We start from the raw sequence: 56466 nt of genomic DNA, 5'->3' as shown, positions 1-56466 counted from the left end.
CTCCAGGACGAAATGCGCAAGGCCGGAAAGCGGCCGCAGGACGTGCCGCCCTACATCGTGCCCCTCTCTCTGCAAGCCATCGAGATCGTGCGCTACCTGCTGAGCGCGATGCGGCCGGCGCAGAAGTACCTGTTGGCTCATACCAGCGAACTCAAGAAGCGCATCAGCGAAAATACCCTGAACAAGGCCTTGCAACTCATGGGCTACGAGGGGCGCCTGACGGGGCACGGCATCCGCGGCACCATCTCGACGGCGCTGAACGAAATCGGCTATCCAAAAATTTGGGTTGATGCACAGCTATCGCACTCTGACCCCAACAAGGTCAGCTCGGCCTACAACCACGCCAAATACGTGGAGCCGAGGCGCCGGATGATGCAGGACTGGGCCGATCGCCTCGACCTGCTCGAACAGGGCGAGGTAGAAGCTGCGAGCGCACACCTGACCATCCGCATCGATGGGGTGCCTGCGATGGCAGAAGTGGAAGAGGCGGTGGGTGCGGCCCCCACCGTGGCCGAACCGCCTGTGCCCGGCGTGCGGTCCCTTGTCGCAACGCCCATTGTCGTCACTTCGAGCAGCGGCGGAATCACGTTCCGGAGACTATCGCATCTGCCGCCGCCTCCGGTGCATGTCCCAGAGCCGGAAGTGTCCGCGATCCAGCGCGAGCGCGAGGAAATGCTGGCTATCTACGAGTCGCCGAACAGCCTGCCGGTCCCGTTGTTCGGCAAGCTGGCCGGGAAGTCCAAGGACCAGATCAACCGCGAACTGAAAGCCGGAAAGTTGCTGGCTATCAGTCTTGGCAATCGGGGACAGCGTGTTCCGGACTGGCAACTGGTGCCGCTCAAACACAGGCTGGCCCAGGTGCTCATGAACCAGTGCCCGCACGCGGATTCTTGGGGACTTTACCGCATGCTGACCCAGCCGCACCCTGACCTGGGCGATCGCGCCGCCATCGATGCGGTCACGCCGACCAACGTGCCGGCGATCGTACGGGTCATCATGGGCGACTACCGGCATCACGAGGATGTGCCCAAGGCCGTCGTCCCGCAGCCCGTCCCGGAAGATGTGCGGCAGAGCGTTCGTGGGCTAGTGGACAGCGCTGTGGTGATCGAGGGAACCTAATCCACGGGTCAGCCTATGGCCGGGATGACGCTTCCGGCCGTAGGCCCATCACCTTGCACCTTCCCCAGCAATCTGTAGCGCTCTACGCTCGAACCGCTTGGCAGCAGAATCGGCTTGCGCGTGGGGCCGTTGGAGGTACGTCACGATATTGTAGGGGCCATCGGCGAGCGGTCGCATGCCGATCCCCCATTGATGGGCACGCTCGATGCGCGATTGCGCGCATACGCCGATGCCGTAGCCGGATGAGACCCACAGCGCCATCATCTCGAATGAAGTTGCAGACAGGATGTTCTCTTGGTCCATCGGCATGAGGGAGGCCAACCTCTCGTCCAGCAAGGGACAAGCCTCCACCCGCCAGCGATAGATTGGATAACCCTGAAGATCTGAGATGGTGAGCTTCGCGTGGTTAACTAAGCGGGACCGCGGTGGTATCGCAACGGCCATGCTTTCGCACCATAGCCTCCGGCTACTCGTCAGGTGATCCCCTGCACCGCTAAGAGATAGTCCCGCGTCGTAGCGGCCCTCCTGCAGGCCCGTCATCAACTCTTGATCCGAAACTTCACGCACGGCCATCGCGACGCCCGGCTCCTGCGCTCGCTGCAGTGCAAGCAGCGCCGACAGCCGTGAAGACGGTACACCTGGCGCTATGGCGACCGTGAAATTCGGGCGCGGACTGATGACGTCATGCATGGATACCCCCAAAGAGGCGGCGGGAGGGGATCGAAAAGACCTACCGACATCATACTAAAGAGATATCTTTAACGTGGTTAAAGATCAGTGATTCCATGACGCTTCTGCGAATGCAGAAGCGCACTATTCGGCCTGGACGGCCCGCCGGAGTAACCACCTATGAGTCCGCACCGGCGTTGGCGTTCGGGCAAGCGGTGCGAGCCGCTCGCCTGGCTCAGGGGATTGCTCAGGATGAGTTCGCGGGCTTGGCGGGGATCGCGCGCTCGCACATGGGCAAGATTGAGCGCGGCGAGCACATGCCGACACTCGCTCTCATTCTAAAAATTTCCCTGGCTCTCAAGATCAGCTCGGCCGAACTGATGACGGCCACGGAGCGCAACCTCTACCTTCAGGGCGATGCGTGACGCCGGATGTGGCGCAGGCGTCGTAGCTAATCGCTCTTTGGCGAACGCAAACGCTCGATGAAGCGCTCTACGGGTGCGGATAGTCCGCTACCGCCTTCGGGCCGAAGCAGGTAGGTGATGATGACGGCCGAATCGAGCGCCAACGGCCGGATCACCACGTCGGGACGTTGACACGCCGCGATTCGGGTCGCCGTTGCGAAGCCGATGCCGTAACCAGCTCCGACCAATGTGAGCATCATGTCCAGCGACGAGACATGCTCAACGATGGTGGACTCGCGCTCCAGGGGATGTAGCAGCCGGGTCAATTCGCGGCAGTAGCCCTCGCAAAGCTGCGGATCGCACATCACCAGCGGGTAACTCACGAGTTCACGTAGCGACACTTCCTTGTGGGCCAGCAACGGGTGCCGGATCGGCACGGTCACCACCAGCGGGTCCTGCCAGATGGGCTCCGTCACCAGTCCGTCGCCGACGTCCGCGGTGTGTGCGAAACCGATCGCGAAGTCGCCGGATCGCAGTCCCCGCAACTGTTCCGCCAGGGTGACCTCGGAGAGCCGTATTTCGATCTCCGGCTCCTCCTGGCGGCACAGGGCAAGAAGTGCAGACAGCCGCGGGTCGATGGCGCCATCGGAGATGGCGATGCGCACGCTGCCTCTTAGGCCTGCGGCGATCGCCCTGACGTTTTCTCGTGCCTGCTCCAGGTTGGTGAACAGCCTGCGAATGTCCTGAAGGAAGGTGGTGCCCGCTGGCGTCAACCGCGTTCCCCGCCGATCGCGGTCAAAGAGCAGCACCCCCAGTTCGTCTTCCAATTCCTTGATCGTGCGGGACAGCGGCGGCTGCTCGATGTGCAAGCGCTCCGCAGCACGGGTGAAATGCAGCTCTTCGGCGAGAGCCACGAAGCAGCGCAAATGACGAAGTTCCATGGGCACGTCCTTCAGCAATCCTGGTCATTGGGTTGGCCACGGCGCATTGCTGCCGAAGTGCGCTTAGAGGGGGCGAGGTAGTGCTGGGTCCCTCTTCAGGGCGAGGAAAAAGGCCATCGGTGTATTTGAATAATAATACATATGTTCATGTATTAACTCAAGTCAAGGGCGGTAGCAACTGTTTCGGAACGTGACGCCGAAGCCAACCCGCTCAATGCTTGAGCGGCTAAGGCAGTACTGACGCCAAAGTAGCGCGAGCCCACAGAGGGGCTCGCGAGATGTAGGACTGAAGGCGCTCTGCCTTCATGGAAAGGCCCAAATCAGGCCGGGTTGATTTCCAACGAGCCACGGTTGATCTGGTCGCGTTCCATCGACTCGAACAAGGCACCGAAGTTTCCTTCGCCGAAGCCCTCGCGGTAGTTGCCCTTGCGCTCGATGAACTCGAAGAACACCGGGCCAAGCAGCGGCTCGGAGAATATCTGCAGCAGCAGGCGGGGCTGGCCGCCTTCGGTCGTGCCGTCGAGCAGAATGCCGCGCGCCTGCAACTCGGGCACGGGCTGGCCATGGCCGGGCAGGCGCTTTTCCAAGTTTGCGTAATAGATGTCGTTGGGGGCGGTCAGCAGCGGGATACCGGCCATCTGCACGCGGTCGAGCGCATCGAGTAGGTTGTCGCACAGCAGGGCGATGTGCTGGATGCCCTCGCCGCTGAACTGCATCAAGAATTCCTCAATCTGGCCGCCGCCCTGGCGTGCTTCCTCGTTCAGCGGGATGCGGATCAGGCCGTCCGGCGCGCTCATCGCCTTGGAGGCTAGGCCGGTGTACTCGCCGTTGATGTCGAAGTAGCGGATCTCTTGGAAGTTGAAGAACTTCGTGTAGAAGTCGGCCCAGTACTCCGACTCGCACAAGCGCAATCCCATGGACGTGTTCCGCGCGTCTGTCCAGAACTGGCCAGAGGTTGTGGAGTGCCATGCGCTGACCGGCGACATGGACTATCTGCTGCGGGTGGTCGTCATGGACATGGCTCACTACTCCCGCTTCGTGCTCGACACGCTGCTCAAGCACCCCAGCGTGCAGGACTGCAAGACCAGCTTCGTGCTGGATCGCGTAAAGAGCACCACGGCCTTGCCCCTATGAGCATTCGGCCGGTTGGTGTGGCGGGGATGCAAATAGCGATTGACCTTCCAACGGTGGCAAGGAGCACACTTCAAACACCCCAACCCGAAAGGAGTTTTCCATGCAATTCCATCTCGAAGACATGACCTGCGGCGGCTGCGCCCGCACTGTGACGAAAACGATCCAAACGATCGACCCCAACGCCAAGATCGTCACGGACCCGCCGACCCGCCGTGTCGAGGTCCAGACCTCGGCCTCGCAAGAGCAGATCGCCGCGGCCCTGAGCGAAGCTGGCTTCCCGCCGCGCGCGCAGTAACACCGCGTCGTGGCCGGCCTGCACACAGGACGGCCGATGCGAGCACGTGCGCTGCGCCGTACCTGGCGCGGCGCTCAGTGCATCCCAAGGTAGGCGACCTTGGCCCACATCCACAGGGCCATCGCCACCATCATCAGGTTCTCGGTCAGGGACACGAAGCCCAGCGGCACGTTGCTGTCCCCGCCCACGCAGGCGCACTTGAGTTCCCGGCGATCGACATAGACCGCCTTGAAAACCGACACGGCCCCGACGGTCCCGATGAACAGCGCCAACGGAATCGACACCCACATCCCCACGCCCGCGACCATCAGGACACCTGCGATGGCCTCCGCGAACGGGTAGAAATAGGCATACCGAACCCAGCGCTTGGCCAGCAGGTCGTAGTTGAGGAACATCGTCGCGAAGCCGTCCACGTCCTTGAGCTTCTGCAGCGCCAAGAGACACATGGCAAAGGCCACGAACCACTCTGCCGCCTGAATGCTCCAGAGCTGGCCGAAGGCCGCCCAGCTCGCCGCCAGCGCCATCGCGGCCGCCATGGCGAACAGCGCGATCACAGGGGTGTAGGTCACGGCGTTCTTGTCCTTCACGGACATGCCGAAGAATTTGCGCAGGTCGTCATAGCCGCCCACGCGCCGCCCGTTTATGAAGACCTGGGGCGTGGTCTCGACGCCATGCTCCTTCTTGAACGCATCCGTCTGCTCGCGGCTCGCCAAGTGTTTGTCCTCGACCTCGTAGCCCTTGCGGTTGAGCAGATCGAGCGACTTCAGCCCGTAGGGGCAGGTATGGCCGGGCATGACCATCCGGTAGAGCGTGGCTTGTTTGGGCGCAGACATGCTGGACTTCTCCTGTGGGCCTTTTCATGGGCCGGCCGCAGCGCCGACTATCACGGATTGAAGGACTTTGACGACATTTCCAGCCTAACCGGCGGTGATGCAAGGGGGTGTAGGAATCTGGCTCGCGGGTCGGTCGTCAGGCTGTAATGCCGTCAGTCCTCCATCTACCAGAGCAACCCTGCCGCAGGCCGGTGCGCCTGAGGCAGCACGCAGGCTCCTAGTGGTTCTCCTTGGCATGGTTGATCGTGTACTTGGGGATCTCGACGGTCAGGTCTTCGGTCGCAACGATGGCCTGGCAGCTCAGCCGCGACTGCGCCTCCAGTCCCCAGGCCCTGTCGAGCAGATCGTCCTCGCACTCCTCGACCTCGTTGAGGGAATCGAACCCCTTGCGCACGATGCAGTGACAGGTCGTGCAGGCACAGCTCATGTCGCAGGCATGCTCGATCTCGATGCCGTTGTCCAGCAGGGCCTCGCAGATCGAAGTGCCGGCTGGCACGTTTAGTTCGGCGCCCTCGGGAGCCAGTTCAGGATGGGGCAAGACGGTGATTTTGGGCATATCTCTCCTGGCTGCTCAGTGCGCACGCGGCTTTTTTCCTGCTGCGCTGGCTCGCGCGCGGCGCGGTACGGCGCCGGTGCGCGCTTCGGGCTCGTCGTCACTGGTATCGGGCTGCTCCAGCGTGTGCAAGATCGGGCAGTCGGGCCGTTCATCGCCGGCGCAACACCGGATCAGCGCCTTGAGCGTCGCGGCCATCTCCAGCATGCTCTCGATGCGCCGATCCAACTCGTCGATGTGTTGCTGGGCCAGACGCTTGACGTCAGCACTCTGGCGCGACTTGTCATTCCACAGCCCCAGCAGGTCCGTGATCTCGGCCACCGAGAAGCCGAGGTCGCGCGCACGCCGGATGAAATGCAACCGGTGAACGTCGTCCTGGGTATAGGCGCGGTAGCCCGAATCGGTGCGGTCAGCCGGAGGGATCAGGCCGATCTGCTCGTAGTAGCGGATCATCTTGGCCGAGACCTTCGAGGCCTTGGATGCTTCACCGATGTTCATGGTGTTCCTCCTTTCTCATTGAGCGGTGTCGGCCGCCAGCGGCGGCTGGAAGCGGCGAAGACGCAGCGCATTGCCGAGCACGAACACGCTAGACAGTGCCATTGCGCCGGCCGCGAAGATCGGCGATAACAGGACGCCATAGGCGGGGTACAGCACGCCCGCGGCCACCGGGATCAGGGCCGTGTTGTAGCCAAACGCCCAGAACAGGTTCTGGCGGATGTTGCCGATGGTGGCCTTGGACAGCGCGATGGCGTTGGGCACACCCTGCAGGTTGCCGGACATCAGCACCACGTCGGCCGACTCCACCGCCACGTCGGTGCCGGTGCCGATCGCCAGGCCCACGTCTGCCTCGGCCAGCGCTGGGGCGTCGTTGATGCCGTCGCCCACGTAGGCGATCTGGCCGTGGCTGGCCTTCAGCCGGCGCACGGCTTCGACCTTGCCCTCAGGCAGCACTTCGGCCACCACCTCGTCGATGCCCAGTTGCTTGGCGATGGCCTGCGCGGTACGCGCGTTGTCGCCGGTGATCATTGCCACCTTCAGGCCGAGTTGGTGCAGCGCGGCGATGGCCGTGGGCGTGCTGGACTTGATCGGGTCGGCGACGGCGATGATGGCGGCCAGCCGGCCGTCGATCGCGGCGTACAGCGGCGACTTGCCCTCATTGCCCAGGCGCTCGGCCGTGCGAGCGAAGCCGCCCACGTCCAACCCCAGCTCACGCATGAAGCGATCGGCACCGACCTCGACACGCGCGCCGTCCACGGTGGCGCGCACGCCCATGCCCGTGACCGAATCGAAGTCTGTCATCGTCGGCAGCGCGATGCCACCTTCCACGGCCGACTCGACGATGGCGCGTGCGATCGGATGCTCCGAGCGCGATTCGACAGCGGCGACCTTCGCCAGCACCTGGTTGCGGTCAAATCCGTCGGCAATCTCCAGGTCGGTCAGGACCGGGCGGCCCTCGGTCAGCGTGCCGGTCTTGTCCACGGCCACCACCTTGGCGTCCTTGAGCAGTTGCAGGGCTTCACCCTTGCGGAACAGCACGCCCATCTCGGCGCCGCGGCCGGTGCCGACCATGATGGAGGTCGGCGTCGCCAGACCCATGGCGCACGGGCAGGCAATGATCAGCACCGCCACGGCATTGACCAGCGCGAAGGACAGCGCGGGCGACGGGCCGAACACCAGCCAGACCAGGAAGGTCAGCACGGCGGCCAGCATGACGGCGGGCACGAACCACAGTGTCACCTTGTCCACCACGGCCTGGATCGGCAGCTTGGAACCTTGCGCCTGCTCGACCATGCGGATGATCTGCGCCAGCATGGTCTGACCGCCCACGGCGGTCGCGCGCAGCGTCAGCGCACCCTTCTGGTTGACGGTGCCGCCGACCACGGTGCTGCCTTCCGCCTTTTCGACGGGAATCGGCTCGCCGGTGATCATCGACTCGTCCACGAAGCTGAGGCCCTCGGTCACTTCACCATCGACCGGCACGCGCTCGCCAGGGCGCACTTCCACGATGTCGCCCTGCGCCACGTCGTTGATCGGGATGTCCACGATGCGGCCGTCGCGCAGCACGTGCGCCTCCTTGGCCTGCAGGCCGACCAGGCGCTTGATGGCCTCGGAGGTGCGGCCCTTGGCCCGTGCCTCAAGAAAGCGGCCCAGCAGGATCAGCGCCACGATGACGGCGGCCGCCTCGTAGTACACGTTCACCGTGCCGGCCGGCAGCAGACTGGGCGCGAATGTGGCGACCATCGAATAGCCGAAGGCCGCGGCCGTGCCGACCGCGACCAGCGAGTTCATGTCGGGACCCAGGCGGAACAGCGCCGGGAAGCCCTTCTCGTAGAAGCGCCAGCCCGGAATGGCGAGCACCAGCAGGGTCAGCACGAACTGCAGATACCAACTCTGCTGGATGCCGATGGTGGAAGCCACCCACTCGTGCATGCCGGGAATCATGTGCGAGCCCATTTCGAGCACGAACACAGGCAGCGCCAGCACGGCGGCCAGGGTCAGGTCGCGCTTGAGTTCGGCGCGCTCGGCGTCCTTCTTCTCGGCGGCTTCCTCGTCGGCGTGCGCGCCGGTATCGACCGGGCTGGCCTCGTAGCCGACCTTCTCGATGGCCGCGATCAGGTCCGCCACGGCGGCCACGCCGCGCACGGTGGCACGCTCGGTCGCGAGGTTGACCGTGGCCTCGGTGACGCCGGGCACGGCCTTGAGTGCCTTCTCGACGCGGCCCACGCAGGAGGCGCAGGTCATGCCCTCGACCGCCAGTTCGACGGTGCCAGCCGGCACGTCGTAGCCGACCTTCTCGACCGCCTGGATCAACGCGATGCGATCGACAGGACCGGCCAGGCGGATGTCCGCCCGCTCGGTGGCGAGATTGACGGACACGCTGTCCACGCCCGGCACCTTGGCCAGGGCGGCCTCGACTCGGCCGACGCAGCTCGCGCAGGTCATGCCCTCGATGGGCAGGCTGATTGCCGCTGCTTGGGCGCCAGCACTACTCGTTGTTGCCATGCTCATGGTGTGCTTCCCATAGTTGAAATTCGACATGGAGGGAGCTTAGGGTTTACCATCGTGGGAAGGTCAAGCGCTTTTTCGGATGCTGTCAGGTTTCAGAAATGACCCGGCGCACGGGGAACGGAGGCCTTGCCTGCCAGGCTCGCACTGGTTCTTTGCTGCGCGAGCCTAAGCGGCCGCTGCCTTGTTAATTCTGAAGAGCGAAAACAGCCATTCGAGGATAGGAAATATTTTAAAAATGAATATAAGTAAGCCATTCAGTACCCCACCGAAGGGTCCCAGCGCCGATTTGGAATCGCTGTCACAGAATGACGTGACCATCTTGGCTGAGACATTCCGCCTCCTGGGTGACCCGTCCCGGCTGAGAATCATGCTGTGCTGCATGAAGGGCTCCTCCTCGGTCGGGGACATTGCTGAAACCCTCGAACTCTCGCAGTCGCTGGTGAGCCACCACCTGCGGCTGCTGCGCGGTGCTCGCCTGGTCAAGGGCGTGCGCCAGGCCAAACAGATCTTCTATGAGGTGGCGGACAAGCACGTGAACCAGGTGCTGCTGGATATGGCCACCCACATCGCGGAAGACCACAACGACGAGTAACTGTTGGGCATAGCATGCCGTTGCAGCGTGGCCTACGTTCCATGGCGATATGCGCCCCACCGCCCGCAGCTGCGTTCGGTGAGGTGGTTTGGATGCCGCTTCCGATCAATCAGAAGTTGAGCGCGCGCTTGTCCACGGCCAGCGAGGCCTCTTTGAACGTCTCGGAGAGGGTCGGATGGGCAAAGCAGATGCGGGCGATGTCTTCGCTGCTGGCCTTGAACGCTATGGCGATCACGGCCTCGGCCACCAGTTCACTGGCCTGCGGGCCGACCACATGCACGCCGAGTATCTCATCAGTGGCAGGATCGGCGATCACCTTGACGAGGCCCGTCGTGTCGCCCAGCGCACGCGCGCGGCCATTGGCCATGAACGGGAAGGAACCAATTCGATAGGCGGTGCCCTGCTCTTTGAGCTGCTGCTCGGTGCGGCCTACCCAGGCAATCTCCGGGCTGGTGTAGATGACGTTGGGGATCGTATTGAAATCGACGTGACCGTGCTGGCCGGCAATGCGCTCGGCCACTGCGACACCTTCCTCTTCCGCCTTGTGCGCCAACATCGGGCCACGCACCACGTCACCGATGGCCCAGATGCCGGGCACACTGGTGCGGCATTCATCGTCCACCAGTACGGCGCCGCGCTCATCCAATTGGAGTCCCACGGCGGCCGGATTCAGGCCTTCGGTGTTCGGCACACGGCCGATAGCCACGATCACTTTGTCTGCCTGCAAGGACTGCGTCTGGCCCTGGCTGTCGGTGTAGTGAATAGTCACGCCAGCCTCGGTTGCATTGACTTCGCGAACCTTCGCACCTAGTTCGATCTTCAGGCCTTGCTTGTCGAACGCCTTCTTCGCCTCCTTGGCGATGGCTTGGTCGACGATTGGCAGGAAGCTGGGCAAGCCTTCGAGGATCGTGACATCCGCCCCCAGGCGGCGCCAAACGGAGCCCAGCTCCAGGCCGATCACGCCGGCACCGATGACGGCCAACCGATCAGGCACAGCCGCGATGTCCAGCGCGCCGTCGTTGGAGAGCACGACCCGCTCATCGAACGGTAGGTTGGGGAGCGGCCGCACGTTGGAGCCTGTGGCAACGATGATCTGCTTGCCAACCAAGGTAACAGCCTCATCGGCGGCGACGCTCACCTCGAAGCCACCATCGACAGTCCTGGTGAAAGACGCCAGGCCGTTGAAAAACTGGACCTTGTTTTTGCGGAACAGATAAAGGATGCCTTCGTTGCTGGACTTCACGACCTGATTCTTACGTTCCAACATCGTGGTCACATCCATGCGCAGATCACCCGTGGAGATGCCGTGCGTGCCAAAGTGGTGCTTGGCTTGTTCAAAGTTCTCTGACGACTGCAGTAGCGCTTTCGAAGGGATACAACCGATGTTGTTGCAGGTGCCGCCAGGTGCTGGCTTTCCGTCCTTGTTCTTCCAGGCATCTACACAAGCGACCTTCATGCCTAATTGGGCAGCGCGAATGGCCGCGATGTATCCGCCTGGGCCGGCACCGATAACAATGACGTCGAAATGCATTTCCATGATTTACATCTCCAAAGTTTTTGAGGAAATAGTGAGCGCCTATGTCGCGCCTTTTGTCAGGTGGTCGCCAGATTACAGCTCGTTCCCTGACGATCACGTTGAACACTACGGCAGAACGAACCGGGCGCTCGCGGTATTGCCCCCACGTTCGACTTGGACGACGGCCTTCGTGCCCTTGGCTGCGGCGAAGGTCCCGCTGCCTTCGAGGCGGCTTCCGTCCGCGGCAGGCGTGAGTTGCACCTCCTGCTTTTGTGAGCCGGTCAACAGTGTGAGCTTGGCTTTGGTGTTGCTTACATTGACCTGCTTGCCGTGGTCGCGCAGGTAGAGTTGCGCTGCTGCGGGCTGAACGACCAACTCGTAGTCCACGTCCCGGACTTCGGTCACGACGCCACCATGCAGCGGCTTGTGGTCATGCGCGTGGTCATGGTCGCCTGCGGCGAAGGCGGTGACGGATGCCAGGGCGAGGGCGGTGCCAGCCGTGAGGGAACGAAATCGAACAGACATGAAAGCTCCTATAGGGTTACGGTGGTTGAAATCGGGTGACAGAAGGCGTTGCATCAGAATGCCTCCGCGTCGCGGTCGTCCAGCAGGCGTTCGGCAGGCTTGCGGCCGAACAGCCAGAACATGGCGGGTGTAAGGAAGGTGTCTAGCAGCGTGGAGCTGACCAGCCCCGAGAAGATCACCACCGCGACGGGGTGCAGGATCTCAGTACCGGGTCGGGACGCCTCGAACAGCAGCGGGGCCAGCGCGAAGGCCGTGACCAGCGCGGTCATCAGAACCGGGGAAAGCCGTTCGAGCGAGCCACGCACGATCATCTTCTGGTCGAAGTCCTCGCCCTCCATGCGCATGAGGTTGAGGTAGTGGCTCACCTTCAGGATGCCGTTGCGCACAGAAATACCCGCGAGCGTGATGAAGCCGACCAGGGCGGCCACGGACAACGGCTGGCCAGACAGCCACAGCCCCAACACGGCGCCGACCAGGGCCAATGGAATGTTCACCATGATGAGCGCTGATAGGGCGACCGACTTGTAGCGCGTGTACAACACCACGAACATGAGCGTCAGGGAGACGATGGACAGCAGGCCCACCAGTCGCGAGGCTTCCTCTTGTGCCTGGAACTGGCCGCCCAGCGTGATGAAGTAGCCTTCGGGCAAGCGCACTTCTTGGACGACGCTGCGTATGTCGGCCACTACTTCGGACAGCGGCCGTCCCTGAGCGTTGGCCGACAAAACTATGCGTCGACGGCCATCGTCGCGGCTGACCTGGTTGGGGCCGTCGCTGTCTTCGATGGTGGCAAGGCGCGACAACGGGACCCGACCCATGGGCGTGTCGATGAGGATGCGGCTCAAGCCCTCAATCGACCGCGCCTGCTCGGGCAGGCGAACCACCAGCGCGAAGCGGCGGTTGCCCTCGATGACCTCGGTGATCTTTTCGCCTTCGACCAGGCTTTGCAGCGTGGACAGAATTTGCGGTGCGGCCACGCCGTAGCGTCCCGCCGCCGCATAATCCACGCGGATTTTGATCTGCGGCGCTAGGACCTGCTTTTCGATCTCCAGGTCAGCAAGCCCCGGAATTCCGGCCAGCTTGGCGCGCAGCAGATCCGCCTGCCCGCGCAGGACGTCCAGGTCCTCGCCGAACACCTTGATGGCGATCTGCGAGCGCACCCCCGACAACATGTGGTCGATGCGGTGCGAGATCGGCTGGCCAATGCCGATGGAGCCGGGCAAGTGAGCCAGACGCGAACGGATGTCGGCGGTGATCTCCTCCATGGAGCGCTTTAGCTCCGAGGCGGGCAGCAGGCCCACGTCCAGCTCGCTGACATGCACGCCTTCGGCATGCTCGTCCAGCTCGGCCCGTCCGCTGCGCCGGCCCACGTGCTGCACCTCTGGCACCTGCGCGACCAGCAGCTCGGCTTGCTGGGCAAGCGCCGAAGATTCGGCCAGCGTCACACCGGGATTCAGGCGCAGGCCCACCAGCAACGTTCCTTCATTGAACGGGGGCAGGAACGTGGTCGGGAAGAATGGCACCGCGGCGACAGCCAGTGTGACAGCCACAGCGGCCATGCCAAGGGCGGCACGCGGCCGCTGCAAGACCCGCTGCAGGCCGCCCTGATAGCGCGTCTTCAACCAGGCTAGAAGCCGAGTGTCGCCATGGTCCAGCGTCCTCATCTTGGGCAGCAGGTAGTACGAAAGCACCGGAGTGACCGTCACAGAGACCAGCAGCGAGGCCAGCGTGGAGACGATGAAGGCGATGCCCAGCGGCACGAACAAGCGCCCCTCCATCCCCGGCAGCGCGAACAGGGGCAGGAACACCAGCACAATGATCATCGTGGCGTAGAGAATCGCCGAGCGAACCTCCATCGAGGCCCTGGCAACGATGACCAGGGGCGTCAGCCGGTTCTCAGGGTGGCGGGTGCGGTCCTCCTTGAGCCGCCGCATGATGTTCTCCACATCGACCACAGCATCGTCCACGAGACCGCCGATGGCGATCGCCAGCCCACCGAGCGTCATGGTGTTGATTGATAGGCCGAAATAGTGGAACACCAGCCCGGTCACGAAGATCGAGGCAGGAATCGCGGTCAACGCGATCACCAGGGGGCGCAAAGTGCCCAGGAAGAAGAACAGGATCACCGCCACGAAGACCGATGCGCCGATGAGCTTGCCTTGCAGCGTGCTGATGGACGCCTCGATGAAGTTGGCTTGTCGGAAGGTCACCTGTGGCTCGGCCATGCCAGCCGGCAGTGAGCCCTTCATGTCCGCCAACGCTGACTCGATCGAGCGGGTCAGTGCAATCGTATCGGCCGTGGGCTGCTTTTGGATGCCCAGGATCACGGCTGGCAGGCCCTCGAAGCCCGCATCGCCGCGCTTGATGGCTGGCGCAAACTGAACATCGGCGACCTGGTGGAGCAGGATGGGTTGGCCCGCACGCACCGCGAGAGGCAGGTTACGCAGGTCGTCGAGTCGGGACGTGCGGCCCAGGTTGCGGATCAGGTACTCGCGGCCATTGATCTCCAGGAAGCCGCCGGAAGTGTTCGCGGAGAAGCCCTTGAGAGCCGCATCCAGATCGGACGCAGTCACGCCCAGCTCTGACATTCGCGTGGTGTTGGGCTGGACCTGGAACTGACGGACCTCGCCTCCGATCGGGATGACTTGGGCAACACCAGGTATGGCCATCAGCCGGGGGCGTAGCACCCAGTCCGCGTACTCGCGAGTGTCCATGGCCGACAGCGGCGGGGCTGCGTTCTTCTGCCCTGAGGGCTTGGCACCGATGGGGATTGCAATCTGCATGATCTCGCCCATCACTGAGCTGATTGGCCCCATAGTGGGCGTCACGCCCGGGGCTAGCCCTTCCTCCATGGACGTCAGGCGTTCGGAGACCATCTGGCGCGCCCGGAAGATGTCGGTCTTCCAGTCAAATGTCACGTAGATGAAGGAAAGCCCGGCGCTGGAGACCGAGCGCACGCTTTCGACGCTGGGCAGGCCGTTCATGGCCGTTTCGAGCGGGAACGTGATGAGTTGCTCGACTTCTTCGGCAGCCATGCCGCCAGCCTCCGTCATGAGAGTGACGGTCGGCTTGTTGAGATCGGGAAAGACATCTACCGGCGTGCGCGTCAGGGTGAACGCGCCATACGCCATCAGCACCAGCGCCCCGATGATGACCAGGAGCCGGTTTCGTAAGCTATTTTCGAGAAGCCACTTGAACATGGAATGGTGCCCCTCAACGAACTTGATTGATCAGGGACGCGCCCTCGACAACCACGCGGTCGCCGTCCGCCAGGCCCGAAGTGACAGCGATGGATGCACCATCCAAAGGAGTGATGTTCACGACACGCGGCTCGAAGCGCTCGGCCTGGTCTTTGACCCAGACGATGTTCTGGTTGGCAGGGTTCTTCATCAGCGCACCGGAAGGCACGCGGTAGCCAGGTACCGTCGTCGCCTCTTGCACGAAGACCACCACCGGCATACCGACCGCCAAGCGCGAGAGGCTTTCGCTGGTGCCCTTGAACAGCATGGGCAGGGCCTGCTCGCGCAGGCTGCTGGCGGCACCGACGAAGCTCAGCGGCACCTTCTGACCGCCTACTGCGAGTGCAGCACCGGCCAGGTTCTGTGCCATTGCCGGATCGTAGGCAAGCGCCTCGATGCGCAGTTGGGTCGGATCGACCACCTCAAACACCAGTTCGCGCGCATCCACGACCTGCCCGGCAACTGCGGGGCTGGATGCGATGACGCCGCTGACTGGGGCCTTCAGTACGTCCCTGCCGGCGAGGCCCCCGCTCAAGGCGCGGGCGCGTTCGGTCAGGCTGTTCACTTCGCTTTCGGCTGCTTCGATCTCCTTGCGGGGCACGGTCTCCGACAGCTCGCGCAGCCGGGCCAAGCGCTTCTGCGCGAGCGCTTGGCCCGCACGCAGCTCGGCAACCTGGGCCATCTGGCCTGAGCGCTCCAGCACACCGCTGGCCGGTTCGATGTAAGCCAGCACCTGGCCCTTGCGCACGGATTGGCCGATCTGCGGCAGACCATCCGGCCCGGGCACCAGCCGGCCCATTACCATTGCCTGGACCTTGCCGCCTGTCGTCGGGTCCATGATTACTTTGCCAGCCAGTTCATGGCTGCGGGCCAAGGGCTCCTGCTTGATCAGCTGGGTGCGTACACCGATCTGACGTTGCGACGGTTTCGGAAGAAACACGCTGCCATCAGGCTGGCGCTGGGGGCCATTGGAAGACGCAGCCGGCGCTTCGTCGCCGTGGTCATGGCCGTCGTGAGCGAACGCGGGAGCAGCCAGAGCCAATGCAGCCGCCATGGCCGTCGTCATTAGGAAACGGAAGTTGCGCTTCATGCTGCACCTCGCAGTGCACCGTTGGTGCGTGTACGTCTGCGCAGCGCCCACGCTAGGACACCGACGCCGAGGACTGCGGCACCGCCACCTAGTACGACCACACGGCCGGATGCGACGGCATGCTCGTGTTCGGCGTCTTCGCTATGAACATCGAGAACGCCCGTCAACAGGTCCGATTGGCCCTGCGCAGTAATAGTGGCCATGATTGAGGTCTCGCCATCGGATAGCGGCTCAGTCAGATCGGCCTCGAACTCTCCAACCCCGTGTGAGCTGACCTTTACCTGTTGACCACCCAGCTCGAGGGTCAGCTCGCCATCGGTCACCGGCCGGTTGTCGGCAGCATGGTCGAGGTAGAGTGTGAGACGCTGGCCGTTCAGCACACCCACCAGTTCGAAGTCATCGGAAACTGCGGCAAAGCGCGGAAGCGCGGCCGCTGCGGGGGCAGGAGCGGCTTCGCCATGGTCATGGCCGTCGCCGGCCCACGTTGCGCTACTGCCAAGCAGGAGGCTGGACAAGGCAGCTGCACGCCAGAAAGAGGATTGCGACATTTCTAAGGTTCCAGGATGGTTGAGCGCGCGCCGATCAGCGCGTGCCGGAGATGTCAGTGAAAGTCTCGGTCGGCTGCGGCAGCGTGCCTTGTGCCTGCAACAGGGACGAGATGGCCGCGGCATGCTCCACCTTGGCGAGCAGCGCCGCGCGCTCGGCCTCGGTGGCCTCCTGCTCGATGCGAAGGCGTGTCGGCATGTCCGTCTCGCCCATCGCGAACGACTTTTGGTAGAAGGTGCGCGTTTGTTGGGCTAGTCGCTGGCGCTCCGAAGCGGCCTGCATCTGGGTGCTGGTTGCCAGTTCGCGCGATTGGGCAGTTCGAATTTCCGAGAGTAGCCGGGTGCGCTGGGCCGCGAGTGCCGACTCAGCCTCCAGTGCCTGCGCATTGGCGCTGGACAATTGCTCGGTATGACGGCTACCCGTACCGAAGGGAATGCGCACACCCACCGTGATCGTCTGGTTGTAGCGTTCGCCGTAGCCGCCCCGATCCCGCGTGGTCGCCAGGGTCAGTTCGGGGTTGGCGTACTTCTGATGGGACACCAGTTCCGCAGAGCGGCGGGCCGCCAGCGCCTTGTGCTGCAGTTCCAGCAGCGCAGGGTGGTTACCCAACAACGCGCCGGACGGCTGTGCCGATGCCGGTTGAACTCGGACACCTGACTGCTCCGGCTGCGCGGAATCGGCCTGCGACGGGATACTCTCGATGCCGGTCAGTGCCAACAACGCCTCGCGCTGCGTGATTTCTTCGGCCTGAGCAATGGCCAGGGCACTACGAGCCGACGCCAAGGCGCCATCGGCCTGGTTTCTGTCGGCTTGCGCCAGGTCGCCCGCGCGAACCCGGCGAGCCACATCTTGCGCCAACTCGTCCGCGCTGCGGGTGCGATCCTGCGCCGCCACCAATTCGGCCTGGGCACGCTGCCATGCCCACCATGCCTGGCGAACCTGTCCGGCCGTGCGTAGCTTGGCGGCCAGCATCCGGCTGGATAGCGCGAGGCTTTCCGCGTCCGCCCAGCGTGCCGACGAGGCGCGCTCACCAGGCATCCAAAGGGGAATAGCCACCCCGACTTCATATTCGCGCTGTCCGTTGCGGTTGTTGAACCGATCAGTTTTGGTGGAGGCTTCCAGCGCCATCGGACCTGCCACCCAACTGCCGGCCGTCTCTTGGCGTGCTTGGGCGGCCTGCTGCCAGGCGCCTTCTCCAGCGGCTTCTGGCTGCCGCTGCCAAGCTGACTCCCACAATTGGGCGACCATATGGCTGTCTGGTCTGGATGGGACGTGAGGGGCGGCTACTGGCTGGGCTAGCACGGTGCCGGCCCAAAGCGTGGATACCGCCCATATCCATCCCTTGCGTATGTCTTTGCGAAGCATTCAATTCTCCATCGGTGTTGCATCAGTACTTACCCCCGGCTGGGTGTTCTCTTTCCGAGCAAGTGCTTGTCGTTGAAAAGCCACTGTTCACTGGCTTAGATATGAACAATTGTATATCTATTCATACGAATGGGAAAGAAAACCTTACATCCTTTGAGCACCAATCGCCTTAGAGAGGGCGTCGGGCGCAAGACATCGAGAGGCGAGGTGGGGCTAATCCACTGCGCAAACAGCTATGCAGACTCCTTGAGCATATCCCCCGGGGGGGGATATGATTGCTGCATGAAAGAGATGCACAAGCACACCAGCCACCCAGATCTCGTGAAACGGCTCAAGCGCGCCGAGGGTCATCTGCGACACGTCATCGGGATGATCGAAGGAGAAGAAACCTGCCTGGACATCGCTCGCCAGCTCGCTGCGGTGGAGAGCGCCGTCACAGCGGCCAAGCGCGTCCTGATCCATGACCACATCGACCACTGCCTATCTCATGATGAGGACTCCGTTCTAGCCGAAATGAAGGCGCTAACCAGACTGCTCTGAGGTCTCTCGATGCTCTCCGTCCTAAAGAACCGCACCTACCGCCACCTGTTCACCGCGCAGGTGATCGCACTCGTCGGCACAGGCCTGATGACGGTAGCGCTCGGCCTACTTGCCTACGAGCTGGCCGGGGCCGATGCAGGTGCGGTGCTCGGGTCGGCGCTGGCTATCAAGATGCTGGCCTATGTGGGAGTCGCTCCAGTCGCACAGGCCTTCGCCGACCAGTTCCCGCGACGGTCATTGCTCGTAGCGCTGGACCTGGTACGAGCGGTTGTCGCGATCTGTTTGCCCTTTGTCACCGAGGTCTGGCAGATCTATCTGCTGATCTTTGTCCTGCAAGCGGCATCCGCCGGCTTCACGCCGACTTTCCAAGCCACTATCCCGGACATCCTTCCCGATGAAGAGGACTACACGAAGGCGCTGTCGCTGTCCCGGCTGGCCTATGACCTGGAAAGCCTGATTTCCCCGATGCTGGCTGCTGCGCTGCTGACCGTCATCAGCTTTCACAACCTGTTCGCGGGAACAGTGCTCGGTTTCCTCGTTTCAGCCGCGCTCGTGGTCAGCGTGCGGTTGCCCACAACTATTCCCGGACCGCGCCGCGGCATTTGGGATCGCACGACCCGCGGCACACGCATCTATCTCGCTACGCCACGCCTGCGGGGCCTGCTGGCGATCAGCTTGGCCGTCTCGGCGGCGGGCGCCATGGTGATCGTGAACACGGTGGTTCTCGTGAAGGCGCGCTTTGGCCTAGGCGAGGTCGAAGTGGCGTCGGCACTGGCGGCATTCGGAGGCGGTTCGATGGTGGCAGCCTTCGTTCTGCCATCCTTACTGGAAAAGGTGGCCGACCGAACCGCGATGCTCACCGGCGCTACCGTACTGGTCGTGGGCACGGGGATCGGCGCACTGCTGCCGAGCTATGCATTGTTGCTGCCGCTGTGGTTGATCATCGGCTTTGGCTACAGCGTGGCGCAAACGCCATCCGGCCGTCTTCTGCGCCGCTCGGCCCATGCCGAGGACCGTCCTGCGATCTTCGCGGCACACTTCGCGCTGTCGCACGCCTGTTGGCTCATCTGCTACCCACTTGCCGGCCGCTTCGGCGCGGTCATGGGCTTGCCATCGACCTTCATTGTCATGTCCCTGGTCGGCTTGGCCGGCGTGGCGCTGACGCTCTGGCTGTGGCCGGCCAGCGACCCTTCTGACGTGGCGCATGACCACCCCAGCTTGCCGCCGGATCACCCTCATTTACGCACACACGCAGACCAAGGCAGGCACCATCACCAGCTGATTCTGGATGACCTGCACCGTATCTGGCCGAAAGGATAGGCACATTTTCTCGTTGCGGCATCACAACGCATGGCTTCGGAGGCTGAGAAGGGTGAGCGAAAATATATCACATGAACACATATTCATGTGTTATATTTCGCCATAGTCAAACACTCAACCAGCAGAGGCGCCCATGTCCCAATCCAATGCACATGACCATGGTCACGACCATGATCACGACCACACCCCCACAGTGACGAGCGCCAACGAGCGCAAGGTTCTGGTTTCCTTCTTCCTGATCTTCGGCTTCATGCTCGTGGAAGCTGTCGGCGGCGTGCTGTCGGGCTCGCTAGCCCTACTTGCCGATGCTGGCCACATGCTGACCGACGCCGTGGCACTTGCCCTGGCTTACGCTGCCTTCCGATTCGGTCGCCGCGCAGCCGACAGCAAACGCACATTCGGTTACCTGCGCTTCGAGGTCATCGCCGGCTTCCTGAACGCCGTGACCCTGTTCGCGATCGTCGCATGGATCGCCTACGAGGCGTGGGAGCGGCTGCAGGCGCCGCCCGTCATCCTCGCCGGCCCGATGATGATCGTCGCCGTGCTCGGCTTACTGATCAACGTCCTCGTGCTGTGGATCATGACCCGCGGCGAAACCGATCACGTCAATGTGAAAGGTGCCATCCTCCACGTGATGGGTGACCTGCTCGGCTCTGTCGGCGCCATCGTTGCAGCGATCGTCATCTACTTCACCGGCTGGACTCCGATCGACCCCATCCTGTCGGTTCTAGTAGCGGCGTTGATTCTGCGCAGCGCCTGGAAGCTCCTGGCCAAGTCGATCCATATCCTGTTGGAGGGTGCGCCAGAGGACGCTTCGCCGGAAAAGGTGGAACAAGGCCTGATGAGCACTGTGCCCGGCCTGGCGGCTGTCAGCCATGTTCACGTGTGGCAACTCACTTCCGGTCGCACGATGGCCACGCTACACGTTCGACCCAACGTGGACGAGGAGGCGCGAGCTGTGGTCAAGCGCGTCGAGGCGGTGCTGCGAGAGCAGTTCAGCATCGAACACGCCACAGTCGGAATCGACTGGAACTCGGAGGCTGACGAGAACATCTGCAGCCTGCAACCCACGACAGGCCGTCAGGACCACAGCGGCCACGACCACAGTGAGCACAATCATGACCATGACCACTCCGCTCCCGGTCACAAGCATTGAGGCCGTGCTAGACGGTTCGCAGTTCACTGGAGGGTTTGAATCCATGACATCCCGCAAAACCACCAGCGCCGCTATTGTGCAATGTTCGACCTCTAACCACGGCACGACCACTGATGTCCTCGCACTATCGCAAAGTGACGTCGCTGTTCTGGCAGAGACCTTCCGCCTGCTGGGCGACCAATCGCGATTGAAAATCCTGTTGCAGTGCATGCGCGGATCGGTCGCAGTGGGCGACATTGCTGGCTCGCTAGACCTGTCGCAGTCCTTGGTCAGCCATCACCTGCGCCTGTTGCGCGGCGCGCGCCTCGTGCGCGGCGAGCGCCAAGCCAAGCACATCTTCTACGGCATTGCCGACCAGCACGTCAGCCAGGTACTCCAGGACATGGCGGTTCACATTTCGGAGGACAGACACGACGATTGACTGAACATGTGAGTGCGCGCCGGCCTACGCCTTCAAGGGGTAGGCTTTTTTTGGCTATCAATCTAGAGAGACACCGGCGCGCCTTGCTGAATGCCTAGAAGACCCCAAGCAAAAAGCACTCTAAAAATAAACACTTGAACATATCTTCATGTGTGTTATTATTTGTCTACGGGGTATCCGAAAGGCGTAAGGACCACGCCATTATTTTTAACGTCAAGGAGTATTGACCATGTCCAAGAAAATTCGCTTTGCTGTTCTGCTTTCCGCACTTTTTGCTGCTGGAGTAAACGCTCAACCGTTCGCCGCAGATATGACACGGCAACAGGTCCAAGAGGATCTGGCTGCTTGGAGGCAATCTGGGCTGGAAGCGTTGTCTCGCGGCGAAAGCGGCCCGGATACGTTCAGCCCTCAATACCAGGCTGCCTTTCAGCGCTACTTGCAATTGACCCAAGGTGATATGTATCAGGCGCCCTCAGCAGGAAAGACTCGTGCTGAAGTGATGGCTGATTTGGAACTGTGGAAAATCTCCGGCATGCACGCGTTCACCTCGCGCGGAATCACCACCGCTTCGCACACCCAAGCCTACCAACAAGCCTACGAGAGCTATCTCCAGCTCAAGCTGGGTGCGGCTTACAAGGCTCCGGTGGCATTGACTCGTGCTCAAGTAAAGAGTGATTTGGCAGATTGGCAGGTTGCGGGAATGGCTGGATTCTGGGCTGGTGAGCAGACGCCTGATACCTATAGTGATGCCTACCGCACCGCATTTGAAACCTACCAGATGCTGCGCAACAAAAAATGACTTAATGGCAGCTGCATAAAGCAGCGGTCGGATGGTTCAGCCAGAAAGAGATTCTTTCTTTTTTTTGAATAAACATACAAACAAGTGTTCATTTGTTTGCATAACATTCCGATCGCTGATTTGTGCGTCCTGCCACGGCGATTACTCAGAGAACCAGGAGATTGATATGTCTTTGGAAACATTGGACGGCACAGGAGCGCAGGACGAACAACTGGGCTTTCGGGTCGAAGGTATGGATTGCGCCAGTTGCGTCGGCAAGATTGAAACAGCGCTTGGTCGAATTGATGGCGTATCAAATGTACAGGTTAATTTTACAAATGAGACGCTGACGTTGACGCGCAGCACAAGTAGCCGAAATACTGCACGCGACATTGCCAAGAAAATCCGGTCCCTGGGCTTCGACGTGCAGGCACTGCCCGCGTCCGAAATGTCCGCAGCACCTGCACCGCGCCATGCGGCCCACGCGCATGACCACGCCGGCTGCGGCGGCCACCATGACCATGGGCATGCCCACGACCACGGGCACGATCATTCGCACGGCAAAGCGTGCGGTGATGACCATGGGCATGGCCATGCTCACGGCCATGCCCATGACCACGGTCACGATCACGGGGCCTGCAGCGGGCATGACCATGCGCCGGCCTCTGCCTTCCGTGGAGCACCCAGCACGCCCCCCAACGTGTCCATGCGCGTCGAGGGCATGGACTGCGCCAGTTGCGTCGGCAAGATCGAAACGGCGCTCGCTCGCATGGATGGCGTGTCCGATGCCCGCATAAACTTCACCGCAGAAACGCTGGAATTGACGCTCGCGTCTGGCGGCCCCACGCAGCTCGGCCACATCGAGAAGACCATCAAGAGCCTGGGCTTCGGCGTCTCCGACGTGCGCCGCCATGCTGGCTCAGCACCCGCGGCCCCAGCAGCAGCATCGACGGCGCGCCATCAGCGCTGGTGGCAGACGAAGAAAGGCAAGCACGTGCTGGGCCTGGGCGGCCTGATGGGCTCGGCCTACGCGATCGCGCAGTTCGTTCCTGGCTACGCTGAATGGATCTTCGCCGCTGCGGTGATCGCGGGCGTGCTGCCGTTCGCTCGCAAAGCCTTCGCGCTGGCTGTGTCAGGCTCGCCGTTCTCTATCGAAACGCTGATGGTCGTCGCCTCGCTGGGCGCGCTCGTGATAGGCGAGGCCGAGGAAGCTGCTGCCGTGGTGTTCCTGTTCGCGATCGGCGAGCTGCTGGAAAGCGTGGCCGCCGGCCGCGCGCGCGCCGGCATCAAGGCGCTGGCCTCCCTGGTGCCTAAGACGGCGGTACTGCTCGATGCCGCGGGCGGGCAGCGCGAAGTGCCCGCCGCTTCCCTGCGCGTGAGCGACCGCGTGCTGGTGCGCCCTGGTGACCGGGTGCCTGCGGACGGCAAGATCCTCCGCGGTGAAAGCAGCCTGGACGAGTCGCCTATCACCGGCGAGTCCGTACCGCGTCAAAAGGCTATCGGTGCCGACGTGTTCGCCGGCTCCATCAACGTCGATGGCGTGCTCGAAGTACAAGTCGAGAAGACGGCATCGGACAACACCATTTCTCGCATCATCCAACTGGTGGAGCAGGCGCAGTCCTCCAAGGCGCCCACGGCTCGCTTCATCGAAAAGTTCAGCCGCTACTACACCCCTGCCGTCATGGCCATCGCGGCGTTGATCGTGGTGGTTCCGCCACTTGCCATGGGTGGCGACTGGGGTACCTGGCTGTACCGCGGCCTCGCACTGCTGTTGATTGCCTGCCCATGTGCGCTGGTGCTCTCCACACCGGCGGCCATCGCCTCGGGCCTTGCGGTGGCCACGCGACGGGGCCTGCTGATCAAGGGTGGCAACGCGTTGGAAACCATCGGCCGCGTGCGCGCCATTGCCTTCGACAAGACTGGCACGCTGACCGAGGGCAAGCCGCGCATCACCGAGGTCCTGCCCTTCGGGCTGTTCAAGCATCAACAGGTCCTTGCGCTTGCCGCCGCTGTCGAGTCCGGCTCAAACCATCCCTTGGCGAAGGCCATTGTCGCCCATGCCAAGAGCCTGGACGTGGCGATTCCCCAGGCCACGGGCGCATCGGCCATTGCCGGCAAGGCGGTGCGCGCCACCGTGAACGGCAGTGCGCTCGCTGTCGGATCGCCCGCCCATGCGGAACAGACGGCCACGCTGACAGCCGCGCACCGCAGGGAAATCGACAAGCTGGAGGATGGCGGCAAGACCGTGGTGGTCCTGTTCGACGAAGCCAGCAAGAACGTTCTGGGCCTGCTGGCCCTGCGCGACGAGCCCCGCCGCGACGCGCGCGAAGGCGTGGCCCAGCTCAACGCCATGGGCGTGCGCTCGGTCATGCTGACCGGCGACAACCGCCGCACCGCGCAGGCGATCGCCGGCAAGCTGGGCATCGAGTGGGAGGCCGAGCTGCTGCCGCAGGACAAGCTGCGCTTGGTCAACGAGATGAAGCGTGATGCCAAGGTGGCGATGGTCGGCGACGGCATCAACGACGCGCCGGCCCTGGCGACCGCCGACGTGGGTATCGCCATGGGCGGCGGCACGGACGTGGCGCTGGAAACCGCCGATGCCGCGCTGCTCAAGAGCCGCGTCACGGACGTGGCCCACCTGGTGGCCCTGTCGCGGGCGACGATGGCCAACATTCACCAAAACGTCGTATTCGCCATTGGCCTCAAGGGCTTGTTCCTGGTCACCACCGTGTTGGGTATCACCGGCTTGTGGGTTGCCGTGCTGGCCGACACCGGCGCCACGGCCCTGGTCACGCTGAACGCACTGCGCCTGCTGCGCTTCAAGGGCGCGCCTGAGGCCAACCACGGCGACGACGCCGGGCGTCCCACCACCTTGTCCGTGCCGTCTGCCCGCTGAGGCAACAAGAGGGCTTGACCTTGCCGTCGTTGTAACGCCTAGCCTCCACACAAATGTCTGCAGAGCGCTTCGGAAGGGCCGGAGTCCTGCATCCAAGAAAGGGTCACTTCCATGCGTAAAAAAAATCAGAATCATTGTGGTGGCAGGCGTCATCGCAGCCGTCGGGGGGATAGCGATCGCTGCCCGCGACGCCAAGGACGAGGGCAAGGCCGCGGCGCCCCCGGCGGGCGCGCCGATGGCGCCGCAGGTGCCCGTGGCCGAGGTCATTACCCGCACGGTCGCGCCATCGGCCGAGTACACCGGCTTCCTGGCCGCGCCCAAGACCGTCGAGCTGCGCTCGCGGGTCGGCGGCGCCGTCGATGCGGTGAGCGTTCCCGAAGGTAGCCTCGTGCGCAAGGGCCAACTGCTGTTCCAGATCGACCCGAGGCCGTTCCAGGTTGCGCTCGACACGGCCGTGGCGCAACTGCGTCAGGCCGAGGTGCTGGCCAGCCAGGCCCAGGCCGACTTTGACCGCGCCGAGCGCCTGGTGGCGACCGGCGCCGTCGCGCGCAAGACCTATGACGATGCCGCCTCCGCACGCAACGCGCGCCAGGCTCAGGTGCAGGCGGCTAAGGCCGCCGTTGCTGCGGCTCAGCTGGACCTGTCCTACGCCCGCGTCACTGCGCCCATCGCCGGGCGCGTCGACCGCGTGCTCGTGACCGAGGGCAACTTGGTCAGCGGTGGCGGCGCCGGCGCGGCCACGCTGCTGACCACGATCGTATCCATCGACCCGTTGCACGTGTACTTCGACATTGATGAGGCCACCTATCTCAACGTCGTCAGCCGCTCGCGGCCCGCTGCGGGCGCCGGTAGCAAGGCTTCGCTGCCCGTGCAGGTCGGGCTGACCACGGACAAGGGTTTCCCGCACAGGGGCGCGCTCGACTTCGTGGGCAACACCATTGACCGAAGCACCGGCACGATCCGCGCGCGCGCCGTTGTGCCCAACCCGGATGGGCGCATGGCACCCGGCATGTTCGCCCGGGCCAAGCTGTCCACCGGCGCGGCGCGCGAGGCCGTCCTGATCGACGATCAGGCCGTGGGCACCGACCAAGGGCGCAACTACGTGCTGGTCGTGGGCGAGAACAACCAGGCCCAGTACCGGCCCATCGAACTGGGGCCGGTGGTGGACGGGCTGCGCGTCATCAACGGCGGCCTGCAGGCCGGTGAGAAGATCATCATCAAGGGCCTCGTGCGCCCCGGCATGGCGGTCACGCCGCGCATGGTGCCCATGCAGGCGCCCGCGGCACCGGCCGCCGGCGCGACCGGCGCGACCAAGGCTGCGGCAAACGCTCCGGCTCCCGCTGCGGCGCCTGCCAAGGCCGGTGGCGCGGACCCCGCCAAGGCTGACGGCGCGGCCGGCTCGGCGGAGGCCCGCAAATGAATTTCCCCCGCTTCTTCATCAACCGGCCGATCTTCGCCATCGTCCTGTCGGTGCTGATGCTGATCGCGGGCGCGATCAGCTATTTCCAGCTCCCCCTGAGCGAGTACCCCCAGGTCACGCCGCCGACGGTGCAGGTCACCGCCAGCTATCCCGGCGCCAACCCGCAGGTGATCGCCGACACCGTGGCATCGCCGCTGGAGCAGGCGGTCAACGGCGTGGAAGGCATGATGTACATGCAGTCCCAGATGTCCACGGACGGGCGGATGGTGCTGACCATCTCGTTCGAGCAGCACATCGACCCCGACGTCGCGCAGATCCAGGTGCAGAACCGCGTCTCACGCGCGCTGCCCCGGTTGCCGTCCGAGGTCCAGCGCATCGGCGTGGTCACCGACAAGACCGCGCCCGATATTCTCATGGTGGTGCATATGCTCTCGCCGGGGGACCGCTACGACCCGCTGTACGTGTCCAACTACGCGATGCTCAACGTGCGCGACGAACTGGCGCGCCTGCCGGGCATCGCCAACGTGATCATCGGCGGTGAAGGCGAGTACGCAATGCGCGTCTGGCTCGACCCCGAGAAGGTCGCATCGCGGGGCATGACCGCCAGCGATGTGGTCGCCGCCATCCGCGAGCAGAACGTGCAGGTCGCAGCCGGCTCGATCGGCCAGCAGCCGAATGCGTCGGCCGCCTTCCAGGTCAGCGTCAATGCGCTGGGGCGCCTGACCACCGAAGAGCAGTTCGGCGACATCGTGATCAAGGCCGGCGCCAACGGCCAGGTGACCCGCCTGCGCGACGTCGCACGCCTGGAACTGGGCTCGGACAACTACACCATGCGCGGCCAGCTCGACGGCGAGAACGCGGTCGGCCTGCAAATCCTGATGACGCCCGGCTCCAATGCCCTGGACACGTCCAGCGCGGTGCGCGCGACGATGGAGCGGCTGCAGGCCAAGTTCCCCGAAGGCATCGAGTACAAGATCGCCTACGACCCCACAGTCTTCGTGCGCGCCTCGCTCCAGTCCGTCGCCGTCACGCTGCTGGAGGCCATCCTCCTGGTGGTGATCGTGGTGGTGCTGTTCCTGCAATCTTGGCGCGCGTCGATCATTCCACTGATCGCCGTGCCGGTCTCGCTGGTCGGCACGTTCGCGGTGATGCACATGTTCGGCTTCTCGCTGAACACGCTGTCGCTGTTTGGCCTCGTGCTCTCCATCGGCATCGTGGTGGATGACGCCATCGTGGTGGTGGAGAACGTGGAGCGCCACATGGCGCTGGGCGAATCGCCCAAGGATGCGGCGCGCAAGGCGATGGATGAAGTGACTGGCCCGATCCTGGCCATCACCTCGGTGCTGGCAGCGGTCTTCATCCCCTCGGCGTTCCTGTCGGGGCTGCAGGGCGAGTTCTATCGCCAGTTCGCGCTGACCATCGCGTTCTCGACCATCCTGTCGGCGATCAACTCGCTTACGCTGTCGCCAGCGCTGGCCGCCATCCTGCTCAAGCCGCACCACGGCGCGGCCAAGCCCGATCGTCTCACGCGCATCATCGACGGCGTGTTCGGCGGCTTCTTCCGCCGCTTCAACCGCTTCTTCGATCGTGCCTCGAATTCCTACGTCGGGGGCGTGCGCCGCGCGGTGCGCGGCAGCGCCATCGTGCTGCTGCTCTACGTCGGCTTCCTGGGCCTGACCTGGCTGGGCTTCCACAAGGTGCCTGCGGGCTTCGTGCCGGCCCAGGACAAGTACTACCTCGTGGGCATCGCCCAGCTTCCGACCGGCGCCTCGCTGGATCGCACCGAGGCGGTCGTCAAGGAGATGACCAAGATCGCACTGGCTGAGCCGGGCGTCGAGAGCGTGGTGGCCTTCCCGGGCCTGTCGGTCAATGGACCGGTGAACCAGCCGAACACCGCGCTGATGTTCGCCATGCTCAAGCCCTTCGATGAGCGCAAGGACCCGTCGCTGTCGGCCTTCGCCATCCAGGGCAAGCTCATGGGCAAGTTCAGCCAGATCCCGGACGGCTTCGTTGGCATCTTCCCGCCGCCGCCGGTGCCGGGCCTGGGTTCGATGGGCGGCTTCAAGCTGCAGATCGAGGACCGGGCGGGCCTGGGTCCCGAGGCGCTTGCGCAGGCACAGGGCCAGATCATGGGCAAGGCCATGCAGGCGCCCGAGCTGGCGAACATGCTCGCCAGCTTCCAGACCAATGCGCCGCAGTTGCAGGTGGACATCGACCGGGTGAAGGCCAAGTCGCAGGGCGTATCGCTGACCGAGGTGTTCGACACCCTGCAGGTCAACCTTGGCTCGCTCTACGTCAACGACTTCAACCGCTTCGGTCGCACCTACCGGGTCATGGCCCAGGCCGATGCGCAGTTCCGCATGCAGGCTGAGGACATAGGCATGCTCAAGGTGCGCAATGCAGCGGGCGACATGATCCCGCTGAGCGCGATCGCGACCATCGAGCGCAGTTCCGGCCCCGACCGGGTGATGCATTACAACGGCTTTCCCTCGGCCGACATCAGCGGCGGGCCAGCGCCGGGCTACTCGTCCGGCCAGGCCACCGCCGCGATTGAGAAGATCGTGAGCGAATCGCTGCCGGACGGTATGACCTACGAATGGACGGACCTGACTTTCCAGGAAAAACGGGTTGGCAACACGGCGATCTACATCTTCGCGCTGGCGGTGCTGCTCGCCTTCCTGTTCCTGGCGGCCCAGTACAACAGTTGGTCGCTGCCGTTCGCTGTGCTGCTGATTGCACCCATGGCGCTGCTCTCGGCGATCGCCGGCGTCTGGCTCTCTGGGGGCGACAACAACATCTTCACGCAGATCGGTTTCGTGGTGCTGGTCGGCCTGGCTGCCAAGAACGCGATCCTGATCGTGGAGTTCGCCCGCGCGAAGGAAAGCGAAGGGGCCGATCCGCTGGCAGCCGTGCTCGAAGCCGCGCGCTTGCGGCTGCGCCCGATCTTGATGACGTCGTTCGCCTTCATCGCTGGCGTGGTGCCGCTGGTGCTGGCCAGCGGTGCGGGCGCCGAGATGCGCCACGCCATGGGCATCGCGGTGTTCGCCGGCATGCTGGGCGTGACGGTATTCGGCCTGGTGCTGACGCCGGTGTTCTACGTTGTGGTGCGCAAGCTGGCGCTGCGCCGCGAAGCGCGCCATGCCCGTGGCGGCATGACCGACCAGCACGCATGACGGCCAGGAGGACATACGACATGAAAACATCTTTCGCATTCACACGACCCGCCAGGACGCTGGCGCCGCTCGCCCTCGCGGCGGCGCTGGCTGGCTGCTCCATGGCACCGAAGTATGACCGGCCCGCAGCGCCGATCGACACGGCCTATCCCTCGGGCGCGGCCTATGTGGAACTGGCGGCCGCGACGCCCGACGACGCGATCACGGCCGAGATCGGTTGGCGGGACTTCTTCCGCGACCCGCTGCTGCAGCAGTTGATCGGCATTTCGCTGGAGAACAACCGCGACATGCACAAAGCCGCGCTCAACGTGGAGGCGGCTCAGGCGCTGTACCGTATCCAGCGTGCCGAGATGCTGCCGAACCTGGGCGTTTCCGCCCGCGGCGCGTCAGAGCGCGTACCGGCCGACCTCAGTACCACGGGGCAAAGCGACGTGCTCCGGCGCTACGACGTGGCCGGGGTGACGGCCGCCTGGGAGCTGGACCTGTGGGGCCGCATCCGCAGCCTCAACGACCGGGCGCTGGCGTCCTACCTGGCCCTCGACGAGACCCGCATCGCCACGCAGATGAGCCTGGTGTCCGAGGTGGCCAGCGCCTACCTCACGCTGCGCGCCGACCAGGAACTGCTGCGCCTGACGAGCGACACCCTCGCCACACAGAAGCGCTCCTATGACCTGACCACCCAACTGGTGGAAGCGGGAAATTCCACGCAGCTCGACCTGCGCCGCGCGGAGATCGCGCTGCGCACCGCCGAGGCCAACCGCGCCGCCTACACGCGGCAGGCGGCCAAGGACCGCAACGCGCTGGTGCTGCTGCTGGGCCAGCCGCTGACGCCGGAGCTGTCCCGGCAGCTTGACGAGGCCGTGGCGCTGCCGGACGACATCGTGCCGACCGACCTGCCGAGCGGCCTGCCGTCCGAACTGCTCGCGCGTCGGCCGGACATCCGCGCCGCCGAGCAGATGCTGATCGGCGCCAACGCCAACATCGGCGCGGCGCGGGCCGCGTTCTTCCCGACGATTAGCCTCACGGGCTCGGCGGGCACGGCCAGCGCTTCGCTGGACGGCCTGTTCGATTCGGGCTCGCGGGCCTGGAGCTTCCTGCCGCAGATCACGCTGCCCATCTTCCGCGGCGGCGCGTTGCGAGCCAATCTGGACGTGGCACAGGTACAAAAGAGGATCGAAATCGCCAACTACGAGAAGTCTATCCAGGCGGCCTTTGCTGAGGTGGCTGACGGCTTGGCGGGCAAGCGCACGCTTGATGAGCAGATCCGCTCGGAGCAGCTCCTGGTAGCGGCTAGCCAGAAAGCCTACCAACTAGCCGAGCAACGCTTCCAGGAAGGCGTGGACGACAACCTCACCTTGCTCGATGCGCAACGCACACAGTACGGTGCGCAGCAGACCCTGGTGCGCACGCGCCTGACGCGGCTGAACAACCTCATCCACCTCTACAAGGCGCTGGGTGGCGGCTGGACTGAGCACACGGTGCAATCGGGCGCCACCGGGCAACCATCCGCCCGGTCGCCGGGATAAGGGCTATGCGCAACGGCGGCGTTCCCCATCGTTGCGCACGGAGAACCGGATGAGGATCGGTGAACTTGCGCGCTTGACGGGCACCCCCCCGGAGAACATTCGGTTCTACGAGCGGGAGGGCCTGTTGCAAGCCCCGGAGCGGTCACGCAACAACTATCGGCGCTATGGCCCGGCCCATGTCGAACGGCTTCACCTGATTCGCAACTACCGTGCCTCGGGAATCGGCCTGGATGACGTGCGCCGCCTACTGGGTTGGGCACATGAGGGGGTCCTGGAACCTGAGCTGCTAAGGCAGGCTGTCCAAGGCCATCTCGCCTGTGTTGAGGAACGCATGGAGCAACTGATCCAGGTGAAAGAGCACCTGCTCGCATTGGCCCTGCACGGTGCTGCTTCCGCCGGGGCTTCCGAGGATGGACCGGCTCGCGATGGTTCGTGAGCATCGCATGTCCATATAACTGAATATATATTCATGCGTGTAATATTTCCGGCCAGACAAACGAATAAGAAAGACGCCCATGACCGACCAGAGCATCACGCGCCGAAACATCGGCGTTCTCACCGCCGCGCAGGCGCTCGGCGGCGCCAGCGCGCCCATCGTGATGTCGCTGGGTGGGCTGGTCGGCCAGCAGCTTGCCAAGAATTCGGCCTGGATCACCTTGCCCGTGAGTCTGTTCGGCCTGGGTCTTGCCATCGGCACCTTGCCTGCCGCCTTCATCATGCGGCGCCATGGCCGCCGCAACGGATACGTGGTGGGGGTCGGCTTCGGCGTGGCCTCGGGCCTGATCGCCGCGTTGGGCATCATGCTGGCCTCGTTCTGGATCTTCTGCGCCGGCACCTTCCTGGCGGGCTTCTACGGCGCGTATGTGCAGAGCTACCGCTTCGCAGCCGCCGACACCGCCGAGGACGCGCTTAAGGCCAAGGCCATTTCCTGGGTCATGGTGGGCGGTCTCGCGGGCGCCATCATCGGGCCGCAGTTGGTGATCTTCACGCGCGATGCGGTAGCGGGCACGCCCTACGTTGGCAGCTTCCTCAGCCAGGCGCTGCTGCCGCTGATCGCCTTGCCGATCCTGCTGATGCTGCGCACGCCGAGCCAGACCCAGGCCGAAGCAGTCGCCGATAGCGGTCGGACGGTGCTGCAGCTCTTGGCGATGCCGCGCTATCTGCTGGCCGTGGCTGCGGGCGTGGTGTCCTATGGGGTGATGGCGTTCGTGATGACGGCCGCGCCGGTGGCGATGGTCAACCACGGGCATTCGGTGGACAACGCCGCCCTAGGAATACAGTGGCACCTGCTGGCGATGTTCGGGCCGAGCTTTTTCACAGGACGACTGATGGTGCGCTACGGCAAGGAGCGCGTGACCGCCGTCGGCATGGTGCTGCTCGCCGCCTCCGGGGTGGTGGCCCTGGGCGGGCTCGGCCTGTCCCACTTCTGGGGCTCGCTGGCGCTGCTGGGCATCGGCTGGAATTTGAGTTTCATCGGCGCCACGGCGATGGTCACCGACTGCCACACCCCGGCCGAGCGGGGCAAGGCGCAGGGCATGAACGACTTCTTCGTCTTCGCCGCCACGGCGGCCGTGTCGTTCCTCGCGGGGTCGATCCTGCACAGCTCGGGCTGGCAAGCGGTCAACTGGATGATCTTCCCGGCTTTGGCGCTGATCCTGGTGCCGCTGCTGTGGCAGGCAGCGCGAAAGCCGCTGCGATCAGATCCAAGATGATCGAGCCGATGCGGGAGGCGTACCGTCTAGCGGGCGCCCCAGTCGTTACATCACCTGCTTCCACTGCCGCATCTTCGACAGTGCGTCGTCGTAGGCCGTAGCGGTGAAGAACTGAATCCTGCGTCCGAGGGTTTGCATCGGGCTCGTCGTGGGATCGAAAAGCCTAACGTCCGAATGGTGCGCCACGATGTCGAGCACCCGGTTCTGGCCCTCTGCAAGCATGGTTTCCAGCTCGCAAAGGTCCCTGTTTGCGAAACGGCGTTGGAACATCCCTGAAAGACCTTCGGCGCGCTTAATCATTGTGTCCGCTGAGAAGAACGAAGCCGAAGGTCCAGGTGTCTGATCGTGTGCGAGCTGCAGAATCATCGTATTCCAGAGGATCACGTCCACCAGAATCATTGCAGCGCTGGTGTGATGGCGCTGTTCTTGCCAGATCATGGCGATGCGCCTGTAGTGGTCCGCGGGGACCGTGGCGGTTACCTCCTCCAGCTTTCGGTGGCTGGTGCGAACCTTATCTAGGAGTTCTTGTTTTGTAGTCGGTAGCTTCATTCGGAATCCTTAATCCATTGAGAATGCGTGTGTTTGTTGGTCGGAATGCGCTTCCCTATTCGAGTGTTGAGATGACGCATGCGTAACACTGAGTATTCCGACGTGGCTAGTTGCGCTCCCTGCGACGAATAAGCCACTGATGGCACTATGGGGCATGCCATCGTTGTAACGTCAAGCGGGTGATGCGCGACTGCTCGGCGAGGTCAGCTGTTCATGGACCGCCGAATGCAAGGGTCCGACTTGCGCTACGGCTGAAGCTGCTTCTGCATGGTGTTGTGGTTGTAGTAATCGCTGGCGTAGACAATTTTTCCGTTCAAAACGCGAAAAAAACTCGCACCGAAATAACTGATATTCGTGCTGGAGGGTGACGTCTCGCCACTGTTTCTCTTGGTGGCGGTGAATTCCCATTCAATCGCTACGCCATCGTCGGATGAAATCGGTTGCGAGCGGAGTTTCATTTTTCGATCAGGCAAAATTTGCTTCAGAAACTGCGAGACTTCGGTGATGGATTCCGGCCCGGTGCGGGATGCTTCATTACTAGTATTGAAATAGACGACGTTGGAGTCGAGAACTTTTTTCATATCATTGGTTTTCCCGCTATTCCAAGCTTCAAGGTATTGTCGAACCACTTTCACATTCTCTGGCTCTTGTGCTTCCTGCGAGGTGGCGCTATAGGCGAACGGGGCCAGGATAAGAAACATGGCTCCCAACGCCTGCACTGAGCGATGGCGCAGGCCCTTTGAAGATTGAAATGAATGGGATGCCCAAGTGTGCTGCATGTGTTTCATAGTCGAGATTTTCTAAAGTCTGTTGAAATGAAGCCTGATTCAAAAAAATCGGTAGGTAATTTCTCTGCCATTAAGCTAATAAGGTTATGTTGTGATTGACTCCGAGTTGCTGTAACGGGACAGCGGATTTCTATATGTACTTCGGTGAGGAATATCGGTTAATAGCGTTGCTGAGATGGTGTATCCCCGTGTTGGTAATTGGCTCGAGACTCAGGCAAGCCAATCGTTAGGAGTTGTTGAGCAATAAGAATGATTGCTACTATTGTTATTTAAACATACTAACATCCTATGTTTAAAGAAGGAGGTGACAGCCTAGGAAGGGGGGGGGCATGGCGAGATCGCCACACGTGTAGCGCTGCGTGTGGGGACGGCCTTAACAGCTGAGGCGCTCGAACGTTTGCGGTCCCGGACGCTGTATGAAAACCCGTTCTCAACTTGAAGGTCCGTCCGGTAAAGTTTGCGGACGTATTGAACGCAGAGGTCAACATGCCCAGATTCATCGAGGGTCAAGACAGGCAGCAGGTCATGCTGCTGCCGGAGTGTCTGGGCGACTCATGGACGAGTTGGGGTTGCGGCCTTGGAGTTCAGCGGCATACAGCCCCCCTCTAACGCCCCTCTGCACTGTTGAAGCTCTACCATGCGGTTAGGGATTGTTCGCCGTGCGCGTCCAACTGCACAACCGTTTAAGTGCAGCGCCGGATGCCAAAACCCTGCAGAGATTCCGTCGAGGGTAGCTGGGCTTGAGAAAGGTTGGATCCGCCCGTATTCACCTTGAGCCTGGGGCGTAGTGAAATGCCGGCACGGCGCAGTTCTACACCACACTCCAGAAACACGCCGGCCAAGGAGGTGTTAGATCCTGCATCGGGCGACAAGTAATTGCTCCGAAGGTGAAGGACTTCCCCCTGCGTGGACAAGACAAATCTCGTCGAACGAGTCAACGATAAAGCCTGAACCAGTGTTGTAAACCCTGGGTACAAGTGCGATGCTGGCAAGCAAGTCGTCAAAGTACTTAAAGGCGACAACGCCCTCTTGCGGGACGGCCAGGCGCTCCAAGTCGTGATGGAACTTCGGCGCATCGCGAGCTGGTTCATTTATCCCTCTGATGACCATGATCAGCCTCCGTTCGACCAGGCTATAGTGCTGATAAAAAGGCCGCGTGGCTCGTGGCCAAATAATTGACGCGACCGCCGAACCAATAGGTGCGTCACCAGATGCGTATGCGCTATCATTGGGTGAATCCATGTTGGATGATCCTATCTTTAGAGTATTCCCCAATCGCGATGACTGATGGCACCACACTTCCGCACGCGCCGAGGCGCTCCCTGGTCGACACGACGATTGAGCTGATCCGCCGTCAGATCGAGAATGGCGTCTGGCCAGTGGGTGAGAAGATTCCGAAAGAGCAGGAACTGGCTGACATGTTGAATGTAGCTCGCAACACCGTGCGGGAAGCTATTCGCGTGCTGTCGCATGGGCAGGTGCTTGAAGTTCGGCAAGGAGATGGCACCTATGTGCGCACCAATGTCGATCCTGTCGAGGTCATGCGTCGTATTGGCCGTTCGAGCCTGCGCGAGCACCTTGCGCTACGCAGCATGCTCGAAACCGAAGCCGCGCGACTGGCCGCTATCAACCGCTCCAAGGCGGACTTGGCGATGTTGCGCCGTCTCCTGAAGGCGCGCGGGGAACAAAGCGATCATGAATCGTGCGCCTTGTTCGTGGACGCCGACACGGCCTTTCACTGTGCCATTGCGCGGGTATGCGGCAATAATGCGCTGTCTGAGTTGTACCGCTACTTTTCGAACTCCGTTCGAATGAACACTCTGGCCGTGCTGGAGGATGAAGACTTGCCTGAGCCTGGCCTGGATGCCCATGAGGCGATCGTCGATGCGATCGAATGCCAAGACCCAGACGGAGCCGCAGAGGCTGTGCGTAATGTCGTAGCGCCGCTGGTCACCGCGCTGAATCATCGTTCGGCGTAAGCCGAACTGCCCCCGTTTCACCCCAATACGGAGCCTTGCCGATCCTTCGCCGCCGACACGCCGGGTGCTCAGGTTAGTCGTGCCTTTAAGCAGCTCCGTTCTGAGCGATCCAGAAGACCACATCCAGCTTGTTGTGGGGCGGGAAGCACCATCACGAGACTCCTATCGGGCGATTGGATTCACCGCAGCTTGCACATTTCTCGCTCCATCGTCAGGCTATCTTGTTGCCTGAAGCGATTGAAGCGAGTGATAGATCGTGCAGTCAGAGCTTGTAGTTCAGCGTCAGCACAATGTTGCGGGGTGCGCCATAGACGACTTGGTTGTAGAACCCGCTCATAAGCGTGTAGCGCCGATCGGTTAGGTTGTTGACGGTCAGCATCAGGTCTATGTTGCGTGTTGCCCGATACTTGGCCATCAGGGAGGCTAGTGCGTAAGATTTCTGTTCCACATTGACGCTGGCACCTTGTGGGTTTGTTGCGCTCTGGTAAGTGCCGCTTTGCCAGGTCACCCCCCCGCCAACGGTCAACTTAGACCAATCGCCGGGAAGCCGATAGGTGGTGAATAGACGCGCAGTTGTGCGCGGAAGGTACGCACTTAGCCGCTCGCCCGTAGCGTCGGTGGAATTGAAGTGGGCAACGCCCCCATAGATGTTCCAGTCATCGGCCAGTTCCCCCTGGAGGTCGAATTCGACACCTCTCGACTTTGTCCCATTCACTGTGTGATACGCCCACGTACCATTTGGTAGCGCGTAGTTTTCCGCCTGCGCCAAGTTATCGAGCCGCGTTTCAAACAAGGCGATCGAAGCATTCAGGCGCCCGTCTAAATATTCACCCTTCAACCCGACTTCGGTGTTTTTTCCATTGGTTGGCGGGAGCACCTGGTTGTTGACATTCCGGTAAGACGACTGCGGATTGAAAATTTCCGTGTAACTCGCATAGGCTGAGTAAGTGTCGTTGATGTCGTACACGACACCTGCATATGGGGTGAACTTGGCAGTCTTTTTGTAATGCGTAGGTGTGCTACCGTCGAATTCGTCGAGTTTATAGTTGTTGAATCGCCCGCCTAGAATAGCTTTCATGGAATCCGTTAGGGAAAGGCGCACGGCGCCATAGATGCCGCTTTGTTCGATAGTGGTATGCGTGCTGGTGAAACCGTTCGCTGCGAAATTCGGTTCAGGATACTGGCCGTCATAGCCGAAAATACTCGGCATAGGCATTGAAGGATAAACAAATCCACTGTTGTATTCATCCTCCGTTCGACGAGACGCCAGAACCCCTAGGACCAGCTCATGCTTGCGGCCAAGTAATTCGAATGGACCACTGACCATTGCATCGAAGCTGTTCTGCCTGGACGGAGTTGAATCAGAGATCGCCAGCGGGATCATCCCCAAGCCGGTGTTTCGGTCTGGGTAACCGAGCGGCGAGAGGAGTCGAGCATTGGACTTCGAGCGCTGATTGGTAATGGTCGCGTTCAATTTCCAGCCATTTTCGAATCCGTGTTCGATACCAATGAACGCGTTTTCTAACCGGTTGTCCCAGCGGGTCCAATCAGGCGCCATGGATTTCGAGCGCGACCAATTTGTGTTTGATCCATCGCTAAACCAAAGCGGCACGCCGCCCCAGGTGACGCCTTTGGGCTTGATGTCCTGATAGTCATAGCCCATGCTCAGCACGGTATCGGGAGTGAGATCGACCTCGACTAAACCAAAGAAGGCGTTCTTCTTCTGCTGGTATCGATCTTGATATGAATGCCGATCTTGAGTGACGCCCACGATTCTGGCGCGAACACGGCCATCCTCGGTCATCGGGGTGGAGACATCTAGCATGCTGCGATAGTTGTCCCATGATCCTGCGCTCACCGAGGCATTTGCTTGGAACTCGCGCGTCGGCCTCTTTCTCACCAGGTTGATCGATGCAGACGGGTTGCCTGCGCCCGTGAGCAAGCCCGTGGCGCCGCGCACGATTTCGATGCGGTCATAGAAGGCCGTGTCTAGAAAGCTTGCGCCATTAACGAAGCCGGTGGGGATTCCGTCGTATTGGAAGCTATCAATAGAAAAGCCCCTTGCATGGAAAGTCACTTGCTCGCTGCCCAAGGTGCGAGAGCCGACGCCTGTTGACTGTGCTAAGGCATCCTGAATTGTGTTGAGCTGCTGATCCTCCATGTGCTGCCGGGTTATGACAGTTACAGCTTGGGGCGTGTCCCGGATGGCAAGTGGCAGTCGCGTGGCGGCAGAGGTGCGTGGTGTGGTGTAGGAGTTTGAACCTTCGGTGGTCTCCGAGGAGGTTTCCCCGGTGACCGTTACCGCTGGGAGCGTTACAGCCTCAGGCACCTCGCCCTTTCCCGGGTCACCCAGCCCTTGTGCATCTGCCCCTGGCGCGGCCAGCACCAGCGCGAGACTGAACGGGCCGATGACCTTGCGACCCACGTAATTCGTGCTTGTAGCACGCGATTTATGTTCTGATTTTTTCATGGCGCGGGCCGCTCATACCGAATCGTTCATGCGACCACCGGCGAGAACGTGCCGGCCCAGAGCCTCTGCCTCGTCACGGCTGGCGCGCGCGGCTTGCGGCGTGCCAAAGGCCTTTACGAGCATCGGCAGCATTTCCTCCAACTGCGCTCGCTTGGTCGGTTCGGGTTCTACATGTATGAGCGCCAGCAAGATGCCGTCCAGCATCTCCTTGTGGCTTTTCAGCCAAGCACCGCGCATGACGCGATCGTCGTGTGCCTCATCCGGCCCGCCTGCGACGTAGATGAGGATAAAGGGCTTGCCGCGAGCGAGGAACTCATCCATCTCCGCGCACCAGGGGGCGCCGTAGCCTTCGTAGATGCTGGAGCCTTCGAGTCGGACTATAGGGAAGTCGCTGGCGTCGTGAACTTTTGGCTGTTGCTGTTGCGACATGGTCTATTCCTTTCAGTTTATTTACATCCTAACATCCTACCTTTGTTGAGAATTACTTGCAACTGAAATGGGCATGGGCACACCGCCGTGCAGCGCCAAGTGACAGGCGAAATGAGGGCTTGACCTTCCAACAATGGGAGGCCCTACAGTGAACCCATCAACCTCATTCAAGGAGTTTTTTCATGAAGGTCAACAAGTTCAGCCTCTTGTTCATTGCGGGCGCCGTCGTGGTCGCCGCCGGCCTGGTGGCCGTCCAGAAGAAGGTGGACCCGTCGGGTGAAGCGACGCATGCCAGCGCCAGCGCAGGTCACCAGGGGCACGCGATGCCCTCCAGCGCTTCGGCCAATGACAGCCCCTCCACGACCGCGTATCGCGCCGTGAACGACCAGATGCACGCCGGGATGGGGGCGCAGTTTTCTGGCAACCCCGACGTCGATTTCATGCGCGGCATGATCCCGCACCACCAGGGTGCGATCGACATGGCCAAGGTGGCGCTGCAGTACGGCAAGGACCCGGAGGTTCGCAAGCTCGCCCAGGACGTCATCACCGCGCAGGAAGGCGAGATCGCCATGATGAACAAGTGGCTGGGCGACAACGGCCAGCAGGCGACGACCGGCAGCTCGGGCGATGCCTCGACGGCCGCCTATCGTGCCGGCAACGACCGCATGCATGCGGACATGATGATCGACTTCAGCGGCGACGCAGATGTGGATTTCATGCGCGGCATGATCCCACACCACCAGGGCGCGATCGACATGGCCAAGGTGGAGCTTCAGTACGGCAAAGATTCAGAGGTCCGCAAGCTGGCCCAGGAAGTCATAACCGCCCAGGAAGGCGAGATCGCCATGATGAAGAGCTGGCTTGCCGCTCGGGGCAAGTGAAGGTGTGACTATGCCTCAGGCCAACACCCCACACATCCTCATCTACAGCACTCCGACGTGCCCTGACTGCCGGGCGCTGAAGGCGTGGCTGTCCCAGCAGGGCATCGCGTTTGAAGAGCGCGACCTGACCGACCCGAAGATTTCCGCGGAGGCTAAGTCACGAACCGGCGTGCGCGTGGCCCCGATCACGATCGTCGGCGACGACGTGTTCTATGGCACCTTCGTGAGCCAGAAGCCGAGGCTGATGAAGGCACTCGGTCTTCAGTGAACCGCTGGAGGAAGACCGTGGTCACAGGCGGAGTCGCCGGTGCGGACCCCGGACTCTGTAAGCGCTGTTGCGGACGCGTCTGTATGCAAAGTCCAAGACCGTGGGGCATTCTTCGCCGACGACGCTCGGAGCTTTCACCTGCGGTCGTTGACATCACGAGAGGAAGTTTTATGCGATCGATATCATCAGCCACCTCCCTGCACGTCGCCATTTCCGAGGGGATCACAGTCGCTAACGACCTGCCGTTCGTGCTATTCGGCGGCATCAACGTCATCGAGGATCTCGATACGACCCTGGCTGCGGCTGAGCACTTCGCGGAGGTGACGCGCAAGCTGGGAATACCCTTCGTTTTCAAGGCGTCGTTCGACAAGGCCAATCGCTCGTCGATCCATTCTTTCCGAGGCGTCGGCCTGGACGAAGGGCTGCGGGTCCTCGATGCGGTCAAGTCGCGGTTCGGATGCCCAGTCTTGACCGACGTGCATGAGGTTGAGCAGGCCGTGCAGGTCGCTGCCGTTGCCGACGTACTGCAAGTTCCGGCTTTCCTGGCCCGGCAGACCGATCTGGTGGTCGCCATTGCCCGCACCGGTCGGGTAGTGAATGTCAAGAAGCCGCAGTTCCTCAGCCCGGGCCAGGTCAGACATGTCGTCCACAAACTGCACGAGGCTGGCAACCCGCGCGTCCTGCTGTGCGAGCGTGGCACGCAGTTCGGCTACGACAATCTCGTCGTGGACATGTTGGGCTTCCGCGAAATGAGCGTTGCCAGCAGTGGCCTGCCACTGGTGTTCGACGTAACCCATAGCCTGCAGCGGCGAGAAGCGGATGCGTTGGCTTCGGGTGGGCGTCGCCAACAGTTGCCCGAACTCGCGCGGGCCGGCATGGCGGTCGGCATTGGCGGTTTGTTCCTCGAAGCACACGCCGACCCGGCGCATGCACGTTGTGACGGACCCAGCGCTCTGCCACTGGACACGCTCGAACCGCTGCTGCGGCAGGTCAAGGCGGTGGACCAACTCGTCAAGTCGTTCGAGCCTCTTCGGATCGACTGAAGCCTGCCACCCGTTCAAACAGAACGTGTGGCACTTCCCCTCTTAGTCGGCTATTTGAGCGACAGATAAGGATTGTTCGGTGGAACGGCATCGAATATGTGCGATGGGTCTTCGAGCAAATAGCCATGCACCTGGCGCGTTTTGCGCGGTCCCATGACCTCGCACGTCCTGATGTTCAGACCCGATGGCTGTTTCCTGTGGAGTCCGAGTTTTTCAAAGCGCTTCTGCACCCACTGCCAGTCCTGCAGGGCCGCGTCCTTCGCAAGCGGCCCAATGGTTGGATGCTCTTGTGCGTAGCGCTGGAAAACACCAGGGCTGATCAGGTAAACCGTGTCGGACACGGTATGTACCAGGGCCTTGGCGTCATTGATGATGAGCTTGCGGGTCTGGACGGCCTGTTTCAGCCAGGCCATGAAATGCTCGCCCGATGGCCGCCCGGTAAATGAGGCGGAATCGTGCGCGGCAGGCGCGGCGGTCGGCGCCGAAGGACCAGGGGCCGATGCGGGATGGTCGAGCGGCGCCGCTGCATCGTCGGCACCCTCTGGCGGGGCTTCGACGGACTGCTCCGGCTCAGGCGTTGCCTCGAACATCGCCAGCATGCTTTCCAGCGGGTCGGCCGGATTGCGCTGCGGGCTGGGAGGTATGGCGCGACTCCCGCCCGACTGATCTGGATGGCTGCTTGCTGCAGGCTCCTTCTCTGTTGCCGCCGCTGTTCCGGGTCGCAGTGCAGCGTCGTGCGCGGACGGGCGCGGCCCGTCCTCGGCCTCGCCGGCGTTGTCCACGGTCACGGTTCCCGCAAATGGGCTGGGTCGCTCCGAGGGCTCCCAGATCAGCGCCGGGGCCAGGCGCAGGAGCGTGAAGGCATGGGACCAGCCACTCTCACTGGTAATAGTTGCGCGCCAGATGGCCTTGCCGGAGGCGGTGGGCTGCAACATGGCATGATCCTGTAGCACGTTGAACACGGCCGTGTTGTTCGCGGGGATGCCATCGACCCCCTGGGACAGCAGGTGCGCGCGCAGCTTGTCCGAGACTGTCTTGCTCACCAGCCACAGCGCGTCCTCGGTGAGCCAGCCATCGGAGGCTTCGGGCTGGTTCAGTTTCAGCTCTTCCTTGAGCAGGTAGCGCAGCCCGTTGACCAGCTTGCGTTGGAGCGAGTGCTTGGGCGCGGCCATGGCACGCGCGGGATCGCCGCCCAATTCCTGAGCGACGGAGGCGCGGTCAGCCTGCACGACCAGCTCGCCCAGTACCCCGGCGTGCTCGTACTGCCCGGCCAGAACGTAGAGTAGCGGCGCCCACAGGGAAGGATAGCCACTGAGCCAGTCCAGCAGATCGCGGTCGAGCAGTTGCCGGTAGAGCAAGCCTGTCGCGGCGCTATGGAGCCGGTACTCGCGGTCGTCGCGGTAGCGGAAGCGGTACGGTTGGCGCAGCGGGCCGTGCCATGGGTGCCAGGTGCTCCCGTCGGCCAGCTCGACGTGCAGATCGACGGCAACCTTGCCGATGTCATGAAGCAGTGCGGCATAGGCGACGGCCGCAGTCCAGGCTTCGGCCTGCGCCGCTTGGTCTTCGGGGCTGGCCCCGATGGGCAGCAAATGGGACTGCCGCAGCTTCAGGCTGTAGGCGACGATTTCGAGGCCGTGATCGAGCATACCGCCCGGGTAGGCGTGGTGGTGCGCTTCGGAGGCCGGGAAGACCTGGACCAGCTCGGCGTATCGCTCCAGTGGCGCGCGGTACAGGGTGGCGAACTGCCGGCGCGAGAGCGAGGTGCGCTGCCAGATGTGTTCCAGCAGCTTCTGCCGGCGCGGGGTGGCCAGCAGCGATGCGGCCGACTCCGGCCGCATCAACCCTTTCGGGAGGTCGATGGCGGGGGCTGGAGACGTCGCGGCAGCGACCGGAGGCCGTTTCCGCTGGAACAGGGAGAGCATGTCGATGTCCTGATAGCGGGCCGGGCGGGAGGCCTTTTTGCCTTTTCGGGATAGGGCCTTTCCCCTTGCATCCCATTCCCTTGCCGTTTCGACCCTTTGGCCTTTCACCGTTTCGGTATAGCTGGGCCTGAGTTGCGGCTCCAGCGTCAATGCGGAACCCGCACGAATGGATTGGACGGCGAATTGGCGCTGGCCCCGGCCTATGCTGCCGGGACGCTACACCGCCAGGTGGGCTCCCACTCAGGCGATCAAGTTGACAAAGGCGACAAAGGCGACTAGAGTGAGTCTTGTCTCAAACCTACCTGGGAGTTGACCATGCCCACTGCGATCGAATTCATTGCCGACCGGCTGCCGCGCGTCACGGTGGAGGATGTGCGACGCTTCGCCGATACCGTCGAAATCCGGGATGCCCCGGCTTTCGCGGCCGAGTTGCAGGCGTTCATCCACGAGCGCGTGGAGGCTGTGACGCTGCCCGCTAACCTGGAAGGTGAAACGGTGGCGCAGGCCTTGCAGCGCAAGGCGGCCGCGTTGCGCTCCGACACGCGCTGGGCACCGACTGAAACCGACGTCCAGAGAGGCCGCGCCGTGCTGCTGGAAGCCTTCAATCAGCCGGACAACCTGCCGCCTGCCGAGTTCGCCAAGCTGGCGGACAAGTCGCGCCAGCAAATCTACAAGGACATCCTCGCCCGTCGGCTACTGGCGCTGAACGTGGGGCCGCGCGGCCAGAAGCTGCCCGACTGGCAGCTCGACCCGGTGAAGCAGCAGTTGACCCAAACCGTGCTCCAGGAGGTCGAGGGCATCGACCACTGGACGATCTACAGCGCGCTGTCCGAGCCGCTCGAAGGCTTGGGCGGTCGCTCGCCGGTGGATGCGGTGACGCATGGCACGATCGATGACGTGGCCGAGGCCGTGTTCAACGTGCTGGGCGTCCAGGTGCATTGAAGCGAGATCGCCATGAGCCACGAGCTGCCTTCGTTCCTGATCGATGACGGTGAACTGCTCCAGCATGTGAGCCGCGTCGTCTATCGGGGCAGCCCGCTGTACTATGGCCGCAGCAGCACGAATCGCTACGATGACCCGGCGGGGGCCTACGGCGTGCTCTACCTGGGGCGCGACCTGCCCACGGCGCTGATGGAGTCGGTGTTTCACAAGCACCAGTGGCTTGCGGACACGCAACGCTCGATCGCGCTGAAAGAAGTCCAAGCCCGGATGGTGCGCGCAGTAGGCGTGATGGACGACGTGCTTCTGGCCGATATCACGACGCCGGGCGTCATGGCGGGCTACTTCGGCCTGAACCTAGAGCAGTTGGCCAGCCGCGACTACACGCACACGCAGCAGGTGTCCGCCCAGGTGCATGCGATGCTCGCAGATGACGGCCAGGCGCTGTTCGACGGGGTGCTCTATCCGTCGCGCAACAACTATCCCGCCAAGAGCATCGCCCTGTTCGAGCGTGCGGGAGCGAAGGTAGGCGTTGTCGATGACATCGACCTGGTGGACCATGTGGACTGGCCGCACTTCGTTGCCACGTATCGCGTCGACGTGGAGCCTGACCCCGGCCCGGTGGAACCGGATGACGAAGCGTCATGAAGCACTTTGAAGCCCGCAGCAGAATGAAATGGACCAAATTGGAATAGGCATCCCTCAGTAGCAGGAGACGACCATGAGCACCACGACCCGCATCAGCACTGCGGAACGCCTCGGCCGCGCCCTTGGCCGCGGGTGGCGCGCCTATGCGCGCAGCGAACGTCGGGCGTCGAACTGGTTGGTGTCCAAGGGTGTGCCGTTGGCTGCCGCCGCCGCGCTGCTGTGGGCCGGCAAACTGGCTGTCCTGGGGCTGCTGCTCTACGTTGCTTTCTGGCTGGCGTTGCTGCTGGTCGCGCTGGTGTTTGTGGCCCGGGGGCACGATACCGTCGAATGGGAGCCGCCCGAACCAGAGTGGCGGCACGGGCACGCCGGTTTTGGCCTCTATACCCACGATGAGTATCGGATAGATTCACATGATCCATCTGATGAGACCTAGCGAAGAAGCAAGGCACTACTTCCTCTTGCTGGGTGTCGATGCCCACTTCATAGCGCCGCCAAAGGCCATGTCGGCGGCTTTGCCGCCGGCCGCTTTGGCGCCTGCCGTACCAGCAGCAAGCCCTTGCAACATGCCCCCCACGGCGTAGCCCGCCCATCCCAAGGCGGTTACCCAGAACAAGGGCAGCACGATGAACATCGTCGCCATGACGAAATTCAACAGCATGTCTCCGAAGGCATTGTTGAGGCCCATGACCGGATCGAAATTCGTATGCGGCCGGTTCCATCCCCAGCCCCATCCGTAGAGCGCGTCCAGAATGGTGCTGTCGATCCAGCGCGCGAGTTGGAACCAGAAATCCACGAAGAACAGCGCAAACTGCACCACGCTGACCGTCACGAGTGTTTTCAGGTTGTAGGTGCTAACCATGAGCACCACCGGAATGCAGACAACCAGCGCCATCTTCAAGAGCGCCAGCACCATCGGAAGAGCCTGGCGCATTGCATCCATGGAGGGGAAGTAGCCCAGCGAGCCTACCGCCAGTCCTACGTCGGCCGCCGCCCGGGTGATGATGTTTGGGTCGGTCATTTCGATCTGGCCACCGTAGTCCGTATAGACGCTGCCTTGGTTCAGCTTCTGCTGTCGCGGTGACGCGATCGCGCGGATCACCGAATCGTCCACCTCGGCACGGCTCAGGAAGCCAGCCCAGCCCGCCAGGCGATTGAGCAGGCTCGGGTCCACCTGACCCAGCAAGCGTGCCCGCAGTCCATTGCTGCCATCGGCCCACCATTGCCTGCAGGTCGGATAGCCGCCGCCGCTGGCCACCTGCGCAAGCCCTGCGTCGCGCGTGCTGTCATAGGGCCAGTCCTCGCGCGGGGTGCTGGAACGGTATGTGTCGTAGTAGCCGTTCGTGTCCGTGAAGAAGCGTGAGCCGATCCAGGTTACGTCGTGCAGCTGCTGCTCATCGAGTTGAGGCCGCTGCATGAACAATTTCGCCCGCGCAGCCCCATAGCAATCCCGCGAGAAATCCGCTACTTCCTGAGCCAACACTGGGTCGTCAATGCGAGTCGCGTCGATCTCCATGCGCATCTGCCGCAGGTCCGTGCCGCACGGGATCGCTGCCACTGAAGCGCCCGTGACGGCGCGCGAGAGCGCGTGCATGAACGCCCACCACACCGGCACCTTCGCCGACTGGTTGTTGATGGTGCTGAAAGATTGCGACCAGCCGGTATTCGAGGGCTGCGGCACACTGACCTGGCATTGCGCCGAGCGCGAGCTGTCGTACTGGATGGTGTTGAGGTCCACGTCGATGAACGGGATGCCCGCGAACATCACCACCACGATGGCGACGAAGACCCGGTTCTCGATGCGGGCGGCGCTCAGCACGCCTTTATTGCCCTCGTCGGCGCCTTCTGCACGGGCCTTCAACCACTCCTGCACGATGATCGCCACGAAAGGCAGCGCGAAGACGCCGCTGGATACCAGCACGGCCCAGATGCCGTTGTTGACGATCCAGGACACCAGCGTAAGGTAATACTCCAGGTAGTCGGTCGTGAACAGAGTCATGGCCCGAATCTCCTCTCAGCCCTGCATCAACAGGCTGGCTTCCAGCGCCACGATGGCGACGACGCCTGCGATCTCGGTGCGCACCAGGCGGTGCCGCGCCTGGGCGTCGTCCTCACGTACCAGCAGCCGGCGGCGCATCCAGATCCACCCGTACACCGTCGCCCCGTATAGACACAGCCGCCACACGAATAAGTAACCCGCAGCGGCGGCGAGCCACCGCTCCCAGCCGGCAACGCTGCCGACCAGGTAGATGCCGGCGATGTTGGCCGCGACCGCGGCGGCAACGATCAGCACCGTCCACAGCAGCGCCTTCGCCGCGCGCCGGCTGAACAGCCAGCGCAAGGGGCGCCAAGTCATGCGCGCCGCGCTCATGGCCTGGCTCCTGGATTGCCCTTCTGCAACTGGTCGAGGCGGTCGGGTACCGGATCACCCTCGTAGATGCCGCGCGAGCCTGCCGCGCGCGTACCGTGCCGCTGGATGATGGCCATCGGTGAGTTGTTTGCCAGCTCGCGCCGAAGCTCCAGCTCCGTCTTCAGGTTGCGGATCTCCCGGTCGAGCGTGTCGCTCTCGTGGTTCACGGCCTTGACCGCGAGTTCGTTGGCTGCGACGTTGGGCTCCTTCTTGCCCGTGAGCAGCGTGCGCTGGAGCAGCAGCGCTTTTTCCAGCACCGACGACAGCGCCACCTCCGACGCGAGGCGCCGCGCCAGAAGGTCCTGGTCCGGCTCGTCGCGCAGCGCCTCGATCACGCCACGCGTGATTGGCAGCGACGTGCTGCCAGCCTCGCGCAGGTTCTCAAAGGTGGTAGTGCGCGTGCCGGAAACCAGCTCCTGAAGGACCTCCAGCTTCGCCTCGTACTCTTCCTGGATCAGCGGCGTCAGCCCGACGCCGGGCACCGTCTCGGTCTTGGTGCAGGAGTCGCAGGTGCGCTGCACCTGCTCTCCGAGGACCCGCGTGGCCCATTCGGTCGCCTGCTGCGGCGACGTCCAGGTCTGGCAGGACAGGCTCGCACAACTGGCGGACGCGATGGAGGATGTGTCCGTCACGCCACGACCGTTGACCAGGTTGTAGCCCGCGCGGGTGACGTCGCCGACCACCCGGATGGCGGACTGGCCTGCGCCACCAGCATTGCTGCCACCCACCCAGGGCACGCCGTCGTTGCCGCGGCGCGTCTCGGCCTGCTCGACGGCCGACACGGCATCGTTGCTGCCAACCGCGTCACGCAAGGCCATGCCTTCGGCCATCTGGCTCCAGCCAAGCTGGCCACCCGCTGTCTCGGCCATCTTCTCCGCCATGGCGCGGCACGTCAGCTTGGAGCGGTCGAAGTCCAGCCGCGCCTGCAGCACGCCGTTGGTCAGCAGGTTGTACAGGCCCGGATCGGCGCGCTGAATGATCAGCGCCGGCAGGGACGCTACCGCGCTGGTGGCGCTCTGGATTACGTTGCTCATGATCTGCTGAAAGCCGTTCGTGATGCCGTTGAGCTGATTGCGCAGCGTGGTCTGGATGCTCATGTCGCCGCAGATCAGGTTGCTGTTCCACCCCACACCGACCCCGATGGAGCGCATGCCGGCCGCGCGGCCCATGGACACCGCGCTGCCGCCGCCGATCGAGTACATGACGTCATCGCCAATGACGGGGCCGCTGTTCTGGTATCCGACCTGTGCCCACGCCAGGCCGCAGACCAGGGCGAGCGTGCCGGCCAGTGCCGTCGGGCGCAGCAGGCGGCACGCCTTGGTGGACAGGTTCTTCGGTTCAGGACGCTTCATCGTGGCACCTCAGAGGAAATCGACGCTGCCGAGGAACACCTGGCCCCGGCGTTCGCAGCACGCATACGGACGCCACAGCGCCCACGCGTAGTCGCCTTGCTGGGCTTGGGTCAGCGTGCCGCTGTGGGGGAACACCACGCAGGTGTTCGACAGGCGCGGCGTCAGTTCCTGCCACTTGCCGGTCGAGGCATCACCTTCCATCAGCGCGCCGGCCGGCCAGTAGCCATCACGCGCGTTGGCGAGCAGCGGCTGGTACACGTGCAACTGCCCGCGCCGCGTGACGACGTCACCGGCGCGCTGAGCCACGACCGCCCCGGATTTGTGGTCGTCGGTCTGGTGCAGGAAGCCGCCGCGCGGATAGACATTGCCCCAGAGGTTCATCGTGGTGCGCGCACCGACCTCGCGCCGGCCCGGGATCAGCGCCTCCGGGTAGGCCATCTCGGGCACGTTGTAGCGCCAGGCCAGCGTGTCCAAGGTGCTGAGCAGATACGGCATGAAGGCCGTTCCCGCGCCTTGGCAAAAATAGCCCGAGGACGAGGCGAACTGGTTGAACACCTCGCCGCCGGGATGGCCGATGACATCGGCGTTCTTGAATTTGGCGAGGTTGTTTTCGTGGTCTTCGTTGGTGGTGCCGTCGCCGCCTGCCTGGGCCGAGGCGTTCGGCATGCTCATCGCTCGCACTTCGACCCAGGGGTTCTCTCCGGTGTTGCTGTAGCTGGAGACGACCGCATCGGGGACGTAGTGCCGGACCTTGGTGGACGTGCGCACCGAGCAGCCGCCATAGGTGCAATACAGCCAGTAGCAGATGCCCACCACCCGGTACTCCAGGCAGTCCGGCGACATGACGGAGGACACGATGGTGACGGTGTTCAGGGCGTAGCTGCCCGTGGCGCTGACCAGCAGCAGCGAGGCCACGGCGACGCGCAGGCGGCGCAGCAGGTCGAATGGGCGATAGGTCACGGTTGCCTCCTCCGGTGCTGCTCGATGCAGGACACGGCCCGGGCCACGTCAGGCTCGCCATAGACCACATAGCGTTGGTCCACCACGACGGCCGGGATGGTCGTGACACCCAAACTCCATGCGTCGGTGATGCCCTGGTAGGCGGTGCCAATGCGGCGCTGAAGGTCGGTGCCGCCTTGGTTCAGGCGTTGCCGGACGATGGCTGCTGCGCGCTCGGGGTCGGCTGGCAGATCTGCGGAAAGCTCTGCTTCGAGCCCGGATGCCCGGTCCAGCTCGATCAGCCGCTCGCCGCCCATGGTCTTGACCGGGTGGCGGCTGTCGGTGACGACCACCACGTCGGCGGCGAACGCGGCCGGGCTGAATGCCGCGAACGACGCCGGCAGCACGATGGCCAGGCCAAGGGTTCGCCAGCCTGGTGCGAACCGGGTAAAAGCTCCTGGCATGTCTTGCACCCCGGAAGTTGATCAGGGCCATAGTCAAACGCCGAACCCCATGCGGCCCCAACAAACAATGCGCATCGCGGCCACCCCGCATACCTGCTTGTGTCGCCGCGCAGAAAAATGCGGAGGCCGAAGCCTCCGCGCTGATCAACGAAGCAGTACAACCCTTACAGCAGGCCGGACTCCGCAAAGGAGAACGGGGCACCCTGGCCGACGATGATGTGGTCCAGTACCCGCACATCGATGAGCGCCAGCGCGGCCTGCAGTTGCTGGGTCAGCATGCGATCCGCGCTCGACGGCTCGGAAATGCCCGAGGGGTGCTGGTGCGCGAAGACCACCGCGGCCGCATTCAACTGCAGAACACGCTGCACAACGACACGCGGATAGACCGAAGTCGCGTTGATCGTGCCCCTGAACAGCGGCTCGTAGGCCAGTACCTGGTGCATGCTGTCCAGGAACACAGCGACGAATATTTCGTTGGGCTCGGCCACCAGCTTCACGCGCAGGTAGTCGCGCACGGCCGTGGGGTCGAGGAGTTTCGGACCCGCTTTGAAAACCCGCTTCTCCAGCAGCGCAATGGCTTGCTGGATGATCCAGTCCTCGTGCTGGGCAGCGATGGCGGAAAGCGACTCCAGGCAGGAGTCATTGACGACGAAAGACATGGCGAACCTCCAAATGGTGAGATCGGAGGGCGCGCGCCCGGGGAGGGCAAGCCCTCCTGGGGAACGAACAAGGTGCATCCATCACCGCGGTGGCGGTGATCGTTCGCGGCCAGGATGCGAGGCGAACGGGTTGCGGTCAGCGCAGCGGACTGCGCCGTAGCCTTGAAGACCGGGGCTACCTGGGCATGTCGCCGACGACGTCGGCAGGCATTTCCGATGTGGGTATGGCGGCGGGATCGCCGGCCGCGAGCATGTCCATGGCCGACAGCAAGGCATCGCCCTCGATCGGGCCCTGCAGCAGGATCGCCTTGCCGGTTTCGCGATCGTGCAGCCGCAGCGATGGCGTGGCGATCACGCCGCTGTTCGTGGCTTCCGCCGTCTGGGCGCGGATCGGTGCATCGGGCCGCTCGCTCGCCAGACACTGCTCGATCGCTGGAGTGAGGTCGGGGTAGCGCAGCCCTTCAGGCAAGCCCTGGCCGTCGCTCCGCGTGTGGGCATAGACCCATTCGACGGCCTGCCAAAAGGCGGCATGGCTGCCGGCTTCGCCCGCGCATTCCGCCAGGCGCGCTTCGGCGGACGCGGCTGGCTCATGCGCGGCCAACGGCAGGTGGTGCCATTGCAAGGTCACGTCCGCATTGCCGGCCACCCAACGCTTGAGCACTGGAAAATAGGACCGGCAGAACGGGCATTCGAGGTCCGCGTAGAGCGTCAGCGTGAAACGCCCTTCCGGATTGCCCATCTGCCACGGAGGCCCAGCCACCTGCGTGTCGCTGACTGGCGCCGAAGTCTGAGGTGTGGACCCGCCTGGCGAACGTGACACGAGCCAGATCAGCAGCAGCGCAACCAGCACCGCGGCCAATGCCCAGGGCCAGCGGAACTGCCAGCGCCGACGACGGAACGCCTGGACCTGCATCGGAATGGATGGGCGTTTCTGTTCCATGGCGTTCTCCGGTGTACGGCAGATTCAGGGCAGGTCCAGGGCCGGCGACTCGATGCCGCGTGCCCGGTCGATCTTCTCGGCCACCTTGAAGGCGGCATCCAACTCGCTGACGCCGTGCTGCTGCATGAGCTGGTAGCGCTCGGCCTTCTCTTCGGGTTCGGTCTGCGCGAGCGCGAGATACAGGCTCGGCGGCACGGCGCGGAAGAGCACCTCCATGCTCTTGGAGAGGATGACGCCCTCGGTGAACTTGCCCGCTTCCTTGCGTGCCGAGAGCATCAGCGCTTTCTGCGCTTGGCTCAGTTCGCGGAACCGCGCGATCTTCTCCACTTCATCGGGGGGCATCGACAGGCAGATCCACCACTCGATCATGTTGAGCATCGGCTCCGCGGCGCGCGGTAGGTCGTCAATATTTTGTGTAGCTAGCCAGTACCAGGCCCCCAGCTTGCGCCACATTTTTGTAATTTTCACGGTATACGGCGCGAGCAGCGGGTTCTTGGTGATCACGTGGCCTTCGTCGGTCACGTTGATGATCGGGCGGCCGAGATACTGGTCACGCTCCGCGATGTTGTTCACCGTGCTGATGAGGCTGATGTACGCGATCGAGAGCTGCGCGTTGTAGCCCTCGCGGGCGTAGGTCGCCAGATCGACCAGCGTGATGTCGGCCTCGGGCCACGGCGTGCCGTCGCGGTCGAACATCTCGCCGTCCGTGCCTTGGCAGAACATGTCCATCGCGTCCGCCATCTCCAGCAGCCGCACGCGCCGCATCTCGGGCAACGTCGGGTCCTGGCCGCGGGTGCGCAGCGCATTGCGCACATCGCGCGTGAGCACAGTGCGCTTCTCTGCCACGCAATGTTCGGCCGCGTCGAGGATGCACTGGCGGATCAGCGAGCGGTCGGCCCGCGTCATCCGCGCTTCTTCCTTGTCTTCGCCGCCCGTGATCATCAGCCGTGCCGTGATCTCCAGCTCGCCCAGCACGTCGCGCTGCTCGTCCGCCTCCATGGCCGAGGCATCCGGTGGCAGGTCTTCGTCCAGTGCATCGGCATCGAGCGTCTGCACGTCGCTGGGCGTTTCGATCAGCCGGCGTGCGTCGGCGAACGGCGCCAGGCTGATGCCCGAGCCGGGTGCCAGCTTGACCCGGTTCACGGTCAGCCCCAGGCGCCTGGCGAAGTCGCTGAACAAGCCGAAGCTGTTGCCGGCTTCCACGATGAAGAGGCGCGGCCGATAGATCGCGGTGACCTGGTTCAGCAGGTTGTTGAGCGTGGCGCTCTTGCCCGAGCCCGTGGGACCGAACAGGAACAGATGGGCATTCATCTGCCGATCCAACCTGTTCAAGGGGTCAAACGTAATCGGGCCGCCTCCGCGATTGAACATCGTGATGCCGGGGTGCCCCGTGCCCTGGGCGCGGCCCCACACCGGCGACAGGTTCGCCGCGTGCTGGGCGAACATCAGTTGCGTGTACCACCGGCGCCGGTCCTTGCCGGGGTTGTAGCAGCACGGCAGCCAGCGCAGGTAGCTGTTGAGCGGCGCCACCTCGTCGTCCTCGCGCACCGGCTGCAGGCCGGCGTTGAGCATCACGTTCGCGAGGTCCAGGCCGCGCCGATCCAGTTCCGCCTCGTCGCGCCCGCGTAGGTAGAACGCCAGAGTGCCCCGGTAGAGCTTGTGCGCGCTGCCGATCAGGGAGCGGGCTTCATGCACGTCCTTGAGCGTCTGCTCCGACGCCAGCGTCTCGCCCACAGCTTTCTTCGCCAGATGGTTGAGGTCCGATTCGAGGACGTCCTGCGGCGTGGCCACCATGGTGAGACACATCAAGGTGTCCTCGGGCATCTGATCGAATAGCGTGTTGATCGCGTCTCCCTTGCGGGTCTCGCCGGTCAGGTGCCCGGTGCCGGGCGGCATGCGCAGCCGGTCGGTGATCAGCACGCGGTGCGGCATGCCGTCGAAGTACCAGGCCCCTTGCGCCACGTCCGAGCGCGGCTGCCCAAAGAACAGCCGCTGGCTGAAATCCCGCCCGCTCGCCAACTCGATCTCGCCGGCCTCGCTTTCCTCGGTACTGTCCGGATAGCGCGCCAACGCGTAGAAGCGCTCCCGGTCCTCCACCCCAGGGCCGAGCAGCGTGGGGCGCGGGTTGAACCATCGCAGCAGCCAGTCGTGAACGTCCGCTGCAACCATGCGCCGGGCCTGGATGCCGGCGTTCGCCAGGCCGCCGCATAGGCGGTCGCAGACGATGCCCAGCATCTGCTCGGGTGTCTGGCCGCGGCGGTTTGCCTGTCCCTGTCCGCTCGCGCGGCGGTACACCACCATGCGCACACGCCGCGTCTGCCCGCGCCAGCGCAGCCGCGTAACCACCGTGTCCTCGAACAGGCCGCCGGGCTTGGCCACAGCGCGCAGGTGGTGGCCGAAGAAGCGCAAGTAGAACTCGGTGAACGCCGAGCCGCGCGCACGTGGCTGCACGTAATCGCGCAAGGTCTGCATGTACTGGTCGAAGCTCGGTTCGTCCTGGGCATAGAGCTGGAGCACCCACGGGTTCTCGTCCAGTTCATCGAAACTGTCCTGAAGCGCGTTTTCCAGGGCGTCGCGGGCATGCGCGAGCCAGCCGGGTTCCCGGCCTTCGGTGCCCAGCGGCACCAGTTCGTAGAACGCCGCCACCGATTGGCCATCCTCCAGGAGCATCGATTTCGACCCGGGCAAGAACTCCACCCAGGGCAGCAGTTCCACGAAGGACGGCGCAACGTCGTACAGCGCCTGCTCGTCGGCCACGGTCGCTGGCTTGCGGCCGTGGACTGCCGAACCGGGTTCGGGGATGCCGGCCTGGCGCAAGGCCTCGACGTGGCGCTGCCAGCTGTCCGGCTGCTCATCGCTAGCCGGGCTACTGGAGCCGGCGCCGGCCAGCTTCGGCCATGGGAGTTTCCACCGCATCAGTAGTCCTCCACGCGCTCGCCCGGCATCGCGTACTGGATGCGCTGGTAGAGCGGGAAGACGGTCGTGTAGCCGGGCACCGGCACGGGATCGGTGCCGGCCAGATGCGGGTACACGTACATCACGAGATCGGGATTGGGCAGGCGCTGGAACTGGCGGTGGACCTCATTGCGCGCGGTGCGCGTGTAGCGCATCTGCTCGACAGGTGCGGCCTGCACGTCGGCGTCGGTCAGGGGCCGACGCAGGCTCTGGCGCGCATCGAGCAGCTGGCGGCCGGCGTTCCGTCCGGCTGCGCCACCGCCGTCGCCGGCCTCCTGCTGCCAGATGTCCATCATCGTGCGGTCACCGTGGGTCAGCAGCTTTTCCTTGCTGGTGGCGCAGCCGCCGAGCACCGCGACGGCGAGGGCCAGCACCAGGCCCTTAATCGAGTTCGAGAGCATGGCTTTCTCCTGCGCGGTGATCGACCTTGCGGCCTTCGGGATCGAAGTCGATGGCGAGCGGTTTTTCGAGGTGGACGGCGACCTTGGCGCCGGGCTGCACATAGACGGCGGCGAACGCCTGGCCGTAGAGCTTGTTGACCCAGGCCGACATGTCCCGGACACCGCCCGCGAGAATCTGGCCGACCGCTTCCTGGCCGGTGATGCCCACGGTGCCGATGGAGCCGTCCGAGCCGACATAGGACATGCGGCCGCTGTCGCTCTCGATGAGCGAGGCCACGCCGGCACCGGCCGCGGTGATCAGGGCCTGCGAGCCGAGGTACTGCTGGGCGTTGCTGCGCCGCTCGCCGCTGACGCAGGGGATGCCGTGCGGGTCGCTGATCCAGCCCAAGCCGTCGCGTTGCTGGTTGTTCTGCTGGTTGCCCTCGCGGTCTTCGGGGATCGTGCGGATCGTGCCGTCGTTGAAGACGAACGTGATGCTGCGCACCTGGCCGCGCACGCACGAAAGCGTCCAGTCGCCCGATGCGGTGCCGCTGAACACGGCGCCGGCCACGTCGGGAATGTCGATGCCATTGGCGGTCAGGTTGTCCGGCCCGACCAGGACTTTGAACGGATAGGGATCGTTGACCGTGCCGTCGATCGGCACGCGGCCGATCAGCGCGGTCATGGCGACCGAACCCATGAGCGTGGAGTTGGTCGGCACGGTATAGACCGGCTTGGCACTCTTGACCCCAGAGGCGCGGGCGCCCGCGTTGGCCACGGTTTCCGCGGTGGTTTCGAGCGTGCTCTGCGCCGGGCCGAAGCTCGTGGGGAAGCTCATTCCGCCGCTCGCGCCACGACCGCCGTTGCGCCCCTCGGCGGGCTTTGCGTCGTCCGGCTCGACCCACCGCACGCCGCCCTCCATGCCGGCCTCGTCGCCGCCCTGCAGCCCCAGGCCCACGGGCAGGTCCGCATGGCCGCCGCCGCGCCCGCCGATGCTGTCCAGGCGCCGCTGCAGGTCGGCGAGCAGCCCTTCGGTCTGCTGGCGCGCGCTGGCCGCCTGCTCCTGGTCGCGGCGCAGGTTGGACCGCTCGGATTCGAGCGCCGAGTTGATGCGCTGGTCGATGGAGTTCTCGCGCTGGCGCAGTCGCTGGTTCTCTTCACGCTGCGACTTGTTGTCCGAGAGCGCGGTCTGAAGCTCGGTGCGCAACTGCTTCACTTGGGCAACGAGCGTCGCCACGGTGTCGCGCGGGGTGTCGCCTTCGATGCCCAGCGCCTTCATTTCCTCGGGCGTGAGCTGGGCGCCGTTGTCCGCCGCGGGTGGCGCCGTGCTGCCTCCACCCGAGAACAGCCGGATACCGACGAACAGCACCAGGATGGCGACAGGGATCATCAGCCACTTGAGCAGGCCGTTACTGCGCATGGCGGGCCTCCTTGGCGTTCTCGTCGCCGTCCGGCTGCGGCAGATGCACGGCAGGGTCGAAGCGGTGAATCGCCGGCAGCAGCGACTGCGCGAGGCCGCGGCCGCCCGTGACCAGGTAGAGGACGGTCGTGTCCTCGGGCGTGCCGCGCGGGCCCAGCGCCTCGTGCTGGAAGGTGGCGGTGAGGAAATCGCCTTGCAGCACGCGCGGGTCGAGCGCGACCCAGTCGGCGCCGGTGTTGGTGAGGCGCACGGCAGTCACCCA

The 56466-nt window shown here is 63.5% G+C and carries 51 protein-coding genes and 1 pseudogene (2 of these 52 cut by a window edge); 23 read left to right on the top strand and 29 right to left on the bottom strand.

From position 1 onward, the window contains the following. Nucleotides 1-1119 carry the 3' portion of a tyrosine-type recombinase/integrase gene (locus AC4PS6_RS01125; RefSeq protein WP_047218351.1) on the top strand. The gene continues 825 nt to the left of window position 1, outside the view, so the window shows 1119 of its 1944 coding nt (coding positions 826-1944); the start codon falls outside the window, past its left edge; its stop codon occupies nucleotides 1117-1119. A 48-nt stretch (nucleotides 1120-1167) separates the two neighbouring features. Here the strand turns inward: AC4PS6_RS01125 and AC4PS6_RS01120 are convergent, their stop codons facing one another. Then, on the bottom strand, nucleotides 1168-1809 hold the full coding sequence (locus AC4PS6_RS01120) for a substrate-binding domain-containing protein (protein WP_047218352.1): 642 nt from the start codon (nucleotides 1807-1809) through the stop codon (nucleotides 1168-1170). 95 nt (nucleotides 1810-1904) lie between these two features. Between AC4PS6_RS01120 and AC4PS6_RS01115 the strand changes: the two genes are divergently transcribed. Then, the gene (locus tag AC4PS6_RS01115) at nucleotides 1905-2213 is read left to right on the top strand and encodes a helix-turn-helix domain-containing protein (RefSeq protein WP_021205759.1); all 309 of its coding nucleotides are present in this window, start codon (nucleotides 1905-1907) and stop codon (nucleotides 2211-2213) included. Between the two features lie 26 nt (nucleotides 2214-2239). Here AC4PS6_RS01115 and AC4PS6_RS01110 read toward each other — a convergent pair whose 3' ends face one another. Next, complete coding sequence (locus AC4PS6_RS01110) at nucleotides 2240-3133, bottom strand: LysR family transcriptional regulator (RefSeq protein ID WP_012614048.1); 894 nt, start codon at nucleotides 3131-3133, stop codon at nucleotides 2240-2242. Between the two features lie 320 nt (nucleotides 3134-3453). Beyond that, a pseudogene (locus tag AC4PS6_RS01105) lies at nucleotides 3454-4023 on the bottom strand (4-hydroxyphenylpyruvate dioxygenase family protein); the annotation flags it as partial. A 25-nt stretch (nucleotides 4024-4048) separates the two neighbouring features. On the opposite strand from AC4PS6_RS01105, the gene AC4PS6_RS01100 reads away from it, so the two are divergent. Beyond that, entirely contained in the window at nucleotides 4049-4267 is a 219-nt protein-coding gene (locus tag AC4PS6_RS01100) for an Lrp/AsnC ligand binding domain-containing protein (RefSeq protein ID WP_017511446.1), read from the top strand. Between the two features lie 100 nt (nucleotides 4268-4367). Next, nucleotides 4368-4562 carry a heavy-metal-associated domain-containing protein gene (locus AC4PS6_RS01095; protein WP_003821167.1) on the top strand — a complete coding sequence of 65 codons (195 nt, stop codon included), beginning with the start codon at nucleotides 4368-4370 and terminating at the stop codon, nucleotides 4560-4562. Nucleotides 4563-4636: 74 nt separating this feature from the next. Here AC4PS6_RS01095 and AC4PS6_RS01090 read toward each other — a convergent pair whose 3' ends face one another. From AC4PS6_RS01090 to AC4PS6_RS01075, 4 genes are all read right to left on the bottom strand, one after another. Continuing rightward, complete coding sequence (locus AC4PS6_RS01090) at nucleotides 4637-5395, bottom strand: MauE/DoxX family redox-associated membrane protein (RefSeq protein ID WP_008786745.1); 759 nt, start codon at nucleotides 5393-5395, stop codon at nucleotides 4637-4639. Nucleotides 5396-5612: 217 nt separating this feature from the next. Further along, nucleotides 5613-5951, bottom strand: coding sequence for an ISC system 2Fe-2S type ferredoxin (gene fdx / locus AC4PS6_RS01085; protein WP_012614051.1), 339 nt, complete (start codon nucleotides 5949-5951; stop codon nucleotides 5613-5615). 15 nt (nucleotides 5952-5966) lie between these two features. Further along, nucleotides 5967-6446, bottom strand: coding sequence for a Cu(I)-responsive transcriptional regulator (gene cueR, locus AC4PS6_RS01080; protein WP_047218353.1), 480 nt, complete (start codon nucleotides 6444-6446; stop codon nucleotides 5967-5969). Nucleotides 6447-6461: 15 nt separating this feature from the next. Beyond that, nucleotides 6462-8957 (bottom strand): heavy metal translocating P-type ATPase, encoded by a 2496-nt coding sequence (locus AC4PS6_RS01075; protein WP_047218369.1) that lies wholly within the window; start codon nucleotides 8955-8957, stop codon nucleotides 6462-6464. Between the two features lie 235 nt (nucleotides 8958-9192). Here AC4PS6_RS01075 and AC4PS6_RS01070 point away from each other — a divergent pair, with 235 nt between their 5' ends. Next, nucleotides 9193-9549, top strand: coding sequence for an ArsR/SmtB family transcription factor (locus AC4PS6_RS01070; protein ID WP_057091752.1), 357 nt, complete (start codon nucleotides 9193-9195; stop codon nucleotides 9547-9549). A gap of 109 nt (nucleotides 9550-9658) precedes the next feature. Here AC4PS6_RS01070 and lpdA read toward each other — a convergent pair whose 3' ends face one another. From lpdA to AC4PS6_RS01040, 6 genes are all read right to left on the bottom strand, one after another. Then, nucleotides 9659-11086: a dihydrolipoyl dehydrogenase gene (lpdA, locus tag AC4PS6_RS01065; RefSeq protein WP_034074791.1), complete on the bottom strand. Its 1428-nt coding sequence runs from the start codon at nucleotides 11084-11086 to the stop codon at nucleotides 9659-9661. A gap of 105 nt (nucleotides 11087-11191) precedes the next feature. Beyond that, the gene (locus AC4PS6_RS01060; RefSeq protein ID WP_015912828.1) at nucleotides 11192-11590 is read right to left on the bottom strand and encodes a hypothetical protein; all 399 of its coding nucleotides are present in this window, start codon (nucleotides 11588-11590) and stop codon (nucleotides 11192-11194) included. Between the two features lie 53 nt (nucleotides 11591-11643). Continuing rightward, complete coding sequence (locus tag AC4PS6_RS01055) at nucleotides 11644-14790, bottom strand: efflux RND transporter permease subunit (RefSeq protein WP_023110688.1); 3147 nt, start codon at nucleotides 14788-14790, stop codon at nucleotides 11644-11646. Nucleotides 14791-14803: 13 nt separating this feature from the next. Continuing rightward, nucleotides 14804-15919: an efflux RND transporter periplasmic adaptor subunit gene (locus tag AC4PS6_RS01050; RefSeq protein WP_003821159.1), complete on the bottom strand. Its 1116-nt coding sequence runs from the start codon at nucleotides 15917-15919 to the stop codon at nucleotides 14804-14806. Continuing rightward, on the bottom strand, nucleotides 15916-16467 hold the full coding sequence (locus AC4PS6_RS01045) for a hypothetical protein (RefSeq protein WP_015912829.1): 552 nt from the start codon (nucleotides 16465-16467) through the stop codon (nucleotides 15916-15918). Before AC4PS6_RS01045 ends, AC4PS6_RS01050 begins: the two co-directional genes overlap by 4 nt. Nucleotides 16468-16501: 34 nt before the next feature. Beyond that, nucleotides 16502-17593, bottom strand: coding sequence for a TolC family protein (locus AC4PS6_RS01040; protein ID WP_017642566.1), 1092 nt, complete (start codon nucleotides 17591-17593; stop codon nucleotides 16502-16504). 519 nt (nucleotides 17594-18112) lie between these two features. On the opposite strand from AC4PS6_RS01040, the gene AC4PS6_RS01035 reads away from it, so the two are divergent. The 11 genes from AC4PS6_RS01035 to AC4PS6_RS00985 all read left to right on the top strand — a co-directional run bounded on the left by AC4PS6_RS01035 (nucleotide 18113) and on the right by AC4PS6_RS00985 (nucleotide 32772). Continuing rightward, nucleotides 18113-18370: a metal-sensing transcriptional repressor gene (locus tag AC4PS6_RS01035; RefSeq protein WP_003821156.1), complete on the top strand. Its 258-nt coding sequence runs from the start codon at nucleotides 18113-18115 to the stop codon at nucleotides 18368-18370. Between the two features lie 9 nt (nucleotides 18371-18379). Beyond that, nucleotides 18380-19690: an MFS transporter gene (locus tag AC4PS6_RS01030; protein ID WP_003821155.1), complete on the top strand. Its 1311-nt coding sequence runs from the start codon at nucleotides 18380-18382 to the stop codon at nucleotides 19688-19690. Nucleotides 19691-19823: 133 nt separating this feature from the next. Next, nucleotides 19824-20846, top strand: coding sequence for a cation diffusion facilitator family transporter (locus tag AC4PS6_RS01025; RefSeq protein WP_003821153.1), 1023 nt, complete (start codon nucleotides 19824-19826; stop codon nucleotides 20844-20846). Next, nucleotides 20809-21267 carry an ArsR/SmtB family transcription factor gene (locus AC4PS6_RS01020; RefSeq protein ID WP_439328552.1) on the top strand — a complete coding sequence of 153 codons (459 nt, stop codon included), beginning with the start codon at nucleotides 20809-20811 and terminating at the stop codon, nucleotides 21265-21267. The genes AC4PS6_RS01025 and AC4PS6_RS01020 overlap by 38 nt, the downstream gene beginning before the upstream one ends. Before the next feature lie 229 nt (nucleotides 21268-21496). Next, on the top strand, nucleotides 21497-22066 hold the full coding sequence (locus tag AC4PS6_RS01015; protein WP_003821150.1) for a DUF4148 domain-containing protein: 570 nt from the start codon (nucleotides 21497-21499) through the stop codon (nucleotides 22064-22066). A 166-nt stretch (nucleotides 22067-22232) separates the two neighbouring features. Beyond that, complete coding sequence (locus tag AC4PS6_RS01010) at nucleotides 22233-24941, top strand: heavy metal translocating P-type ATPase (RefSeq protein ID WP_079382322.1); 2709 nt, start codon at nucleotides 22233-22235, stop codon at nucleotides 24939-24941. A gap of 139 nt (nucleotides 24942-25080) precedes the next feature. Continuing rightward, entirely contained in the window at nucleotides 25081-26361 is a 1281-nt protein-coding gene (locus AC4PS6_RS01005) for an efflux RND transporter periplasmic adaptor subunit (RefSeq protein WP_234493403.1), read from the top strand. Then, nucleotides 26358-29534 carry an efflux RND transporter permease subunit gene (locus AC4PS6_RS01000; RefSeq protein ID WP_023110693.1) on the top strand — a complete coding sequence of 1059 codons (3177 nt, stop codon included), beginning with the start codon at nucleotides 26358-26360 and terminating at the stop codon, nucleotides 29532-29534. The genes AC4PS6_RS01005 and AC4PS6_RS01000 overlap by 4 nt, the downstream gene beginning before the upstream one ends. Before the next feature lie 20 nt (nucleotides 29535-29554). Then, entirely contained in the window at nucleotides 29555-31060 is a 1506-nt protein-coding gene (locus AC4PS6_RS00995; RefSeq protein WP_003821143.1) for an efflux transporter outer membrane subunit, read from the top strand. Nucleotides 31061-31109: 49 nt separating this feature from the next. Beyond that, on the top strand, nucleotides 31110-31496 hold the full coding sequence (locus tag AC4PS6_RS00990; protein ID WP_023110694.1) for a MerR family transcriptional regulator: 387 nt from the start codon (nucleotides 31110-31112) through the stop codon (nucleotides 31494-31496). Between the two features lie 79 nt (nucleotides 31497-31575). Beyond that, the gene (locus AC4PS6_RS00985; protein ID WP_126311851.1) at nucleotides 31576-32772 is read left to right on the top strand and encodes an MFS transporter; all 1197 of its coding nucleotides are present in this window, start codon (nucleotides 31576-31578) and stop codon (nucleotides 32770-32772) included. Nucleotides 32773-32817: 45 nt separating this feature from the next. Here the strand turns inward: AC4PS6_RS00985 and AC4PS6_RS00980 are convergent, their stop codons facing one another. Both AC4PS6_RS00980 and AC4PS6_RS00975 read right to left on the bottom strand, forming a co-directional pair. Then, a complete protein-coding gene (locus AC4PS6_RS00980) occupies nucleotides 32818-33321 on the bottom strand; it encodes a ClbS/DfsB family four-helix bundle protein (RefSeq protein WP_017515674.1) in 504 nt (167 codons plus the stop codon). 245 nt (nucleotides 33322-33566) lie between these two features. Then, nucleotides 33567-34109 carry a nuclear transport factor 2 family protein gene (locus AC4PS6_RS00975; RefSeq protein ID WP_038318172.1) on the bottom strand — a complete coding sequence of 181 codons (543 nt, stop codon included), beginning with the start codon at nucleotides 34107-34109 and terminating at the stop codon, nucleotides 33567-33569. 1211 nt (nucleotides 34110-35320) lie between these two features. Here AC4PS6_RS00975 and AC4PS6_RS00970 point away from each other — a divergent pair. After that, complete coding sequence (locus AC4PS6_RS00970) at nucleotides 35321-36088, top strand: FadR/GntR family transcriptional regulator (protein WP_233270702.1); 768 nt, start codon at nucleotides 35321-35323, stop codon at nucleotides 36086-36088. Nucleotides 36089-36350: 262 nt separating this feature from the next. On the opposite strand, the gene AC4PS6_RS00965 is transcribed toward AC4PS6_RS00970, so the two are convergent. Together AC4PS6_RS00965 and AC4PS6_RS00960 are read right to left on the bottom strand one after the other, a co-directional pair. Then, complete coding sequence (locus tag AC4PS6_RS00965; RefSeq protein WP_047219614.1) at nucleotides 36351-38558, bottom strand: TonB-dependent siderophore receptor; 2208 nt, start codon at nucleotides 38556-38558, stop codon at nucleotides 36351-36353. Between the two features lie 12 nt (nucleotides 38559-38570). Continuing rightward, nucleotides 38571-38987 (bottom strand): hypothetical protein, encoded by a 417-nt coding sequence (locus AC4PS6_RS00960; protein ID WP_039016599.1) that lies wholly within the window; start codon nucleotides 38985-38987, stop codon nucleotides 38571-38573. 182 nt (nucleotides 38988-39169) lie between these two features. On the opposite strand from AC4PS6_RS00960, the gene copM reads away from it, so the two are divergent. The 3 genes from copM (at nucleotide 39170) to kdsA (ending at nucleotide 41179) form a co-directional block, all read left to right on the top strand. Beyond that, nucleotides 39170-39868: a CopM family metallochaperone gene (gene copM, locus AC4PS6_RS00955; protein ID WP_017512740.1), complete on the top strand. Its 699-nt coding sequence runs from the start codon at nucleotides 39170-39172 to the stop codon at nucleotides 39866-39868. A gap of 10 nt (nucleotides 39869-39878) precedes the next feature. Continuing rightward, a complete protein-coding gene (locus tag AC4PS6_RS00950) occupies nucleotides 39879-40136 on the top strand; it encodes a glutaredoxin family protein (protein WP_017512741.1) in 258 nt (85 codons plus the stop codon). A gap of 170 nt (nucleotides 40137-40306) precedes the next feature. Next, nucleotides 40307-41179, top strand: a complete 873-nt coding sequence (gene kdsA, locus AC4PS6_RS00945; protein ID WP_017512742.1) for a 3-deoxy-8-phosphooctulonate synthase — start codon at nucleotides 40307-40309, stop codon at nucleotides 41177-41179. A gap of 50 nt (nucleotides 41180-41229) precedes the next feature. Here the strand turns inward: kdsA and mobH are convergent, their stop codons facing one another. After that, complete coding sequence (gene mobH, locus AC4PS6_RS00940) at nucleotides 41230-43101, bottom strand: MobH family relaxase (RefSeq protein ID WP_047219615.1); 1872 nt, start codon at nucleotides 43099-43101, stop codon at nucleotides 41230-41232. A 315-nt stretch (nucleotides 43102-43416) separates the two neighbouring features. On the opposite strand from mobH, the gene AC4PS6_RS00935 reads away from it, so the two are divergent. From AC4PS6_RS00935 to AC4PS6_RS00925, 3 genes are all read left to right on the top strand, one after another. Continuing rightward, entirely contained in the window at nucleotides 43417-44043 is a 627-nt protein-coding gene (locus AC4PS6_RS00935; RefSeq protein WP_047219624.1) for a hypothetical protein, read from the top strand. Between the two features lie 12 nt (nucleotides 44044-44055). After that, a complete protein-coding gene (locus tag AC4PS6_RS00930) occupies nucleotides 44056-44688 on the top strand; it encodes an RES family NAD+ phosphorylase (RefSeq protein ID WP_483057211.1) in 633 nt (210 codons plus the stop codon). A gap of 73 nt (nucleotides 44689-44761) precedes the next feature. Then, nucleotides 44762-45121 (top strand): DUF3742 family protein, encoded by a 360-nt coding sequence (locus AC4PS6_RS00925; protein ID WP_003149770.1) that lies wholly within the window; start codon nucleotides 44762-44764, stop codon nucleotides 45119-45121. A gap of 15 nt (nucleotides 45122-45136) precedes the next feature. On the opposite strand, the gene AC4PS6_RS00920 is transcribed toward AC4PS6_RS00925, so the two are convergent. The 11 genes from AC4PS6_RS00920 to AC4PS6_RS00870 all read right to left on the bottom strand — a co-directional run. After that, nucleotides 45137-46684, bottom strand: coding sequence for a conjugal transfer protein TraG N-terminal domain-containing protein (locus AC4PS6_RS00920; protein WP_004350620.1), 1548 nt, complete (start codon nucleotides 46682-46684; stop codon nucleotides 45137-45139). A gap of 15 nt (nucleotides 46685-46699) precedes the next feature. Beyond that, nucleotides 46700-47056, bottom strand: coding sequence for a hypothetical protein (locus AC4PS6_RS00915; RefSeq protein WP_003149767.1), 357 nt, complete (start codon nucleotides 47054-47056; stop codon nucleotides 46700-46702). Further along, entirely contained in the window at nucleotides 47053-48447 is a 1395-nt protein-coding gene (locus AC4PS6_RS00910) for an integrating conjugative element protein (protein WP_003149765.1), read from the bottom strand. Before AC4PS6_RS00910 ends, AC4PS6_RS00915 begins: the two co-directional genes overlap by 4 nt. 9 nt (nucleotides 48448-48456) lie before the next feature. Next, nucleotides 48457-49407: a TIGR03756 family integrating conjugative element protein gene (locus AC4PS6_RS00905; protein WP_004350617.1), complete on the bottom strand. Its 951-nt coding sequence runs from the start codon at nucleotides 49405-49407 to the stop codon at nucleotides 48457-48459. Next, nucleotides 49404-49850: a TIGR03757 family integrating conjugative element protein gene (locus AC4PS6_RS00900; protein ID WP_004350615.1), complete on the bottom strand. Its 447-nt coding sequence runs from the start codon at nucleotides 49848-49850 to the stop codon at nucleotides 49404-49406. Before AC4PS6_RS00900 ends, AC4PS6_RS00905 begins: the two co-directional genes overlap by 4 nt. A gap of 164 nt (nucleotides 49851-50014) precedes the next feature. Beyond that, nucleotides 50015-50509: a RadC family protein gene (radC, locus tag AC4PS6_RS00895; protein ID WP_003149760.1), complete on the bottom strand. Its 495-nt coding sequence runs from the start codon at nucleotides 50507-50509 to the stop codon at nucleotides 50015-50017. A 175-nt stretch (nucleotides 50510-50684) separates the two neighbouring features. Continuing rightward, nucleotides 50685-51449: a DsbA family protein gene (locus AC4PS6_RS00890; protein ID WP_003149757.1), complete on the bottom strand. Its 765-nt coding sequence runs from the start codon at nucleotides 51447-51449 to the stop codon at nucleotides 50685-50687. Between the two features lie 24 nt (nucleotides 51450-51473). After that, the gene (locus AC4PS6_RS00885; RefSeq protein ID WP_011516996.1) at nucleotides 51474-54365 is read right to left on the bottom strand and encodes a conjugative transfer ATPase; all 2892 of its coding nucleotides are present in this window, start codon (nucleotides 54363-54365) and stop codon (nucleotides 51474-51476) included. Beyond that, nucleotides 54365-54805 carry a TIGR03751 family conjugal transfer lipoprotein gene (locus tag AC4PS6_RS00880; RefSeq protein ID WP_003149753.1) on the bottom strand — a complete coding sequence of 147 codons (441 nt, stop codon included), beginning with the start codon at nucleotides 54803-54805 and terminating at the stop codon, nucleotides 54365-54367. The genes AC4PS6_RS00885 and AC4PS6_RS00880 overlap by 1 nt, the downstream gene beginning before the upstream one ends. Beyond that, on the bottom strand, nucleotides 54786-56204 hold the full coding sequence (locus AC4PS6_RS00875) for a TIGR03752 family integrating conjugative element protein (protein ID WP_004350605.1): 1419 nt from the start codon (nucleotides 56202-56204) through the stop codon (nucleotides 54786-54788). Before AC4PS6_RS00875 ends, AC4PS6_RS00880 begins: the two co-directional genes overlap by 20 nt. Further along, nucleotides 56194-56466, bottom strand: the 3' portion of a protein-coding gene (locus tag AC4PS6_RS00870) for a TIGR03749 family integrating conjugative element protein (RefSeq protein ID WP_483057210.1). It continues 639 nt past the right edge of the window; 273 of the gene's 912 nt are visible here — the last part of the coding sequence; its start codon lies off the right edge, out of view; its stop codon occupies nucleotides 56194-56196. The genes AC4PS6_RS00875 and AC4PS6_RS00870 overlap by 11 nt, the downstream gene beginning before the upstream one ends.

The sequence above is a fragment of the Pseudomonas sp. DW-iso17 genome (genome assembly GCF_058725345.1).
This window is presented reverse-complemented; position numbering and strand designations above follow the sequence as displayed.

Coding starts and splice junctions, on each gene's coding strand:
- AC4PS6_RS00985 (WP_126311851.1), top strand. CDS start 31,576: ATGACCGACCAGAGCATCACGCGCCGAAACATCGGCGTTCTCACCGCC.
- AC4PS6_RS00920 (WP_004350620.1), bottom strand. CDS start 46,684: ATGACTCTGTTCACGACCGACTACCTGGAGTATTACCTTACGCTGGTG.
- AC4PS6_RS01060 (WP_015912828.1), bottom strand. CDS start 11,590: ATGTCTGTTCGATTTCGTTCCCTCACGGCTGGCACCGCCCTCGCCCTG.
- mobH (WP_047219615.1), bottom strand. CDS start 43,101: ATGCTCTCCCTGTTCCAGCGGAAACGGCCTCCGGTCGCTGCCGCGACG.
- AC4PS6_RS01025 (WP_003821153.1), top strand. CDS start 19,824: ATGTCCCAATCCAATGCACATGACCATGGTCACGACCATGATCACGAC.
- AC4PS6_RS00960 (WP_039016599.1), bottom strand. CDS start 38,987: ATGTCGCAACAGCAACAGCCAAAAGTTCACGACGCCAGCGACTTCCCT.
- AC4PS6_RS01015 (WP_003821150.1), top strand. CDS start 21,497: ATGTCCAAGAAAATTCGCTTTGCTGTTCTGCTTTCCGCACTTTTTGCT.
- AC4PS6_RS00875 (WP_004350605.1), bottom strand. CDS start 56,204: ATGCGCAGTAACGGCCTGCTCAAGTGGCTGATGATCCCTGTCGCCATC.
- AC4PS6_RS00910 (WP_003149765.1), bottom strand. CDS start 48,447: ATGAAGCGTCCTGAACCGAAGAACCTGTCCACCAAGGCGTGCCGCCTG.
- copM (WP_017512740.1), top strand. CDS start 39,170: ATGAAGGTCAACAAGTTCAGCCTCTTGTTCATTGCGGGCGCCGTCGTG.
- AC4PS6_RS01030 (WP_003821155.1), top strand. CDS start 18,380: ATGCTCTCCGTCCTAAAGAACCGCACCTACCGCCACCTGTTCACCGCG.
- AC4PS6_RS01035 (WP_003821156.1), top strand. CDS start 18,113: ATGAAAGAGATGCACAAGCACACCAGCCACCCAGATCTCGTGAAACGG.
- AC4PS6_RS00915 (WP_003149767.1), bottom strand. CDS start 47,056: ATGAGCGCGGCGCGCATGACTTGGCGCCCCTTGCGCTGGCTGTTCAGC.
- AC4PS6_RS00970 (WP_233270702.1), top strand. CDS start 35,321: ATGCGTATGCGCTATCATTGGGTGAATCCATGTTGGATGATCCTATCT.
- AC4PS6_RS01000 (WP_023110693.1), top strand. CDS start 26,358: ATGAATTTCCCCCGCTTCTTCATCAACCGGCCGATCTTCGCCATCGTC.
- AC4PS6_RS01075 (WP_047218369.1), bottom strand. CDS start 8,957: ATGAGCATGGCAACAACGAGTAGTGCTGGCGCCCAAGCAGCGGCAATC.
- AC4PS6_RS01115 (WP_021205759.1), top strand. CDS start 1,905: ATGACGCTTCTGCGAATGCAGAAGCGCACTATTCGGCCTGGACGGCCC.
- AC4PS6_RS01055 (WP_023110688.1), bottom strand. CDS start 14,790: ATGTTCAAGTGGCTTCTCGAAAATAGCTTACGAAACCGGCTCCTGGTC.
- AC4PS6_RS00995 (WP_003821143.1), top strand. CDS start 29,555: ATGAAAACATCTTTCGCATTCACACGACCCGCCAGGACGCTGGCGCCG.
- fdx (WP_012614051.1), bottom strand. CDS start 5,951: ATGCCCAAAATCACCGTCTTGCCCCATCCTGAACTGGCTCCCGAGGGC.
- AC4PS6_RS00935 (WP_047219624.1), top strand. CDS start 43,417: ATGCCCACTGCGATCGAATTCATTGCCGACCGGCTGCCGCGCGTCACG.
- AC4PS6_RS00975 (WP_038318172.1), bottom strand. CDS start 34,109: ATGAAACACATGCAGCACACTTGGGCATCCCATTCATTTCAATCTTCA.
- AC4PS6_RS01120 (WP_047218352.1), bottom strand. CDS start 1,809: ATGCATGACGTCATCAGTCCGCGCCCGAATTTCACGGTCGCCATAGCG.
- AC4PS6_RS00980 (WP_017515674.1), bottom strand. CDS start 33,321: ATGAAGCTACCGACTACAAAACAAGAACTCCTAGATAAGGTTCGCACC.
- kdsA (WP_017512742.1), top strand. CDS start 40,307: ATGCGATCGATATCATCAGCCACCTCCCTGCACGTCGCCATTTCCGAG.
- AC4PS6_RS01095 (WP_003821167.1), top strand. CDS start 4,368: ATGCAATTCCATCTCGAAGACATGACCTGCGGCGGCTGCGCCCGCACT.
- AC4PS6_RS01020 (WP_439328552.1), top strand. CDS start 20,809: ATGACCATGACCACTCCGCTCCCGGTCACAAGCATTGAGGCCGTGCTA.
- AC4PS6_RS01100 (WP_017511446.1), top strand. CDS start 4,049: ATGGACGTGTTCCGCGCGTCTGTCCAGAACTGGCCAGAGGTTGTGGAG.
- AC4PS6_RS01040 (WP_017642566.1), bottom strand. CDS start 17,593: ATGGCGCTGGAAGCCTCCACCAAAACTGATCGGTTCAACAACCGCAAC.
- AC4PS6_RS00930 (WP_483057211.1), top strand. CDS start 44,056: ATGAGCCACGAGCTGCCTTCGTTCCTGATCGATGACGGTGAACTGCTC.
- lpdA (WP_034074791.1), bottom strand. CDS start 11,086: ATGGAAATGCATTTCGACGTCATTGTTATCGGTGCCGGCCCAGGCGGA.
- AC4PS6_RS01070 (WP_057091752.1), top strand. CDS start 9,193: ATGAATATAAGTAAGCCATTCAGTACCCCACCGAAGGGTCCCAGCGCC.
- cueR (WP_047218353.1), bottom strand. CDS start 6,446: ATGAACATCGGTGAAGCATCCAAGGCCTCGAAGGTCTCGGCCAAGATG.
- radC (WP_003149760.1), bottom strand. CDS start 50,509: ATGTCTTTCGTCGTCAATGACTCCTGCCTGGAGTCGCTTTCCGCCATC.
- AC4PS6_RS01090 (WP_008786745.1), bottom strand. CDS start 5,395: ATGTCTGCGCCCAAACAAGCCACGCTCTACCGGATGGTCATGCCCGGC.
- AC4PS6_RS01110 (WP_012614048.1), bottom strand. CDS start 3,133: ATGGAACTTCGTCATTTGCGCTGCTTCGTGGCTCTCGCCGAAGAGCTG.
- AC4PS6_RS00880 (WP_003149753.1), bottom strand. CDS start 54,805: ATGCTCTCGAACTCGATTAAGGGCCTGGTGCTGGCCCTCGCCGTCGCG.
- AC4PS6_RS00990 (WP_023110694.1), top strand. CDS start 31,110: ATGAGGATCGGTGAACTTGCGCGCTTGACGGGCACCCCCCCGGAGAAC.
- AC4PS6_RS00885 (WP_011516996.1), bottom strand. CDS start 54,365: ATGCGGTGGAAACTCCCATGGCCGAAGCTGGCCGGCGCCGGCTCCAGT.
- AC4PS6_RS00900 (WP_004350615.1), bottom strand. CDS start 49,850: ATGCCAGGAGCTTTTACCCGGTTCGCACCAGGCTGGCGAACCCTTGGC.
- AC4PS6_RS00965 (WP_047219614.1), bottom strand. CDS start 38,558: ATGAAAAAATCAGAACATAAATCGCGTGCTACAAGCACGAATTACGTG.
- AC4PS6_RS00925 (WP_003149770.1), top strand. CDS start 44,762: ATGAGCACCACGACCCGCATCAGCACTGCGGAACGCCTCGGCCGCGCC.
- AC4PS6_RS00950 (WP_017512741.1), top strand. CDS start 39,879: ATGCCTCAGGCCAACACCCCACACATCCTCATCTACAGCACTCCGACG.
- AC4PS6_RS01050 (WP_003821159.1), bottom strand. CDS start 15,919: ATGAAGCGCAACTTCCGTTTCCTAATGACGACGGCCATGGCGGCTGCA.
- AC4PS6_RS00890 (WP_003149757.1), bottom strand. CDS start 51,449: ATGGAACAGAAACGCCCATCCATTCCGATGCAGGTCCAGGCGTTCCGT.
- AC4PS6_RS01045 (WP_015912829.1), bottom strand. CDS start 16,467: ATGTCGCAATCCTCTTTCTGGCGTGCAGCTGCCTTGTCCAGCCTCCTG.
- AC4PS6_RS01010 (WP_079382322.1), top strand. CDS start 22,233: ATGTCTTTGGAAACATTGGACGGCACAGGAGCGCAGGACGAACAACTG.